General features: G+C 44.3%; 59 protein-coding genes and 1 riboswitch (1 of these 60 only partly in view). Of the genes, 20 read left to right on the plus strand and 39 right to left on the minus strand.

Annotation, left to right across the window (positions count from 1 at the left end):
• Nucleotides 1-7 carry the end of a hypothetical protein gene (locus ACE1TF_RS08520; protein ID WP_193744234.1) on the plus strand. It extends 131 nt beyond the left edge of the window, so only the last 7 of its 138 coding nucleotides appear in the window; its start codon lies beyond the left edge, outside the window; it ends in the stop codon at nt 5-7.
• A 40-nt stretch (nt 8-47) separates the two neighbouring features.
• Here ACE1TF_RS08520 and ACE1TF_RS08525 read toward each other — a convergent pair whose 3' ends face one another.
• Nucleotides 48-1,217, minus strand: coding sequence for an MDR family MFS transporter (locus ACE1TF_RS08525; protein WP_307189729.1), 1,170 nt, complete (start codon nt 1,215-1,217; stop codon nt 48-50).
• Nucleotides 1,218-1,321: 104 nt separating this feature from the next.
• Here ACE1TF_RS08525 and mnmM point away from each other — a divergent pair, with 104 nt between their 5' ends.
• Nucleotides 1,322-1,909 carry a tRNA 5-(aminomethyl)-2-thiouridylate-methyltransferase MnmM gene (mnmM, locus tag ACE1TF_RS08530; protein WP_375015922.1) on the plus strand — a complete coding sequence of 196 codons (588 nt, stop codon included), beginning with the start codon at nt 1,322-1,324 and terminating at the stop codon, nt 1,907-1,909.
• Nucleotides 1,902-3,011 carry an NAD(P)/FAD-dependent oxidoreductase gene (locus ACE1TF_RS08535; protein ID WP_375015924.1) on the plus strand — a complete coding sequence of 370 codons (1,110 nt, stop codon included), beginning with the start codon at nt 1,902-1,904 and terminating at the stop codon, nt 3,009-3,011. Before mnmM ends, ACE1TF_RS08535 begins: the two co-directional genes overlap by 8 nt.
• Before the next feature lie 703 nt (nt 3,012-3,714).
• Here ACE1TF_RS08535 and fdhD read toward each other — a convergent pair.
• The 3 genes from fdhD to fdhF are packed head-to-tail and all read right to left on the minus strand — an operon-like array spanning nt 3,715 to nt 8,095.
• Entirely contained in the window at nt 3,715-4,506 is a 792-nt protein-coding gene (gene fdhD / locus ACE1TF_RS08540) for a formate dehydrogenase accessory sulfurtransferase FdhD (RefSeq protein ID WP_375015926.1), read from the minus strand.
• A complete protein-coding gene (locus tag ACE1TF_RS08545; RefSeq protein ID WP_375015928.1) occupies nt 4,503-5,144 on the minus strand; it encodes a helical membrane plugin domain-containing protein in 642 nt (213 codons plus the stop codon). Before ACE1TF_RS08545 ends, fdhD begins: the two co-directional genes overlap by 4 nt.
• Nucleotides 5,144-8,095 carry a formate dehydrogenase subunit alpha gene (gene fdhF, locus ACE1TF_RS08550; RefSeq protein WP_375015930.1) on the minus strand — a complete coding sequence of 984 codons (2,952 nt, stop codon included), beginning with the start codon at nt 8,093-8,095 and terminating at the stop codon, nt 5,144-5,146. Before fdhF ends, ACE1TF_RS08545 begins: the two co-directional genes overlap by 1 nt.
• A gap of 134 nt (nt 8,096-8,229) precedes the next feature.
• Here fdhF and ACE1TF_RS08555 point away from each other — a divergent pair, with 134 nt between their 5' ends.
• Nucleotides 8,230-9,024: a formate/nitrite transporter family protein gene (locus ACE1TF_RS08555; RefSeq protein WP_375015932.1), complete on the plus strand. Its 795-nt coding sequence runs from the start codon at nt 8,230-8,232 to the stop codon at nt 9,022-9,024.
• A 33-nt stretch (nt 9,025-9,057) separates the two neighbouring features.
• Here the strand turns inward: ACE1TF_RS08555 and ACE1TF_RS08560 are convergent, their stop codons facing one another.
• From ACE1TF_RS08560 to moaA, 5 genes are read right to left on the minus strand one after another with little or no spacing between them, the layout of a single operon-like run.
• Nucleotides 9,058-9,297, minus strand: a complete 240-nt coding sequence (locus ACE1TF_RS08560; protein WP_375015934.1) for a MoaD/ThiS family protein — start codon at nt 9,295-9,297, stop codon at nt 9,058-9,060.
• Complete coding sequence (locus tag ACE1TF_RS08565) at nt 9,290-9,733, minus strand: molybdenum cofactor biosynthesis protein MoaE (protein WP_375015936.1); 444 nt, start codon at nt 9,731-9,733, stop codon at nt 9,290-9,292. The genes ACE1TF_RS08560 and ACE1TF_RS08565 overlap by 8 nt, the downstream gene beginning before the upstream one ends.
• Complete coding sequence (gene mobB / locus ACE1TF_RS08570) at nt 9,705-10,250, minus strand: molybdopterin-guanine dinucleotide biosynthesis protein B (RefSeq protein WP_375015938.1); 546 nt, start codon at nt 10,248-10,250, stop codon at nt 9,705-9,707. The genes ACE1TF_RS08565 and mobB overlap by 29 nt, the downstream gene beginning before the upstream one ends.
• Entirely contained in the window at nt 10,217-11,500 is a 1,284-nt protein-coding gene (locus ACE1TF_RS08575; protein WP_375015940.1) for a molybdopterin molybdotransferase MoeA, read from the minus strand. The genes mobB and ACE1TF_RS08575 overlap by 34 nt, the downstream gene beginning before the upstream one ends.
• 59 nt (nt 11,501-11,559) lie before the next feature.
• Complete coding sequence (gene moaA / locus ACE1TF_RS08580; RefSeq protein ID WP_375015942.1) at nt 11,560-12,579, minus strand: GTP 3',8-cyclase MoaA; 1,020 nt, start codon at nt 12,577-12,579, stop codon at nt 11,560-11,562.
• A gap of 93 nt (nt 12,580-12,672) precedes the next feature.
• On the opposite strand from moaA, the gene ACE1TF_RS08585 reads away from it, so the two are divergent.
• The 4 genes from ACE1TF_RS08585 to ACE1TF_RS08600 are packed head-to-tail and all read left to right on the plus strand — an operon-like array spanning nt 12,673 to nt 14,715.
• Nucleotides 12,673-13,161: a MogA/MoaB family molybdenum cofactor biosynthesis protein gene (locus tag ACE1TF_RS08585; RefSeq protein WP_042403177.1), complete on the plus strand. Its 489-nt coding sequence runs from the start codon at nt 12,673-12,675 to the stop codon at nt 13,159-13,161.
• On the plus strand, nt 13,158-13,736 hold the full coding sequence (gene mobA, locus ACE1TF_RS08590; protein WP_375015945.1) for a molybdenum cofactor guanylyltransferase: 579 nt from the start codon (nt 13,158-13,160) through the stop codon (nt 13,734-13,736). The genes ACE1TF_RS08585 and mobA overlap by 4 nt, the downstream gene beginning before the upstream one ends.
• Nucleotide 13,737: 1 nt before the next feature.
• The gene (moaC, locus tag ACE1TF_RS08595; protein ID WP_375015947.1) at nt 13,738-14,229 is read left to right on the plus strand and encodes a cyclic pyranopterin monophosphate synthase MoaC; all 492 of its coding nucleotides are present in this window, start codon (nt 13,738-13,740) and stop codon (nt 14,227-14,229) included.
• A gap of 18 nt (nt 14,230-14,247) precedes the next feature.
• A complete protein-coding gene (locus ACE1TF_RS08600) occupies nt 14,248-14,715 on the plus strand; it encodes a DinB family protein (protein WP_042403180.1) in 468 nt (155 codons plus the stop codon).
• A gap of 98 nt (nt 14,716-14,813) precedes the next feature.
• On the opposite strand, the gene ACE1TF_RS08605 is transcribed toward ACE1TF_RS08600, so the two are convergent.
• Both ACE1TF_RS08605 and ACE1TF_RS08610 read right to left on the minus strand, forming a co-directional pair.
• Nucleotides 14,814-15,881 carry a tetraprenyl-beta-curcumene synthase family protein gene (locus ACE1TF_RS08605; RefSeq protein ID WP_375015949.1) on the minus strand — a complete coding sequence of 356 codons (1,068 nt, stop codon included), beginning with the start codon at nt 15,879-15,881 and terminating at the stop codon, nt 14,814-14,816.
• Nucleotides 15,882-15,902: 21 nt separating this feature from the next.
• Complete coding sequence (locus tag ACE1TF_RS08610; RefSeq protein WP_375015951.1) at nt 15,903-16,688, minus strand: alpha/beta hydrolase; 786 nt, start codon at nt 16,686-16,688, stop codon at nt 15,903-15,905.
• A 168-nt stretch (nt 16,689-16,856) separates the two neighbouring features.
• Between ACE1TF_RS08610 and ACE1TF_RS08615 the strand changes: the two genes are divergently transcribed.
• The 3 genes from ACE1TF_RS08615 (at nt 16,857) to ACE1TF_RS08625 (ending at nt 19,632) form a co-directional block, all read left to right on the plus strand.
• Nucleotides 16,857-17,378: a gamma carbonic anhydrase gene (locus ACE1TF_RS08615; protein WP_375015953.1), complete on the plus strand. Its 522-nt coding sequence runs from the start codon at nt 16,857-16,859 to the stop codon at nt 17,376-17,378.
• A gap of 36 nt (nt 17,379-17,414) precedes the next feature.
• Nucleotides 17,415-18,647 carry an aminopeptidase gene (locus tag ACE1TF_RS08620; RefSeq protein ID WP_042403184.1) on the plus strand — a complete coding sequence of 411 codons (1,233 nt, stop codon included), beginning with the start codon at nt 17,415-17,417 and terminating at the stop codon, nt 18,645-18,647.
• A 61-nt stretch (nt 18,648-18,708) separates the two neighbouring features.
• A complete protein-coding gene (locus ACE1TF_RS08625) occupies nt 18,709-19,632 on the plus strand; it encodes an AEC family transporter (RefSeq protein WP_375015955.1) in 924 nt (307 codons plus the stop codon).
• Nucleotides 19,633-19,698: 66 nt separating this feature from the next.
• Here ACE1TF_RS08625 and ACE1TF_RS08630 read toward each other — a convergent pair whose 3' ends face one another.
• The 8 genes from ACE1TF_RS08630 to ACE1TF_RS08665 all read right to left on the minus strand — a co-directional run bounded on the left by ACE1TF_RS08630 (nt 19,699) and on the right by ACE1TF_RS08665 (nt 28,537).
• Nucleotides 19,699-20,337, minus strand: coding sequence for a bifunctional 4-hydroxy-2-oxoglutarate aldolase/2-dehydro-3-deoxy-phosphogluconate aldolase (locus ACE1TF_RS08630; protein ID WP_375015957.1), 639 nt, complete (start codon nt 20,335-20,337; stop codon nt 19,699-19,701).
• A gap of 11 nt (nt 20,338-20,348) precedes the next feature.
• On the minus strand, nt 20,349-21,311 hold the full coding sequence (locus ACE1TF_RS08635) for a sugar kinase (RefSeq protein ID WP_042403189.1): 963 nt from the start codon (nt 21,309-21,311) through the stop codon (nt 20,349-20,351).
• A 9-nt stretch (nt 21,312-21,320) separates the two neighbouring features.
• Entirely contained in the window at nt 21,321-22,826 is a 1,506-nt protein-coding gene (locus ACE1TF_RS08640) for a tripartite tricarboxylate transporter permease (protein WP_375015960.1), read from the minus strand.
• Between the two features lie 12 nt (nt 22,827-22,838).
• Nucleotides 22,839-23,270 (minus strand): tripartite tricarboxylate transporter TctB family protein, encoded by a 432-nt coding sequence (locus ACE1TF_RS08645; protein ID WP_042403192.1) that lies wholly within the window; start codon nt 23,268-23,270, stop codon nt 22,839-22,841.
• 18 nt (nt 23,271-23,288) lie between these two features.
• On the minus strand, nt 23,289-24,275 hold the full coding sequence (locus ACE1TF_RS08650; RefSeq protein WP_042403194.1) for a tripartite tricarboxylate transporter substrate binding protein: 987 nt from the start codon (nt 24,273-24,275) through the stop codon (nt 23,289-23,291).
• An 83-nt stretch (nt 24,276-24,358) separates the two neighbouring features.
• Nucleotides 24,359-25,114: an IclR family transcriptional regulator gene (locus ACE1TF_RS08655; protein ID WP_152549120.1), complete on the minus strand. Its 756-nt coding sequence runs from the start codon at nt 25,112-25,114 to the stop codon at nt 24,359-24,361.
• 1,524 nt (nt 25,115-26,638) lie between these two features.
• Complete coding sequence (gene metK / locus ACE1TF_RS08660; protein WP_375015963.1) at nt 26,639-27,841, minus strand: methionine adenosyltransferase; 1,203 nt, start codon at nt 27,839-27,841, stop codon at nt 26,639-26,641.
• Between the two features lie 122 nt (nt 27,842-27,963).
• Nucleotides 27,964-28,077: riboswitch (SAM riboswitch) on the minus strand.
• Between the two features lie 82 nt (nt 28,078-28,159).
• A complete protein-coding gene (locus tag ACE1TF_RS08665) occupies nt 28,160-28,537 on the minus strand; it encodes a thiol-disulfide oxidoreductase DCC family protein (RefSeq protein WP_042403197.1) in 378 nt (125 codons plus the stop codon).
• 150 nt (nt 28,538-28,687) lie between these two features.
• Between ACE1TF_RS08665 and pckA the strand changes: the two genes are divergently transcribed.
• The 4 genes from pckA (at nt 28,688) to ACE1TF_RS08685 (ending at nt 33,076) form a co-directional block, all read left to right on the plus strand.
• The gene (gene pckA, locus ACE1TF_RS08670) at nt 28,688-30,280 is read left to right on the plus strand and encodes a phosphoenolpyruvate carboxykinase (ATP) (protein WP_375015965.1); all 1,593 of its coding nucleotides are present in this window, start codon (nt 28,688-28,690) and stop codon (nt 30,278-30,280) included.
• A 156-nt stretch (nt 30,281-30,436) separates the two neighbouring features.
• On the plus strand, nt 30,437-31,426 hold the full coding sequence (locus ACE1TF_RS08675; RefSeq protein ID WP_375015967.1) for an ABC transporter substrate-binding protein: 990 nt from the start codon (nt 30,437-30,439) through the stop codon (nt 31,424-31,426).
• 86 nt (nt 31,427-31,512) lie between these two features.
• On the plus strand, nt 31,513-32,286 hold the full coding sequence (locus ACE1TF_RS08680; RefSeq protein ID WP_375015969.1) for an ABC transporter ATP-binding protein: 774 nt from the start codon (nt 31,513-31,515) through the stop codon (nt 32,284-32,286).
• The gene (locus tag ACE1TF_RS08685; protein ID WP_375015971.1) at nt 32,270-33,076 is read left to right on the plus strand and encodes an ABC transporter permease; all 807 of its coding nucleotides are present in this window, start codon (nt 32,270-32,272) and stop codon (nt 33,074-33,076) included. Before ACE1TF_RS08680 ends, ACE1TF_RS08685 begins: the two co-directional genes overlap by 17 nt.
• A 748-nt stretch (nt 33,077-33,824) precedes the next feature.
• On the opposite strand, the gene ACE1TF_RS08690 is transcribed toward ACE1TF_RS08685, so the two are convergent.
• From ACE1TF_RS08690 to ACE1TF_RS08765, 16 genes are all read right to left on the minus strand, one after another.
• A complete protein-coding gene (locus ACE1TF_RS08690) occupies nt 33,825-35,264 on the minus strand; it encodes a DHA2 family efflux MFS transporter permease subunit (RefSeq protein ID WP_375015973.1) in 1,440 nt (479 codons plus the stop codon).
• Nucleotides 35,265-35,381: 117 nt separating this feature from the next.
• Nucleotides 35,382-35,843, minus strand: a complete 462-nt coding sequence (gene ytkD / locus ACE1TF_RS08695) for an RNA deprotection pyrophosphohydrolase (protein ID WP_375015975.1) — start codon at nt 35,841-35,843, stop codon at nt 35,382-35,384.
• Nucleotides 35,844-35,913: 70 nt separating this feature from the next.
• On the minus strand, nt 35,914-36,402 hold the full coding sequence (locus ACE1TF_RS08700) for a YwpF family protein (protein ID WP_375015977.1): 489 nt from the start codon (nt 36,400-36,402) through the stop codon (nt 35,914-35,916).
• Between the two features lie 7 nt (nt 36,403-36,409).
• Nucleotides 36,410-36,547, minus strand: coding sequence for a hypothetical protein (locus ACE1TF_RS08705; protein WP_375015979.1), 138 nt, complete (start codon nt 36,545-36,547; stop codon nt 36,410-36,412).
• Nucleotides 36,548-36,661: 114 nt separating this feature from the next.
• Nucleotides 36,662-37,828, minus strand: coding sequence for a MalY/PatB family protein (locus tag ACE1TF_RS08710; protein WP_375015981.1), 1,167 nt, complete (start codon nt 37,826-37,828; stop codon nt 36,662-36,664).
• 159 nt (nt 37,829-37,987) lie between these two features.
• Entirely contained in the window at nt 37,988-39,202 is a 1,215-nt protein-coding gene (locus ACE1TF_RS08715; RefSeq protein ID WP_375015983.1) for an ABC transporter permease, read from the minus strand.
• A gap of 2 nt (nt 39,203-39,204) precedes the next feature.
• Entirely contained in the window at nt 39,205-40,113 is a 909-nt protein-coding gene (locus tag ACE1TF_RS08720; protein ID WP_375015985.1) for an ABC transporter ATP-binding protein, read from the minus strand.
• The gene (locus ACE1TF_RS08725) at nt 40,103-40,975 is read right to left on the minus strand and encodes an ATP-binding cassette domain-containing protein (RefSeq protein ID WP_375015988.1); all 873 of its coding nucleotides are present in this window, start codon (nt 40,973-40,975) and stop codon (nt 40,103-40,105) included. The genes ACE1TF_RS08720 and ACE1TF_RS08725 overlap by 11 nt, the downstream gene beginning before the upstream one ends.
• Complete coding sequence (locus ACE1TF_RS08730; protein WP_042403208.1) at nt 40,968-41,360, minus strand: GntR family transcriptional regulator; 393 nt, start codon at nt 41,358-41,360, stop codon at nt 40,968-40,970. The genes ACE1TF_RS08725 and ACE1TF_RS08730 overlap by 8 nt, the downstream gene beginning before the upstream one ends.
• Complete coding sequence (locus ACE1TF_RS08735) at nt 41,344-42,048, minus strand: hypothetical protein (protein WP_375015991.1); 705 nt, start codon at nt 42,046-42,048, stop codon at nt 41,344-41,346. Before ACE1TF_RS08735 ends, ACE1TF_RS08730 begins: the two co-directional genes overlap by 17 nt.
• Nucleotides 42,045-42,776, minus strand: coding sequence for a hypothetical protein (locus ACE1TF_RS08740; protein ID WP_375015994.1), 732 nt, complete (start codon nt 42,774-42,776; stop codon nt 42,045-42,047). The genes ACE1TF_RS08735 and ACE1TF_RS08740 overlap by 4 nt, the downstream gene beginning before the upstream one ends.
• Before the next feature lie 231 nt (nt 42,777-43,007).
• Nucleotides 43,008-44,087 (minus strand): hypothetical protein, encoded by a 1,080-nt coding sequence (locus tag ACE1TF_RS08745; protein WP_375015996.1) that lies wholly within the window; start codon nt 44,085-44,087, stop codon nt 43,008-43,010.
• A 144-nt stretch (nt 44,088-44,231) separates the two neighbouring features.
• Nucleotides 44,232-45,074, minus strand: a complete 843-nt coding sequence (locus ACE1TF_RS08750; RefSeq protein ID WP_375015999.1) for a hypothetical protein — start codon at nt 45,072-45,074, stop codon at nt 44,232-44,234.
• 95 nt (nt 45,075-45,169) lie between these two features.
• The gene (locus tag ACE1TF_RS08755) at nt 45,170-46,387 is read right to left on the minus strand and encodes a NupC/NupG family nucleoside CNT transporter (protein ID WP_375016001.1); all 1,218 of its coding nucleotides are present in this window, start codon (nt 46,385-46,387) and stop codon (nt 45,170-45,172) included.
• 160 nt (nt 46,388-46,547) lie between these two features.
• A complete protein-coding gene (locus tag ACE1TF_RS08760) occupies nt 46,548-47,006 on the minus strand; it encodes an acyl-CoA thioesterase (RefSeq protein WP_375016002.1) in 459 nt (152 codons plus the stop codon).
• A 168-nt stretch (nt 47,007-47,174) separates the two neighbouring features.
• Nucleotides 47,175-48,641: a catalase gene (locus tag ACE1TF_RS08765; RefSeq protein WP_375016004.1), complete on the minus strand. Its 1,467-nt coding sequence runs from the start codon at nt 48,639-48,641 to the stop codon at nt 47,175-47,177.
• Nucleotides 48,642-48,796: 155 nt separating this feature from the next.
• Here ACE1TF_RS08765 and ACE1TF_RS08770 point away from each other — a divergent pair, with 155 nt between their 5' ends.
• From ACE1TF_RS08770 to ACE1TF_RS08780, 3 genes are read left to right on the plus strand one after another with little or no spacing between them, the layout of a single operon-like run.
• Nucleotides 48,797-49,501, plus strand: a complete 705-nt coding sequence (locus tag ACE1TF_RS08770) for a DsbA family protein (protein ID WP_375016006.1) — start codon at nt 48,797-48,799, stop codon at nt 49,499-49,501.
• Nucleotides 49,498-49,911, plus strand: coding sequence for a disulfide oxidoreductase (locus ACE1TF_RS08775; RefSeq protein WP_375016008.1), 414 nt, complete (start codon nt 49,498-49,500; stop codon nt 49,909-49,911). The genes ACE1TF_RS08770 and ACE1TF_RS08775 overlap by 4 nt, the downstream gene beginning before the upstream one ends.
• 25 nt (nt 49,912-49,936) lie before the next feature.
• A complete protein-coding gene (locus tag ACE1TF_RS08780) occupies nt 49,937-50,740 on the plus strand; it encodes a M15 family metallopeptidase (protein WP_375016010.1) in 804 nt (267 codons plus the stop codon).
• A 1,800-nt stretch (nt 50,741-52,540) separates the two neighbouring features.
• On the opposite strand, the gene ACE1TF_RS08785 is transcribed toward ACE1TF_RS08780, so the two are convergent.
• From ACE1TF_RS08785 to ACE1TF_RS08795, 3 genes are all read right to left on the minus strand, one after another.
• Complete coding sequence (locus ACE1TF_RS08785) at nt 52,541-52,699, minus strand: hypothetical protein (RefSeq protein WP_375016012.1); 159 nt, start codon at nt 52,697-52,699, stop codon at nt 52,541-52,543.
• A gap of 21 nt (nt 52,700-52,720) precedes the next feature.
• Nucleotides 52,721-53,122 (minus strand): YugN family protein, encoded by a 402-nt coding sequence (locus tag ACE1TF_RS08790; RefSeq protein ID WP_042403159.1) that lies wholly within the window; start codon nt 53,120-53,122, stop codon nt 52,721-52,723.
• A 79-nt stretch (nt 53,123-53,201) separates the two neighbouring features.
• Entirely contained in the window at nt 53,202-54,530 is a 1,329-nt protein-coding gene (locus ACE1TF_RS08795; protein WP_375016015.1) for a glucose-6-phosphate isomerase, read from the minus strand.
• A 123-nt stretch (nt 54,531-54,653) separates the two neighbouring features.
• On the opposite strand from ACE1TF_RS08795, the gene ACE1TF_RS08800 reads away from it, so the two are divergent.
• Entirely contained in the window at nt 54,654-54,884 is a 231-nt protein-coding gene (locus tag ACE1TF_RS08800; protein WP_375016017.1) for a DUF378 domain-containing protein, read from the plus strand.
• A gap of 61 nt (nt 54,885-54,945) precedes the next feature.
• Here ACE1TF_RS08800 and yugI read toward each other — a convergent pair whose 3' ends face one another.
• The gene (yugI, locus tag ACE1TF_RS08805; RefSeq protein WP_042429206.1) at nt 54,946-55,383 is read right to left on the minus strand and encodes a S1 domain-containing post-transcriptional regulator GSP13; all 438 of its coding nucleotides are present in this window, start codon (nt 55,381-55,383) and stop codon (nt 54,946-54,948) included.
• 190 nt (nt 55,384-55,573) lie between these two features.
• Here yugI and ACE1TF_RS08810 point away from each other — a divergent pair, with 190 nt between their 5' ends.
• Complete coding sequence (locus tag ACE1TF_RS08810; RefSeq protein WP_375016019.1) at nt 55,574-56,911, plus strand: sodium-dependent transporter; 1,338 nt, start codon at nt 55,574-55,576, stop codon at nt 56,909-56,911.
• Nucleotides 56,912-57,349 lie beyond the last annotated feature (438 nt).

Here is a 57,349-nt window from a genome sequence, read left to right on the forward strand (position 1 = left end):
TGAGTAATGTTTGCGGCACCTTCACTAAGAGCGAAGGTGCCGCTTTTTCATCCCTCTTTCTCAACGCTTCGATCAAAGAGTGCGAATGCAATAAACGCAAATACAAACAAGCAAAGGATCGTTACAAACACCATATGCATCGAATACAAATCAGCAATGATTCCTCCGAACAACGGCCCGATCATTCGTCCACCGGTCGCAACACTGTTCACAATTCCTTGATAAAACCCTTCTCTACCTTTTGGTGCCATCTTATTGGCAATCGTAGGCACAGCAGGCCAAACAAAAAGTTCACCAACAGTCAAAATAAGCATCGCAACGAGAAAACCGGTAAATACTTCTGCACCTGTCAGTACAGCAAAGGCAGCTGCAAAAACCGTTACACCTACGAGCAACTGAGCTTTTAACGTCTTCACCCATTTTTTCACGACAATCGCCATTAATGGCTGCATGAGCACGATTAAAAACCCGTTAATGGTCCATAATATGCTGTAGCTGCGCAAGTCAATGTTCAAGTCTTGCATATGTACAGAGATGTTTGATAACCATTGAACATACGCAAGCCAACAAATAAAGAACCCTGCCGACAAAATGACTAGCGCTCTCATATTTTTCTCATTGAAAGCTGGCGTTTTTTCTCGTGACTTCACTTGCGTGGAACGCTCTTGAATATTTCGATAGGCGATCGCGGCAAATAAAAACAACAACAAGTATGTAAAACTGTTCGCGGCAAAGATAAGTTCAATATTAAAGGCAGCCACAACACCTGCCAAAGCCGTTCCTGCTGAAACCCCTACATTTTGGGCGACGTACATCGCATTAAACGGCCGTCGACCTCCCTCAGGCCATAACGATCCTGCTAAAGAATAAAAGGCGGGAACAATCATGCCGTGCCCAAGACCAATCCCTGTTAAAAAGGCCATATATTGATAATATTCATGAAAAAAAGCTAAACAAACTGCGCTCACTAACGCGATCGTCATCCCAAGGATGAGTGTCCTATACCCACCCAACTGATCAAACAAACGTCCGCCAATAATATTCCCAATGACGCCAGCACCTGCATACATCATGAGAACGACCCCGGCTGCAGAGAGCGGCTCTCCTAATTGCTGATGAATGTATATCGTGTTGAGTGGCCAAAGAAATGACGAGGCAATCACGTTCGTACTCATTCCGATAATTAATAGCCATATGATTTTTGGCAATGTTCTCACCTGCCTTCTACCGAACATCAGTGTACACCGAATTCAATGCAGCTGGCAATGCTCGCATGGTAAACTAATTGACGAACAATGATAAGGAAATGAGGAAAAAAACTTTGTCTGTACCTAAGATTTTACCGTTTGTACGCACACTACTCGAAGAATCGTTGTCAGAAGGCGATACGGCAATGGATGCCACTGCCGGCAACGGTCACGATACATTATTTTTACGAGAAGTCGTTGGACATACTGGGTATGTCCTCAGTTTTGATATACAAAAAGAAGCACTCCAACACACGAAAAAACGCCTTGAGGACAGGCAGATTGATCATAGCAATGTTGAACTGATCCAGGACAGTCATGCCAATGTAATGACCTATCTAAATGGACACAGCCCAAAAGCAGCAATATTCAATCTCGGTTACTTGCCGGGCGGCGATAAAACCATCGTCACTTCACCATCATCTACGATTACGTCCGTCAGGCAGTTGCTCAGTGTCATGCCAAGAGGCGCGGTCATTATCATCGTAGTCTATTACGGTCATGAGGAAGGAAAGAAAGAACGGGATGCATTGCTGAAGTTCACATGCTCCCTCTCGCATCATGAAGCACTTGTCGCCCGATACGAATTCATCAATCACACGAATGACCCTCCGTTTATTTTGGCGATTGAAAAAAGAAAAGGGGCAGAGAACGATGCGTAAAATTGTCATCGTTGGTGGAGGCATACTTGGCATGAGCACTGCTTATGAGTTGTCAAAGTCAGATGCAAATGTTGTCGTTGTTGACCGTCAAGATGCTGGACAAGCAACCCGAGCGGCGGCTGGCATCATTTGTCCTTGGCTATCACAACGACGAAATAAAGATTGGTACACGTTAGTGAAAAACGGCGCTGCCTATTATCCGAAACTCGTCGCAGAATTATCTTCGATTCGTAACGATGACACCGGGTTTTATCGTAGCGGCGCCATCGCCCTCAGTCCCTCTAAAGAAAAACGAGATCAAATGCTCGAGCGTGCAAAGAAGAAACGTCTCGATGCACCAGAAATCGGAGAGCTCATCCCTCTCGACCGTGATAACTTTGCTGATTATACAACCGTCACACCAGTTGAACCATACGGCTTATATGTCGAAGGCGGCGCGCGAGTTGATGGCGAAAAACTCGTCAACAATCTCAGAATACAGGCAGAAGCAAATGGCGTCACAATGCTTCATGCCAATGCAACCATCAATGAGTCTGGAGAATTATTTGTCGATGGGGAGCGTTTGGAAGCTGACCAAATCGTATTAACAGCAGGTGCGTGGGCGAATGAATGGTTACACACCTTGAACCTTCAACCCGTCGTCTCTCACCAAAAAGCTGAAATCATTCATTTGGCATCACCCGTGTTTACTAAAGACAGTCCGGTGCTCATCCCACAAGGAACACAATATATCGTTCCGTTTAGCAATAAGAAAATTATCGTCGGGACGACACATACGGATACCGAACAATTCGATCCTACGCCTACACGTGAGGGAATTGAAACCATTCTCGAACAGTGCTATGAATCGTTTCCTAGTTTGACAGATACTGAAGTCGTTGGTACGCGTGTAGGATTTCGCCCGTACACAGAAAACTTCTTGCCTGCGTTTGGCCCGTTTCCAAGTTTCCCCCATATTCTTTTTGCAAACGGTCTCGGGTCCACAGGCCTAACGATGGGTCCTTACTTAGGCACTGTACTCAGTAGTATGGCATTAGGTCACGCTCCTGATCTTGATACAAGTCGGTACGCACCCAATTTCAAGCCTACGATGAGCCAATAATACAATCTCCTGCAGCAAGCCTTGCTACCGGAGACGAAGAACGTAGAGTACTGCTCAAGGGCATGGTAGTTCTCTTTCATCGGGGCTTAGGGGGGGTCTTTGTCGAATGTGTGCACTTCGATGTCAAATACGTGCACAACCTACAATAAGCAGAGTGATTATGAGTGATCACATTCACCCCATGAGCATCCGCCTGTAGAGGAAAGCAACTATTAATAACGCAATCAGGAAAACCTAAAGTTCACACTATCTATATAAGTTGAACGAAAGAATTTCTTCACGAACGAATGGTAGACCAACCGTTAAAGCCTAACGTTCATCGGCTTTGAGATCGATCTTAATCGTTTACAATAGACGTAGCAATGATGGGCATCTACTGCTATTGACCTCCAAAGTGTATGGATTTAGTTGAATGCCAAAATTGAGCAACCCCAGTTCAGAAACGTAGCCTATTCAGTGCCGTTGATTGGAACGAAAGGCGGTGACGCCTGCGGAAGAAGGGCCGAGACGAGACCCCGCAGGTCGTAAGACCGAGGAGGCTCGGCCGGTCCTCCGCGGCAAGCATCCGCCTGCAGTGGAAAGCAACAACAAACTGCGCAATCACGAAAACCTAAAGTTCACACTAGATGGATCAACACACTACTTCTAATCTTCCGTAAATCTCTTTTCTACGCAAAAGGGTCGCTCATAAAGAGCAACCCTTTCAGTTTACGACTCGTTCGGGAATCGTGTATACATTCATTGATTGTTTACGGATAAAGCCGATGGCGGTGATCTCGAGCTCTTCGGCAATTTCTAATGCCCGTTCTGTTGGAGCGGACTTAGACAAAATCATCTCGCACCCGATTTTGGCTGCTTTTAGAACGATTTCAGAAGAAAGTCTTCCGCTAAAAATTAACAGTTTGTTCTCAAGCGAAATATTGGTACGTAAGCAATGACCGTATAGCTTGTCCAATGCGTTGTGCCGGCCAATATCCAAACGCATGAGTGCAATATCATCCGTTGTTGCAATTGCTGCATTATGCACACCACCGGTATGTTTAAAAACGTCCGCTCGCTTTTGCAAGGCTTCCATAAGTGCGTAACATTGCCCGCTCGTGATTTGAACGTTTCTGGAATGCATCGTTTTTGCGGTTTTAGCATCTGCCGCAAAAATTAAACTTTGCCGGCTCATCCCACAGCAGGATGTGATGTAGCGTTTCGTTTGCATGTCTTGGTGCAGCCGACTAATTTCCTTGTGCAGATAAATGTGAACAAACCCTTCGCCCTCATCTACACGTAACGTTTTTACATCGGAATATCCGCTAATGACCCCTTCTGAAGCGAGAAATCCAATCGCCATGTCCTCAATATACGTCGGCGAACAGATGAGGGTCACAAATTCTTCCCCGTTTATCTTAATCGTTACAGGCATTTCACTTGCGATCGTATCCTGTACGGTTTCACGTTGGTCGCCATGAAACCGTACAATCTCTCTTGTTGTTGTGCTTGTCATTTAATCTTCCTAAGAAGAAATGGGAGCAAAAAGCAAGCAGCTCCAAAAGCGAACCCTACCCATTGTGGCGGCGTCTGCTTATTTTTTTGCACGGAGCTTCTTGTTTTCATTTCTTTTTCTGGATGCTTCATTCTTTCCAGTTGGGGTTCGATCAACTCTTTCGAATCTTGTTCAACGCCCATTCCTTTCACGAGCGCAACGAGGACGTTCATCCCTTCAATTACTTCAGGGTCTTTCAATGCACCAATTAGTGCGGTATAGCCGCCTCTTTGATTGGCATGTTCATAGTCTGCAACCTTTGAAATTCCTTTGTTCACCTTGAGAACAAGAGGCTCGATTTCGTTCATGTTTAGTGTGCCTAACAGCTCAAACAAAAGCAACGCATTTTTAATTGAACGGGTTGTATTATGATCATCAACAGCAGTAACGATTCTGTGCAAGAGCTTATCACTCTGACCAAGTCCTGCATTCATCATTTCAAACACTTCGTGCTCTTTTAGTCTGTCCAATACTTCTAGCGCATCGCGAAGTACTTCTTTGTTATTAATTAATAGATCTTCCACTTCACGTCGGTCGTTCTCACGTTGGACAGCCGGATCAATTTCTAGCTTGTGAATCACCTTCGTCGCTTTTGCCATTAGCGCTTCGCCCTCCTCTCTTTCACGATGTCGCCTGGGAATGTGTAGTCTGCCCTTGCCCATTTCTGTTCAACATTAACGCCAATTTGCGGTTGCGGGTTACCAAAACGATGATTCTTCCTCGGCAATGGGTGCTCCCCTCTAGGCTTCAACACTTCCATCTTCGCCGAGATTTCTTTGTATGCTGGTGTATCTGTATCTTTGTCAGAGTGGGAGCTCGTCAAGTAATTAATCGCTCCTTCACCAGACGTATTCATTGGCAAGTACACTTGTTTACCGACGACACGATCGGTGACGACACAATCAACTTTTACACTTCCGTAAGGAGATGTTAAGCGCACCTTTGTACCGTCTGTTAGATCACGTTCTTTCGCAAGTTCAGGCGAAACTTCCAAAAAGGCTTTCGGTGTCTTGCTTGAAATACCTTCAGACTTATACGTCATATTCCCTTCGTGAAAATGTTCAAGAAGTCGCCCGTTATTCACATGCAAATCATACTCTTCTTCGAATTCTAGCGGTCGGGTCCACTCTACTGGCCAAAGTCTTGCTTTCCCTTCAGGTAAAGGAAATCCGTCTGTAAACAGGAGCGGTGTATCTGTGCCATCAGCAGCCACAGGCCATTGCAAACTATTATAGCCTTCCAAACGGTCATAGCTTACACCCGCGAACAATGGCGTTAACGACGCAGCTTCTTCCATAATCTCGCTCGGGTGTGTGTAATTCCAATCCGCACCTAAACGCTTCGCGATGTCTTGAATGATTCTCCAATCCGGACGGGAATTCCCAAGGGGTTCAAGCACTTGGTATAACCGTTGAAAACGACGTTCCGTATTGACAAATGTTCCTTCTTTTTCAAGGCTTGGGCTCGCTGGCAATACGACATCTGCATATTCACACGTTTTCGTAAAAAATACATCTTGAACGACAAAGAATTTCAGCTTTTCAAAGGCTTCTTGTACATAGTTAATATTTGCATCGACAATCCCCATATCTTCCCCTTTAATATAGAGGACTTCCAAGTTTCCTTCATGGATAGCGTCAACCATCTCATGGTTATTTAGGCCAGGTTCAGCTGAAAGCTCTGAGTTCCATTTCTTTGCAAACCGATCACGAACATCATCATCCGTAACAAATTGGTAGCCAGGGAAACGGTCTGGCATGCTACCAAAATCACTCGCCCCTTGTACGTTGTTATGTCCACGAAGTGGGTACGCACCTGCACCTGGTTTCATGTAGTTACCGGTCACAAGAAGCATGTTAGAAATTGCTGTACTCGTGTCACTTCCACCCCCGTGCTGTGTTACGCCCATCGCCCAAAGCACCGAGGTCGTCTTTGCTTCGTGAATCATCGTTGCGATTCGAATTAGCTCTTCTTTACTCATGTTCGTGACTTCAGCAGCGTAGTCGAGTGTGTACAAATCAAGACTGTTCAAATACTCGTCCACGTTGTTCACATGTTGTGCGAGGAACTCGGTATCATGCCACCCTTGGTCAATGATGTATTTCGTCACTGCTGATAGCCAAACGAGGTCGCTGCCGGGCGCTGGTTTTACGAACAAATCCGCTCGTTCTGCAAGTTCGTGTTTCCGCAAATCGGCGACGATCACTTTCTGTCCGTTCAGTTTTTGTGCACGTTTTACACGTGTCGCTAATACTGGATGTGACTCAACGGTATTGGAACCGATGGAGATGACAAGTCCTGACTGCGCAATATCGCCAATTCCTCCGGAGTCTCCTCCATAACCGACGGTGCGCCATAACCCCATCGTTGCGGGTGATTGACAATATCTCGAACAATTATCGATGTTGTTCGTGCCGATGACTGACCGTGCCAACTTCTGCATAAGGTATGATTCTTCGTTCGTGCATTTTGATGAGGATATAAACGCGAGTGCATCAGACCCCTTTTGCTTCGCTGTTTTCTTGAACTTCTTCTCGATCAAGTCCAGTGCTTCTTCCCATTCTGCTTCTCTAAAAGCATTACCTTCACGAATGAGTGGTTTCGTCAAGCGCTCGTCACTGTTCACATAGTCCCAACCAAATTTCCCTTTTACACATGTGGAAATGCCGTTTGCAGGTGCTTCTTGCTGAGGTTCCACTTTTAGAATTTGACGGTCCTTTGTCCAGACATCGAAAGCACAGCCAACACCACAATACGTGCACACTGTTTTCGTCTTTTCAATTCGCTCTTCACGCATCGTCGCTTCTAAATCTGAAATCGTCATGAGCGACTCGTAACCCGTTTCCACATTTTTCGTAATGTTGACCATCGGTTTCATCGTTTCATCGTTTACTTTCGTTAAGAAACCCGCTTCTTTCTCCATGCCAACTTCCATCATCGCGTTACATGGACACACGGTTGAGCAATGTCCACAACTTACACATGAGGAATCATCGATCGAAGTGTTCTTGTCCCATATTACTCGTGGACGTTTTAAGTTCCAGTCAATCGATAGTGTCTCGGTCACTTGGACGTCTTGACAAGCTTCAACACATCTTCCGCACAAAATACACTGATCGGGGTCATAGCGATAAAATGCGTTTCTTTGAACAGGAGCTTCTTTACTCGTGTGAGGTGTTTCTTGGTGGCTAATGCGCATCTCTTTGACTGTGTTATGTATCTCGCAATTGCCGTTATTAAAATCACACACTGTGCAATACAATTCATGGTTTCCAAGCATTCGATCCATGGCAATCAGCTGTGCTTCGTGCACATCACTTCCTGCAGACTCGATGACATCACCGTCTTTAATTGGCGTCGAGCAAGCCCTTACAAATTCCCCGTTCACTTTTACGATACATGAGTCACATGTCTCGATTGCCCCAAGGCTCGGATGATAGCACAAACTTGGAATTTGAATGTCTTTTTTCGTCAAATAATTAAGAACTGAATCCTCGGTTGAGACCTTCTCCTGTCTGCCATTTACCGTTACGTTCAAATGTTCGCTCAATTTATATTCCCCTCTCTTTATGCAAACGTGAACTTTCCAACTTTTTCCCTGATCTTTCTAGGTTCAAACATTTTCAAATCGTTTTAAAACGATTACTTTTGGGTATATAGACTCTACTCGGATAGGAGGACACCATGTATAAAGACACCATACATACGTTGAACGACCAAGCAAAAGGAAAATATCAATTGTTCACCGATTCACCGCTTCGTTATTTGATCGCCTCAATTTTAGCAGGCGCTTATGTCGGTATCGGAACCATCGTGTTATTTTCTGTAGGAGGTCCTTTGCAAGCAGCAGGCTCTCCTTTTTTAGACATCTTAACCGGTGCCACATTCGGGATCGCTCTAGCACTCGTTCTTTGGGCAGGCTCTGAACTCTTTACGGGCAACAACCTTATCTTTACGGTTAGTTCATTATCAAAAGTGACGACGTGGAAACAAACATCGATCATCTGGTTGTGGAGTTATGTTGGAAATTTTATCGGCGCAGCATTCTTCACGGTACTTATTGTCATGACAGGCATCTTTCAAAACGTGCCCGAGCATCACTACATGTTCTCGCTATCGGCTGAAAAAATGAATGCGCCGGCAATGGAACTTTTATTCCGTGGAATTCTGTGTAACTGGATCGTCTGTTTAGCGATTTGGACATCACTTCGCGCTGAAGGTGACATTGCAAAACTGTTTTTAATTTTTGTGCTTATCTTTGCATTTATCGCCGCAGGCTTAGAGCATAGTATTGCGAATATGTCTATTCTTGGCATTGCTCTCATGCACGGTGGCCCTGACACAGTAACCTGGGCAGGGTTTGTGCATAATTTGATTCCTGTGACGATTGGCAACATTATTGGTGGAGCATTATTTGTTGGTGGTCTTTATTTTTATATTAGCAACAAAAAGCAAGGTGAAATTAAAAGAGAAGCTTGATTAACGACTCGGCAGCTTACGCTGCCGGTTTTTTTATCCTCCACTTACTGGGGGGATTAGCGCTAACGTATCGCCATGTTGTACACGGTCATCATTTTCGCTAAACTCTTCGTTAATTGCGGTCATCGTTTTGCTTAGTGCGCCAGTTCCTAGTTGATACTTTTGCTCCACCCAACTCTTCACTTCTTGCACAGAGTAGCCATCAACACTTGCTTTAATGCGACTCTCACCCGCCTTATCTCCAATCCAAGCGAAGAAAAGAATTTCAACCATGGGCCGTTTCCTCCCTCCCATTCTCCTCTTGTTGGTCTCCAATCCAACTTGTGCCATCATCCCAATGCTCTTTTTTCCATATCGGGACCATCTCTTTGATTCTCTCCATCGCAAAAGCATTTGCATCGTAAGCATCTTTACGATGCGGTGAGCTAACAGCGATCGCCACTGCTACTTCTGAAATATGCAAAACACCGAGGCGATGAGTAATCGCAATGTTTACATCCGGCCACTTTCCTTTGACTTCGTCTCCAATTCTTTGGAGCATTTTTTGAGCCATTGATTCGTACGCATGGTATTCAAGTTTCACCGTACGTTTGCCATTCGTTAGTTCACGAACCGTGCCTAGAAACGTTAATACCGCCCCAGCATTACGGTGTGACACTTCGTCGATCAGTGGTTGGATGTCAATCGGTTCTTTCGTCAGTTGAAACATCTCTGCCAATTCCTCCTTTCATGATGTAGTGGACAATGTAGCTCACGTACGCATGTACGTTTTCATAATCAAAAACAGGCACGTCTAGACCACGGTCGATGGGCACATGGGTAATGACGGTCACGATGTGATCACGCTTTAACAAATGGAAATCGGCTTCGTCTCGAATGATGACGATCGAAGCATACCGATCCTCTCTTTTCCACCCTTCAACGAGAACGCAGCTCGTTTTTTGCAGCTGTTGTTGGAGTTGAATCAACGCATCAAGTGAAGAAGTGCTGTTATGTACGTCAATTTGCACATGACCCTCTCCTTCAACAAGACTGACAGAAGCGCCCGCTCGGAAAAAACGTGCGCTATCTGTGCTCTTTGCAAGCTCACCGCCATGTCCATGATGTTTGACGACACCTACCGTAACGTTTTTCGACGATAACTCCCGCGTAATTTGTTCAATTAATGTCGTTTTTCCAGCGTTTTTATAGCCTACGACTTGTATGATGCGACAAGGTTGTCCCACGGCCACTCACTGCCTTTTTGATTCTCTAAAAATAACAAGTCCACTTCCATTCCCTTTTCGTATCCCCTTGTGCCTCCTGGTAAGACGATGAACACATCCGCTTCACCGAGTGAAATGACCGACCCAGACTTATCTAACCCCGAAGGACGGACAATATGTGTACCTTCTGACTCTTCAATCACCCCACGGACGAGGCGTGTAAACGGGTTCGGCTTAGGAAAATCGACACCGAGAACGCCTTTGCTTCTCTGTAAGTGTGCAAACTTCGTGCCTAAAGCCTTGCGGATGAGGGGACGGACAAACACTTCAAACCCGACATAACAAGCGCCTGGGTTACCAGACAATCCGAACATAAGCTTGTCTTCCACAGCGGCTGCCGTTGTGACACTACCCGGTCTCATCGCTACTTTGTTAAAGAGTGTGTCCGCTCCTAAACGCTCAATAATGGCTGGCACAAGATCAAAGTCACCGACAGAAGCTCCTCCTGTCGTAATCATGACGTCTACTTCTTGTAAATGTTCAGATACTGCGGTTACGCATTGGTCGAGATCATCTGGAAGTTTACCGAACATAACCGGTTCCCCACCTGCGCGCTTCACTTGAGCCGCTGCCATGTAAGCATTGCTATTTCGAATCTTCCCTGGAGACAAAGGCTCATGCACATCTAGCAGTTCACTACCCGTAGCAAGAATGCCAACTTTAGGCTTTCTCGCGACTGGAACAACATCATAACCAAACGTCGCGAGCAAAGCTGTGACCCCTGGGTGAATAAAGCTTCCCCTTTGAACGAGAGATTCGTCTTTTCGCGTATCTTCACCTTGAAAACTAATGTTGTCATTGTGCAAAAGCGGACGGACGAGGGATATTTCCTCGGCGTTGATTTCATTCACGAGCTCTAGCATCACGACGGCGTCACAACCGTCGGGAATCTTTGCCCCTGTCATAATCCGCACCGCTTCACCCGCTTGGACCGTTCTCGGGTAAACCGTGCCCGCACCAATTTCACCAACGACTGACAGTGTGACTGGTTCGTTTCGATTCGCTGTACTCGTGTCGGTGGAACGCACCGCATAACCGTCGTATGGCGAACGGTCAAATGGAGGAACATCATGGTCTGCAACGAGTGTTTTTGCTAAAAAACGATGATCTGATTCCAACAAAGGAACATGATCGACTCGTTCCGACAGTTCATACTGCATCACTTTGCCAACGGCTTCGGCAATTCGAATGGGTTTGCGAATTTCTACCACTAATTCCACACCTTCTTTCTTTATATTAATTGTTAGAGAGAGCGGACAATTGCGAACCATTACCCTCCAATATAGGACATCTCAATCTTTTTACGTTGCTTTGCTGATTCATTCGTTCGTAATTCTGAATAGCGATCCGCTCGAAGATTCCATATACTGCGAATTCGCTCTCGAAGTTGTGTGGCAGACATCCCGTTTCGAACATCAGATTTTAGGTCCGTACCTCGTTCTGAGAATAAACAGGTGAACAATTTGCCGTCTGCACTTAACCGTGCCCGCGTACACGTCCCGCAAAACGTCTCCGTGACAGAAGAGATAAACCCTACTTCTACATTTGAGCCGTCCTCGTAAGCATAGCGAGAAGCGACTTCACCGAAGTAGTCTTCTTCTTGTGCCCGAAGGGGTGCGATTGTGGAAACACGCTCATAGAGTTCCTTTTTAGATACGACTTGAGAGAAATCCCATCCATTCGTTTGACCCACATCCATGAACTCAATGAACCGAAGGGTTACTCGCTCATCTTTACAAAATTGTGCCATTGGAATGACTTCATGTTCATTGACCCCTCTTTGCACAACCATGTTCACTTTCACGCCTAATCCTGCTTCTTTTGCCGCCTGGATGCCTCGTATGACTGCCTCAGGCTTCGTCTTTCGACCACTCATCTGTTGGAACGTCGCAACAGACAACGCATCAAAACTAATATTAACGCGACGTAAGCCTGCCTCTTTTAACGGTTGTGCCAATCGTGGAAGCATCACGGCATTGGTCGTCAGTGCAATATCTTCAATACCGTCAATCCCATCTAAACGATGGATTAATTGAGCCACATCTTTTCTTAGCAAAGGTTCCCCACCCGTAATCCGGAGTTTATTTACCCCCAAATGAGCAAACGCGGTTGCTAACTCCACAATCTCGTCAAAAGAGAGCAACTCTTCGGAATCCATGAACGCATAATCTGGTCCAAACACTTCTTTCGGCATGCAATACGTACAGCGAAAGTTACAGCGATCCATAATTGAGATGCGCAAATCTTTCAGTGGCCTGTCTAACTGATCGTGAACTTCGCTTCTTGCCACTTTACGATCCCTCCTTACCTCACGTACTATAAGAGTAGATAAGGTAAATATTTCTAACAGTTTAACATAGTGAGAGTGAGGCGAGAAAAGAAAATGCATCATGAGCATGACGCAACTGGCGTATCCGTTGCCATTTTAACACTTAGTGATACGAGGTCCTTCGCTGAAGATCGCAGCGGTCAAACCATTCAATGGTTACTAAAGCCGACGCACGAAGTTGTTTATTATAAAATGATGAAAGATGATCCCTTCCAACTTCAAGAACAGATAAACGCATGGGTGAGAGATCCGCTTGTGGATGTGATCATTACGAATGGTGGTACAGGAATGAGCAGACGTGATCAGACGCATTCGACAATCAAACAGCTACTAGAGAAAGAGATGATAGGATTCGGAGAGCAATTTCGACTCCAAAGTTTCGAAGAAATTGGCCCAAAATCTATGCTGAGCAATGCAATCGCAGGGTCTGTCGAGCAAACGAGCATTTTTAGTTTACCTGGTTCGACAAATGCTGTTCAGTTGGCTATGAGAGAACTCATCTTACCGATTTTGCCTCATCTAACTGGGGAATTACGAAAATGAACGTCACGGGTCTGATTCTAGCTGGAGGCAAGTCAAGCCGCTACGGAAAACAAAAGCTATTTGAAACATTCGACAATGAGCCCCTTTACATGAGCAGTGTGCGCGCCTTAAAAGCCGCAAACATCACGAATTATTCGATTGTGACGAACGAGCAGCTAGCCGAAACGTTTCAACGAGCTGGACACTCTGTAATCGTTGAACCACAAGCTCACGGTGGCCCGTTACGTGCGCTCTATCATGGATTTCATGCGCTCAAAAACGAACCCGGTGAATGGTTTCAAGTTCTCGCAGGAGATTTACCGATGATTCACGGAGAACTGCTACTCACCCTCCAAAATACTGCAATTGAAGACGTAGAAGCAGACATCGTTCTTCCCATTCATAAAGGACGTGCACAACCATTGCATGCGCTATACCATCGGCGAACATTACACACACTCGAAACAATCATTGAACATGCTGACCATATGGGTGCGCTTTATGACGCTTCATCAACAAAATATCTTGCTTTTGCAGACGAAGAAAAAGGATTTTTAAACATCAATTCCGAACATGATTGGCAAGGGAGTTTTTAAGATGAAAGATTTTTCTCATTACAATGACCAAGGCCGACCCCAGATGGTCAATATTTCAGAAAAACAGCCGTCAGTGCGTACAGCAACGGCGACAAGTCGAGTCCGTTTATCAAAAACACTTTATGAAGCGATTCATTCTGACAGCATTCAAAAAGGAGACCCCCTTCCCGTCGCTCAAGTTGCCGGCATTATGGCCGCCAAAAAAACGTCGGAGTGGATTCCGATGTGCCATCCGATTATGTTGCAAGGAACAGATCTCCACTTTACTTATGAACGAGATGGAGATGATTACTTATTGTCCATTACTGCAGTTGTCACTGTTGATGCGAGTACGGGTGTTGAGATGGAAGCATTGACGGCGGTAACAGCGGCGGCACTAACTTTTTATGATATGTGTAAATCTGTGGACAAAGCAATGATTATCGAAGAAACATACCTCGTAGAAAAGACAGGTGGAAAAAAAGGAGATTTCCACCATCCTCGAAAACAATAGTGAAAGGAGTTTCCCTTTATGCAACATGACGCGTTTATAAACGATGAAGTGACCCAGTTATGTCGATTGAATGACACGACACTCACGGCCCCCATCGCCCCAGAAAAGTGGTCGATTAAAGAAATTATTGGTCATATGTATTATTGGGACGGCTATTTATGTGAACACGTTTTGCCATATATCGAGGAGAGCGTGTCATTACCCGAATTTCCTAGTCATGATGAGTTTAATCAAAAAGCGATGGAGAAAATTCAAAGACGATCACCGAAAGAGGTGCTTCAACAATTTTTAAGGCAACGGCGTAAGCTCATTACTGCCTTCTCAAAGCATCCAGATTCACTCGTCTTCACAATCCGAGAAGGGTTGGAAGACGTGCCATATACGATCCAACAACTTCGCCATGACTTTCTAGAACATGATGAGCATCACTTATTACAAATTCGTCAGTTTTTGAGCGACCGTTCTGTGGACTCCCCTAATTCATAGGTGAATACTAAGATCGGTTGGCTCAGAATAGAACTCCATAATCGAAAAAACACGTGCCGCATTCGGTTTGAATGCGGCACGTGTTTCATTGTAGAACACTATTTCTTATTTCTTCTTCTGAATACCCAGCTATTGTAATAAAAGAATTTTGTTGAAGCACCACCTAGACCAATCAAGCGCTTCGCTGCATGCTTCATCTCCAAGTTGTTTTGCACATCGCCATCAGAAAGATAGATCGCATATAAACCTTGCTTGATCTTTCGGTGAAAAGATTCGTCTGGAAGTCCTGTAAGGTAATGGCTCGCCTTTTCATCTAAAAAGTGAAACCGCTCGACCATTTCATCTTCACTCGTATAATAAGCCGCAAAGTTCATTTCCTCTTCTTCAAAATCTTCCTCTTGGTCAACGAAGTAATCCAGCATAATGTGAACGCCTTGCATCCAAGGAAAATATCCTTTTTTTAGTTTCTCTGCTTCTTGCTCGGTGCGCGGCTTTGCAGCTGCATAGGCAGCCAAACAATAAAGAGCGAGCGTCGAAGCGGCGCAACATGCGAACTCATACCAACGCAACTCCGGATACTTCTCGGCATGTTCTTCATAGAAGGCAATGAGTAGCCCTTCACGCTCATCCTCAGGCACATGCTTGTACACTTGAAAGTCTACGTAGTACTGGGCGAGCTCTTTCATTGCACTTTTCATCGCCGGATAACCTGGGAACGTTTTTAGCGTTTGTTGACATTCCTTAACGAGCTCATGCAAATAGCCGCCATCATCGTGACCCCCTCGAACACGGTAATAATCTTTCGTCGGTTCACCTGGCGTTAATGCATCAAGTAGCGCATCGTGTAACGCTCTGAAATCATCTGGGTCTTGTGAGTCATTTTTGTCACAAAGCGTATCTAAGTAATCACAAATGGTCTGGTAGGCACATAAAAATCGAATAAATGCCTCTTTATTGCCGCCAGCAAGGAGCGCGAGCACACTCCCACCTTCACAATGGAAATCTTTATCATCAATCGTCCATACCGCTTGATTACGTAATTCTTGTTCTGGAATTTCATCGGCTAACCTTTTCCAAGATTCTAGCTGCTGATGTACTTCAGGAATGGTTTCTCTATATGTTCGGTAAAGAATCGACCATGGCTTGGTCGGAACATGAAAATTCATCGGACACTCTCCTCATTCAACTTAAAGTCTACCAAGTCTTTGCCATGTGAAATATAACATAAAACGGAACACTTCTTCACGCTCTGGTTCATTAAACAGTTCATGATACAAACCTCGCCATTCTCTCATCGCTCGGTCTTCAATTCTTAGCCGGTTAAACCATTCATGAGCAGCAGTTTTGTCCACAAGGTAATCTTCTCCAGCCTGTAGGACAAGAAGTGACACGTTTGGAAATTCGTACGCGTGGTCTAAGCTCACTTTCATCGCTTTTGACAGTTCCTGATACCAACGAACAGAAACCGTATGTACAAACAGTTCATCTTTAAGAAATTCTGTACGCACTTCTGGACTTCTCGTCGCATGCTCAGCTCGAATGCCATTTTTAAAACTTAATCCCGGGACAATTCGGTGCATTGTTTTTGCGGCTGCTGTCAGCGCTTTGTTTGGTGGATCATACAACGCAAGACATGGTGAAGATAAAATCACACCACGAACCGGCAGTTGCTTTTCCATCATCATGCGAATGACCGCGAGTCCCCCCATGCTATGACCAAATAGAAATACCGGCAGCTCAAACGCTACCGCTTCTTTGTACCAATGGTGAACCGTATCAATATATTGTTGAAAGTGGTCGACGTGACCCCGTTTCCCTCTCGTTCGCCCGTACCCTGGCAAATCGCCGGCGACAACATGAAAATGCTCACGATTTAACCGCTCAATTAGCCAGTCGTAACGTCCATAATGTTCTCCTGCACCATGAACAATGACAATCACACCAATGGCATGTTCAGCTTCCCAAATGCGCATGTTGATTCCTCCCGTATAAAACGACACCTTTCTTTCTATTAGACCATATGTGGGCAGATTTTTCATCTGCCATCTGTATGATTTGACCTTTCCTCTAGCAATTGAAGCATTTCGCACATGATCACGTGTAATTTCTGATACACTGACGATAGAGAAAGGAGATTTTTGATGTATATCTATCCATTTAAGGAAATGTCCCCGAACGTTCATCCGAGTGTATATATCGCAGATGGCGTCGTGATTAGCGGCGACGTAGCCATTGAAGAAGATTCAAGCATTTGGTTTCATACGGTTATTCGTGGCGATGTGGACCACACAACGATCGGGAAGCGAGTAAACATCCAAGATCTCAGCATGATTCACCAAAGCCCTGGTAATCCGATTGTTATCGAAGATGATGTGAGTGTCGGTCATCAAGTAACCCTTCACGGTTGTACGATCAAAAAAGGCGCACTCGTCGGCATGAAAGCAACGGTTTTAGATGGAGCCGAAGTAGGTGAAGAAGCGTTTATCGGTGCAGGAGCTCTCGTCACACCCGGGACAACCATTCCACCAAGAACCCTTGCCCTCGGCAGTCCAGCTAGAGTGGTACGTGAACTTTCTGAAGAGGACTTAGAAGAGATGAAACGTGTACGTGATACGTATGTTGAACGCGGAAAGCAATACCGTGCAATTACTGAGAAAAACTAGTGTATACTAAAAAAAATGAATAAAGGAGACAGACCGATGACAACGATCGAGCAAAACCTTGAAAATTACGCAGATCTCGCACTAAAAGTAGGCGTAAACTTGCAAAAAGGACAAACACTCTATGTACGCACTCCGATGTATGCTGCCCCTTTTGTTCGTGCCTTAACGAAGCGTGCTTATGAGATGGGCTCTAAAAATGTACATATTGAATGGAATGACGAAGAAGCGACTCGCATTAAGTTTGAGTATGCACCTGACGAAGCCTTCTCCGAGTTTCCTCAATGGAAAGCGGATCCCCTTGTAAAAGCGGCAGAGGACGACGCTGCTTTCTTAAGTATTACAGGAGGTAACCCTGATCTCTTAAAAGATGCGAATCCTGAACACGTAGCCACGCAACAAAAAGCGGCTGGTAAAGCGTCAGAAACGTTCCGTAGCTATATCCAATCCGACAAAGTGAGCTGGTCTATTGTTGCCGTCCCTTCACCAGAGTGGGCAAAGAAAGTCTTCCCTGACTCGAGTGAAGAAGAAGCAGTTGATGAATTATGGTCATCCATTTTCTCTGCAACGCGCATGCATGAGCCTGATTTTGTTGACGCTTGGAAAAACCACCTGGCCACATTAGATGAAAAGCAACAAACGTTGAACAATAAGAAGTTCCACGCTTTGCATTATAAAGCCGAAGGCACTGATCTCGTTATTGAGCTTCCAAAGTCCCACATTTGGGCATCTGGTGGAAGTGAAAGCAAAGCAGGCGTTAACTTCGTTGCCAACATTCCAACTGAAGAGGTGTTTACTGCTGCTAAGAAAACCGGAGTAAACGGAACTGTAACGAGCACAAAGCCGCTAAATTACGGTGGAACGCTTATTACGAACTTCACGCTCACGTTTAAAGATGGAAAAGTTGTGGACTACCGAGCTGAGGAAGGTGAAGCTACGCTCAAAGGAATTTTGGAAGGTGACGAGGGATCAAAATATATTGGCGAAGTGGCGCTAGTTCCACATCGCTCCCCGATCTCGGATACGAATATTATCTTCTACAATACACTGTTTGATGAAAATGCTTCGAACCATTTAGCGCTCGGAAGTGCATACGCCTTTAACATCGAAGGTGGAAAAGACATGTCCAAAGAAGAGCTTGAAGATAAAGGCATTAATCAAAGCATTACGCATGTCGATTTCATGATGGGAAATGCGGATATGGATATTGATGGCCTTCATGAAGATGGTACACGTGAACCTGTCTTTAGAAAAGGCGCTTGGGCGATTTAAACTTTTGTGACGGGCACCCTCTTGACGAGGGTGCTTTTCCTTGTGAATAGGAGTTCCTGCAATGGGCTACTTTTTGTCTGTATTTCTTGATGTGATTTTTCCGATTTTATTGTTAATGGTCATTGGTATTCTCATGCAAAAGAAGTTTCAGTTTAATATCCGGGCACTGGCAAATCTACTCACGTACTGCTTTATGCCTGCTGCCGTATTTCTTAACCTCGCACAAACCGAGCTAGACGTCCAACTGCTCGGCCAAGTGCTCGTGTTTTTAATCATCTATACCGCACTCATGATGATCGTTACGGGACTACTCGGAAAATCGTTGCAATTAGATCAAAAACAATCGGCAATACTTAAAAACAGCATCGGTCTAATGAATTCCGGAAATTACGGATTGCCGATTAGTCAGATGCTATTTCAAGCGAACCCCATCGGGTTGAGCGTTCAAATTATCGTTTTAATCTTTCAAAACATTCTTACGTACACGTACGGTCTATACAACCTCATCTCTGCTACGAAAAGTGGACTTGAAATTGTCATCGCCATGTTACGACTGCCCGTCATCCATGCGATGATCTTAGGCATTATTTTCAATGTATGGAACATACCGATCCCAACACCACTTTTAACACCGATCGAATATTTAGCAGATGGTTTCATGGCAGTCGCCCTCATTTTGCTAGGCGCACAAATTGCCCTCATCAAAATGAGTAAGCTGAACCGCGTCATCATATGGGGAACGATTGGCCGACTGCTTGTCGGGCCTGCTGTTGCCCTCGCTGTCATTTGGACGCTTCAGATTGATGGCATTATCGCACAGTCTCTGCTTATTGCCAGCGCATTGCCGACGTCACGTAACAGTGCTACGTTGGCATTAGAACACGATGTTTTGCAAGAAACAGCTGGGCAAATCGTACTTTTTACTACGCTTCTTAGCGCAATTAGCGTCACCTTTTTCATCTATTTGTCGACGGTGCTCTTCTAACATGTACAAGACGCCTAGTAAATCACGAAGAAAAAACCCAGTAGGTGCCGGGTTTTTTCTTCGTGATTATTTTGATTTGACTCCCGTAGCAGCCGTTACAAACTTGGCTGCGTGATCACGTAAGCCTTGCCAATCTTGCTCGTCAATGAACGATTTCTTTAATAGTGCCCCGCCCGCTCCAGCAGCTACTGCTCCTGCTTGAATATATGATGCAATGTTTGTTTCGTCAATTCCACCGGTTGGCATCATTTTAATGTGGCCAAGCGGCCCTTGTAGTCCTTTAATAAAAGCTGGACCGAGCGTATCTGCCGGGAAAATCTTAACCAAGTCTGCTCCGAAAACGTGAGCTTGGTGCGCTTCTGTCGGCGTGTATACCCCGGGGATGACGATCACACGGTTGGCATTTGCAACACGGATGGTTTCTTCATCTAAAATCGGAGCAAATATGAACTCTGCTCCTGCGTCAATCGCTTCTTGAGCAGCTTGACCATTCAGCACGGTCCCTGCCCCAACGACAGCCCGATCCCCAGCCACTTGCTTACACTTCTGGATAGCCTCTAGTGCGCGCTCAGAGTCAACGGTCACTTCAAGACCGGTGACACCACCTTCAACGAGCGCACGAGCAATATGTTCAATCTTGTCAAATGGCAGCTTCCTTAACACTGCCACAACGCCTGATTCGAGTAACTGATCAATTTTCTCCATCGTGATCTCTCCTAACGTAAAACGTCTTTACTCGTTTGATTTAAAAACAAGTCTACTTCTTTGCGCGTAGGTAGACCTTCAATATCTCCCGGTGAACTCACCACTAAAGCACCTACCGCTGCACCGAGGTTGACGGCGTCATGCAACGTCATCTCCTCTAGTATTCCGACAATGACACCGGAAGCAAAACCGTCTCCAGCACCAATCGGATCAACGACGCGATCAACAGAATGACTGTTTACAAAACCACTTTTTCCATCTCGCTCGGCATAATAGGAATGGGTGGAACCATTTTTTATGACAATTTGTTTCGCACCGTCTAGGAACGCACGATGCGCGATTTCTGACTCATCGTTTGTCCCATACATCCACTCGGCCTCATCTAAGCCTGGGAGGAACAAATCGCTTAATCCAGCGAGTTCTCTCATGCGATCCCGTGCTCGGTCTTCACCGTACACTTCCATAATTTTAAAACGTAAGTTCGGATCAAAAGAAACGAATAACCCTAATTTTTTCGCGAGGTGTATCGCTTTCGTAATGACCTCATCACAGCTTTTACTAATGAGAGGAGTAATGCCTGTAATGTGAAGAACCTTTGCATTGCGAAACAGTTCCTCATCGATCAGGTCACTACTCATTTGGCTCGCTGCCGAACCTGCACGATAATAATGTACCGAACCTTCATTTGGTCTTCGGAATTCTTTAATAAACAAACCCGTTGGTGCAGTTGGTGATGTTGTTACAAAGTTCGTATCAACACCTTCTCCACGAATGGACTGAAGTAAGTACTGGCCAAGTTCATCATCCCCAACTTGGCTCATCCACCTTGCAGAGTGCCCTAACCTTTGAATGCCAATGGCTACATTGGACTCTGCACCACCGTGGCGCTTTGTAAACGTATGCGTGTATCGAAGTGGGCCTTGCGACCCCGCTTCAAAAACGACCATCGTCTCTCCAATCGTTACTACATCCATAGAAGCCTCCTAATCGTGTGAAACCGTCTTTCCTTTTCTATTTTTAAATAACTTCATAAATAACGGCGTGAATAACGATAAAATGGCTAATACAATAAGGGTTGCTGCAATTGGACGTGTAGCAAAGATCATCATACTGCCTTCAGACATCGTTAACGCACGGCGAAATTCACTTTCTGCCATCGGTCCTAAAATGAGCGCAAGAACGATTGGTGAAGCAGGGAACCCATGCTTTTTCATAAAGAAGCCGATGATTCCAGCCCCAAGAACAACGTAGACATCAAAAATGTTGTTATTAATGGCAAACGCGCCGACTGTGGAAAGTACGAGAATGATCGTAATCATTAATGTCTTCGGAACGAGTAGCACTTTTGTAAATAAACGAATGCCTAATAGTCCAATAATGACCATTACGACTGCGGCAACAAGCATACCCGCAAACAAGATGTAGATTAACTCACCGCTCGTTTGAAAGATTTGCGGTCCTGGTTGAATTCCTTGAACAACAAAGGCACCTAACATGACCGCGGCTACTGCATCACCAGGAATTCCTAATGTTAGTAGCGGAACCATAGCTCCACCTGTTACCCCTTGGTTTCCAGACTCAGCAGCTGCAATCCCTTTTGGATTCCCTTTTCCAAACAGTTCCTTATCTTCTTTTTTCGCAAAACGCTGGGCTTCATTGTATGAAACAAAGGCAGCGACGTCTGCACCTGCACCTGGAATAATTCCGATTAAGGACCCTAAAATCGATGATTTCGTCATTGTCGGAAACAGCCTAGGCATTATCCGCCAATTCGTTTTTAGCAACTTGGCCGTCACTTTTAACGGTCCGCCTTTTTCCTTAAAGTAATCGTCAGCCATAATAAAAGCTTCAGACACCGCAAATAGACCAATCATAATTGGGATAAAATCAAAACCTTCTAGCAGTACGGGTTGATCAAATGTATATCTCGGATAACTCGTCATCGGGTCCATACCAATGGTTGCAATCAAGAGACCGACTACCCCAGCAATTAACCCTTTCACGAGCGATGACCCAGCGATACTAGAAATAATACTAAGACCAAATAAAGCTAAACCAAACATTTCAGGCGCACTAAAACTAAGCGCAATGTTGGCGAGTTGTGGGGAAAGAAAGATCAACATGAGGACACTAATAATTGACCCAAACCCTGAAGCAATGACCGCAACATTTAGAGCCGTTCGCGCATCTCCTTTTTTGGTCATTGCATAACCGTCCATTGCGGTTGCTGCCGCTGCTGGTGTACCGGGTGTGTTTAATAAGATCGCAGCAATCGATCCCCCGTAAATGGAACCGAAGTAAATCCCAACTAACAACAATAACCCTGGTATAGCTTCCATACCAAACGTTACAGGTAAGAATAAAGCAACACCCATTGTAGCCGTCAAGCCTGGCAATGAACCGATGATTACACCTAGCAAAACCCCTGTAATTAATAATATCAGAATCATGGGATCTGCTAAACCGAGAAAGCCTTCCCACAGGTTCATCTAAAACCCTCCTTAATAAAGCACCCCATGAGGAATAGGAACATTTAACAATTGTTCAAATGCATATGAAACCGTAACTGGCAACAAAATTGCTGCTGGGACGATAAAATACCAACGACGTTCACCGAGAATAAGTAAATAACCGACGGTAAACAACAGAGTAGAGACAACAAACCCGATCGGTTGAACTAGAAACACATAGACACCAAATATTATCATAATAAGAACAACATTTATGTTCATTTTGCTATTTGACTTGGCGGGTGTTTGAAAGGCTAAAATAATGGCAAGCACAAGTAACAACACACTCAAAACTTGTGGGAAAAAGGCGGGACCTGGTGCGGTCCCGCTCGATGAGTTGAAACTTTGAGCCATAATAAAAGCAGCGACTGCAAACACGAGTAATAATAGGCTAATCACGTGGTTAGCATGAAGTTTTTGCATCCGGCTCGTCCCCTTCTATTAATCTAAATCTAAGGAAGGAATCAATTCTTCAAATAATGAATTTTGGTCGTTCATCAACTCTGTAAATCCTGCTGGATCTTCATAACGATATCCGAGTTGCAGCGTATCAATTCGCTCGATAAACTCTTCATTTTCGGCTGTAGCTGCTGCAGCGTCAGCGAGGACGTCAACAACCTCATCAGGCGTGTCTGCAGGCACTGTAATCCCTCTCCACGTACCAATAGACAGATCAATTCCAGATTCGCTTAATGTCGGCACATCTGGTAGAGCGTCCACACGCTCGTCCGCCATAACAGCAAGGACGCGTAAATCTCCGCTTTCCACTTGGTTAATCACTTCAGCTGGACTCACACTAACGGCATCAATATGCCCACCTAATAAGTTGTTCACTGCTGGAGCAGCTCCTTCAAACGGCACATGGTTAAAAGAACCATCGATTTCTTGCTCTAATGCTGAAGCTGCCAAATGCCAGATCGCACCTGTTCCAGAGTTACCGATTTGCAAATTCTCACCAGACTCTACCGCTTCAATAAAGTCGTCAATCGTTTCGTATTCAGAATCCGCTTGCACAGTGATAGCAGCTGAGTCTTCATTAAGAAGAGCGACAGGTTTAAAATCTTCTTCATAATTTAAGTCCGCTAATCCACTATGAGGAAGCGTTAACAATTCGACCGTCACGAGTGTCATTGAATGCCCGTCCGCAGTACTGTTTGCACCTGCTTGCATACCTACTGCACCACCGCCACCTTCACGGTTTGACACACTCACAGACTCACCAATTTCATCTTGCAAATAATCTGCAAAAGCTCTTGCTACCAAATCTGTTCCGCCACCCTCAGCATAAGGAACAATAACTTCCATTGAACTACTTGGGAAATTAGCCGCAGCATCTTCGCCGTTCGCATCTGTTGAATCGTCCCCGCCACATGCTACAAGACCTAATACTGGCACAAGCATTCCTAAACTTAGAAAATATTTTTTCATTAAAACTTCCCCCTATATTCTGTTTCACTGCACCTTTGTTCCTTATTGCGGAACGCTGTTCTTCTTAAATGAGATAAAGAAATCTATTGGTATCCTAATTCTTTCGATATTCTCCCGCACGTCGCTGTTAATAATCCAATCACTTCTTCGAGTCTTTGATCATCCATACGGTCCAACGGACCTGTAACACTCACACCATGATTGACCTCTCCAAGATGATTAAAAACGGGCGCTGCTACACACCGAATGCCTCGTTCGTGTTCTTCGTTATCTACGCTATATCCCAAATCTTTAATACGTGTAATGGCATCTTTTATCTCTATTTTTGTCGTTAATGTATGCTCTGTGAATTTCTTTCGACTCGTCACATTTTGGAAATAGTGTTCCAATTTCGAATCGGTTAGATGTGATAATAATACTTTCCCTACACCGGTACAATGCATAGGTGCCCGACGCCCGATCCTTGAATAGATTCGAATCGTATTCGAATGATGTTCTACTTTATCCAAGTAAACAACTTCAAAGTCTTGTTGTTCAACGAGATGGACAATCTCATTTGCTTCTCTACTCAAATCATCTAGAAACGGCCTCGCAATCGCCGTAATTTCCATTTGTTTTAGAACATATTGTTGCATTTCTAAAAATTTTAAACCTAACCGATAATTACCATTATTCGGTTCTTGCCTTACGTAACCATGATCTTCCATACTACTGAGAATGCGGTGCACTGTACTTTTTGCCACCCCTAAACGATGGGATAATTCAGTAACACCAAGTCCAAAATGATGATCTTTCAACAAATCTAATACGCGCAAGGCTCGGTCGATTGATTGTATCATCATCCCCCTCCTGTTCTTCATTAAGGAACGCTGTTTCACTTTTTCTAAAACGAATTATAGCCCTAGGTGAAAGCGGTGTCAACAAAATTCGACATTGTTTTTTGACGATTCCATTCTTAGTGGCTTGCAGAGTTTTTCTTCTTTCTTTGTAGGTAAAGGGTTAAGGCATGTACCACTTAGCATAAATTCCCAAATTAAACGAGTTCATTTATTTTGCATCGCCATGTAATCTAATCGGCGGTGACGAAATGCCGCAATGACCAATCAACGTACTTTGTTTAAAATGAAATGCTACTACTTATTGATTTCCAATGCTGGCGGATCGCTTGTGCTCTGGAAGTTTATGTGCATAAAACAAGGTTGAAGTTTGATTTAGAAAATGAACGTTCATAGATCGTCCATTATGAGGTGAACTGTGTTGTTTTGAAGCGACCTATATAGAATGAAGATTTTCCTGATTAACGCTGTTGGTTGTTAGGTTGGAGGGGTAGCGCGATGCTGGGTGCCATTTTGCGCGTAAGTTTGCCTAGTTTACCAATTTTGGCGCTCATTCAGCTAAACTCCTGCGCAGTTTGTTCCAACTGGTGCGCAGATTCAATGCCCATAAGCAAGCAACCTGTCGGCCCCAGCGGGGCCGAGGCCAAATCGGACTCGGTTCGGTGCGGTTCGCGCCGACGTCTTCGTAGCACAAGGGCGACATCGGTTCGGTGCTGCCTCCTGGCTACGGTGTGTGGAAAAAAGTCCAAATGCCCCATATCTTCATATTTGTGACATTTGAGAAAGAAAAACCATGATTTTAAACGTGAATTCGCACATAAACGGTGTCAACTGTCACAAATTGTGCGATTTGTGACAGTTGCATGCCGAAAGTGCCCGGTTTGAGGGCTGGATTGTCACATACGTGACCGGTCATCACATGCTTGTGCGAGGTGGTGGGCCTCGGTGAGGACTTTTCACCCTTCGGCAAACGCTTTTCGTGTTGCCCCTAACCCTTGCAGTGACGAACAACGATCGACAACGAAGCTGTCGAAGTGCAACGAGATGAATTTCAACACGCAATATGCAAACACTCAACCGCAAAGACCGATCTCAGTCATCCGATTCAATGAATTTCTTAAGTTCAACTTATATAGATCATCATGAAAACGATCTAGATCGACCAGTATCTGGAAAAAACCAGCGTTTTAACACGATCTAGATCGTTCCGGGGGTGATCTAGATCACCGACATCTTAAAAATACCCAAATGTTATACAACGAGTAGTTTTTGCTCACAAACACGATCGCAACCTTGGTTGAACTGGAATGTACACGCAACTTTTTCGTATACTCGGGTGTCAGGAGTTCCGGCTAGCATGGCTCAATCGGGAAATGAACGTGACGCGCTGTGTCATTTTTATAACGTGAATATATAGTATAAGAATTTCTCCATCAGAGGGTAAACGATCTTGTATAAATGGCATGACTTCTTTGTTTCTAGCCTACATTCATATAAAAAAGCCCAGCCACTGGCTGAGCTTTTTGTTTAGATTCCTGATTCTGCTTTTAGCTGATCTGCTTTATCAGTACGTTCCCACGGAAGATCAACGTCTGTTCTTCCGAAATGACCGTATGCAGCTGTTTGCTTGTAGATCGGTGTTCTCAAATTGAGCATGCGAATGAGGCCAGCCGGTCGCAAGTCAAAGTGACGGTCAACGAGTTCGAGTAAAACGCTCTCCGACACCTTTCCGGTACCAAATGTATTGATGGAGATGGATACAGGTTTGGCAACGCCAATTGCATACGCAAGTTGTACTTCACATTTGTCGGCAAGTCCAGCGGCAACGAGGTTCTTTGCGACATACCGCGCGGCATAAGAGCCGGAACGATCCACTTTTGTTGGGTCTTTACCAGAAAAAGCACCACCACCGTGACGAGCAAAACCACCATACGTATCGACAATAATCTTTCGTCCAGTTAGGCCAGCATCACCTTGTGGACCACCGATGACAAACCGCCCTGTCGGATTAATAAAGTATTTTGTTTTGCTGTCGATCCATTTTTCTGGTACAACCGGACCGATGACTTCTGCTTTAACATCCTTTTCAATTTGTTCGAGTGTCACTTCAGGATGATGCTGGGTCGAAATAACGATCGTATCAACGCGTACTGGTTCATGATTGTCGTCATATTCAATCGTCACTTGTGTTTTTCCGTCTGGGCGCAAGTAATCCAAGACGCCATCTTTTCGTACTTTCGTTAGTTGTCTTGCAAGACGGTGAGAAAGCGAAATCGGCATTGGCATATACTCTGGAGTTTCATTATCTGCATAACCAAACATTAACCCTTGATCTCCCGCACCAATTTCATCAATCTCTTTGTCGGTCATAACGCCTTCGCGTGCTTCTAACGCTGCATTAACACCTTGAGCGATGTCTGGGGATTGTTCATCAATGGCAGTAATAATTGCACAAGTCTCTGCGTCTAGACCATATTTTGCCCTCGTGTAGCCAATCTCACTCAACGTTTCTCGTACGATCTTCTGAATATCGACGTATGTGGTCGTCGTAATTTCCCCTGTCACAAGAATAAGTCCCGTATTCGCTACAGTTTCACATGCAACCCGGGCATTCGGATCATGGGTGAGAATTTCATCCAAAATTGCATCAGATACTTGATCACATATCTTATCTGGATGCCCTTCTGTCACTGATTCAGATGTAAAAAGCCTTCGGCCATTTGCTTCCATGTTTGTTTCCTCCTCAAACAATTCCTACTTACTCTATATGTGTAGATCCTTAATTCGTGCCGTTTGAACATGAAAAAGCCCCTTCACCTGTGAGGGAAGGAGCATTACATTTCACCTTTCGCCTCTTATCTTGCAGAACACAAAGTCGTGTTTTGCCAGGTTGGCACCATTCCTGCACTCGGCAAGTGGTTGCTGGGTTTCATCGGGCCTGCCCCTCCACCTTCTCCTGATAAAAGCCTACTTGAATAATATAAAGGTTATATAGAAGAATTGCAAACGAGATGGCTTCTTTTATTGTGTTATACCATTTATAAGAATTTAGCTAATTTTACAAAGTCCATCCTTACATGTACTGCCAATCATCGGCCGATTCGCCGCAATTTTTTCATATAGCTTTTTGCCGATGGGTCGTATTGGAGTTTTGGACCCAAAGTATAACGGCGTGCGAAGCAGCGGGTGCAAACGTAAAAGCCGAATGACACCATCATACCCTCCGTACACATACGTATCATCAACGAGTACGTACATCTCTCGTTCAAAATCGGCGTATCGTGCAAAAGGATAGTGTTTTTCTAAGTTTTCTTCGCGCGTAGACACCCATTTAACTTGGCGAAATGTGGCATATTTTTGCAACTTCTCCTTCGTGTTTTGACAAAGTGAACAATGGCTATCATAAAACACAACACATGCTTTCATCCAAAATCGCTCCTATCTTGTTTTTTACACAATAATCATGGCACATTTGTGAAATCGAAAAATAGTATAGACTATAAGTTAAAATGTGTTATACTAATTTCAAATTCACACTTTCGTATCGTGAACAATGTGAGAAAGGATTTTGCCAATATGAGTACCGTATCTTTTGAATCTGCCCTCCAACATTTATTAAAAGGGGAACACGTTGAACAGGACCTTCCTGAGTCCAGATTAGTAGAAAGAGCGCTCTCACGCAACGAAGGTGTGCTAACGAAGTCTGGAGCGTTTGCAGCAACCACTGGTTTGTATACGGGTCGATCCCCGAAAGACAAATTTATCGTTGATGAACCGACTATACATGAAGACATTGATTGGGGTGTCGTGAATACCCCTGTAGAAAAAGATGTGTTCTCTTCTTTATATCGTAAAGTTGTTCACTATTTAGGGCAACAAGAAGCGTTGTTTGTGACACACGGCTATGCCGGAAAAGATAAAGATTATCGTCTGCCCCTGCGTGTGATCAATGAGTTCGCGTGGCATAATTTATTTGCCCGTCAATTGTTTATTCGTCCTGAACAAGGAGAAACGCCAGCGGAGGAAGAGAACGGTTTTACGATCGTATCTGCCCCTGGGTTTAAAGCAGACCCAGCCGAAGACGGAACACGTTCTGAAGCGTTCGTTCACATTTCATTTGAAGAGCGCATTGTCCTCATTGGCGGAACAGAATATGCCGGTGAGATGAAGAAGTCCATTTTCTCAATTATGAACTTCTTGTTGCCTGCTCAAGATGTATTGCCGATGCACTGTTCTGCAAACACGGGTAAAGAAGGTGACGTCGCTTTATTTTTCGGGTTATCTGGAACAGGAAAAACGACGCTATCCGCAGACCGTACACGTTTTCTTATCGGTGACGATGAGCACGGCTGGTCAGAAAACGGCGTGTTCAATATCGAAGGAGGTTGCTACGCGAAAACGATCAACCTCTCAAAGGATAAAGAACCTGACATTTATGACGCCATTCGATTCGGGGCTGTTCTCGAAAACGTCGTCTTAGATGATGAAAGTCGTGAGCCAGACTATGACGATGGATATTACACGGAGAATACAAGAGCTGCTTACCCGTTGGAACACATCCAGAACATGCTTCCACAAAGTATGGCAGGTCACCCAAATACAATTGTATTCTTAACAGCTGATGCTTTTGGGGTTCTTCCTCCAATTAGTAAACTTACAAAAGAGCAAGCGATGTACCATTTTTTAAGTGGATATACGAGTAAGCTTGCGGGTACAGAGCGTGGCGTTACAGAACCTGAAGCGACTTTCTCAAGCTGTTTCGGTGCACCATTCTTGCCACGACATGCTTCTGTTTATGCGGAAATGCTCGGTGAGAAGATTGATCAGCACGATGTGAATGTATTTCTCGTTAACACTGGCTGGAATGCAGGCGGCTATGGAGTGAGCGAACGAATTCCACTTAGCTTTACAAGAGCGATGGTGCAAGCTGCGCTTGAAGGTGAGCTTGACCACGTTGATACGACTGCTGATCCGTTTTTCGGACTGCATATTCCTACCCGTGTACCTGGTGTACCGGATGAAGTGTTGCAACCAAAATCTACATGGAACGAATCAGCAGAATATGACGCAAAGGCAAAAGAGCTGGCTCGCAAGTTCAAAGAGAATTTTGCACGCTTCTCTCACGTGTCTGATGACATTCGAAAAGCAGGACCAACATTTGAATCATAAATAATATCTGTACAGCTGTTTGAATTCATCTAGTGATGGGTTTGAACAGCTTTTTTGTGTTTAAAAATCCCGAGATGTTTTCTCAGATAAACAAACACCCGTCTATACAATCCGCATATGATAGGTGTATTGAAACATTTTGGGGGAGAAGATCATATGAAAAAAACATATCGACGACTGGTTGCTCCGGTTTTAGCGGTGCTGCTTCTTAGTGCTTGTAGCACGGACTCAGAAACAGAAACGGTAGAAGTTGCAGAAGTGACTCGCTCGATTTTTTATGCGCCGCTATACGTAGGGGTTGAGGAAGGCTTCTTTGCCGATGAAGGCTTAGATATTAACATTACGACGACGTGGGGCGGCGACACAACGATGACCACGTTGCTAGCAGACAGTGCGGATGTTGCTTTAGTTGGTTCGGAAACATCCATTTATGTGCACGCTCAAAACCCAAGTGACAGCGTCGTCAACTTCGGGGCTTTAACACAAACAGATGGAACCTTTTTAGTATCGAGAGAACCGATTGAAGACTTCACATTTGAAGACTTACGTGGCAAGGAATACCTTGGTCAGCGGGCTGGAGGAATGCCACAGATGGCCGGAGAATACGCACTTGCTCAAAATGGCATTGATGTTGATGAAGATGTAACCCTTGACCAAAGCATTGATTTTGCCAATATTGCAGGTGCATTTGCATCAGGGTCTGGAGATTTTGTTCAACTCTTTGAACCACAAGCGACTGAGTTTGAGGAAGAAGGATTAGGTTATGTCGTCGCAAGCTTTGGGGAAGAGTCAGGCATTTTACCGTATACAAGTTTTATTACGAAAGAAAGTACAATTGAAAATAATGAAGAGATGCTCGTGAAATTTAACCGTGCACTTTATAAAGCACAGCAGTTCGTTCAAGAGGAAGATGTTGACACAATCGCCACGTCCATCGCTCCTTATTTTGATGAAACATCTGAACAACTGATTGCTCAAGTTATCGAAAGGTACCGCAACCAAGACTCCTATGCAAAAGATCCGTACATTGATGAAGACGGATGGGAGCATTTACAAAATATAATGGACGATTCTGGGGAGCTTCCAGAGCGATTTGGTTACGAAGAACTCGTCAATCGTTCCATTACGGATCAAGCATTAGAGTAATCGTTTAGTTCAGGGCTTCTGAAGCGGTTCAGGAGCCCTCTTCAATGTTCAATTCCCCTCTATATATGATTAAAGGAGGTAGATCCGTGGCACGACTGCAATTGCAAAACATCGAAAAATATTTCTTTACCGGATCTGATATTGTTGAAGCGATTCGTAATGTGAATTTGGAAGTTGACGATGGTGAATTCGTTTCTATCATCGGTCCGAGTGGTTGCGGAAAAACGACAATACTTTCTATGATTGCGGGCTTAACAACACCATCAAGCGGTGATGTCGAATTCGACGGGGCAAAAGTTACCTCTCAGACAACCAACATTGGTTATATGCTTCAACAAGATTATCTTTTTCCGTGGCTAACGATTGGCGACAATATTAACATCGGTCTTGATATTACCCGAACGAAAACGAAGGAAAATGAGGATTATGCGAAGGACCTGTTAGATCAAATGGGGCTCCTTCGCCACATTGATCAGATGCCTTCTGAACTCTCTGGCGGCATGAGGCAACGTGCTGCTCTCGTCCGCACGCTTGCAGCAAAGCCATCCCTCTTATTACTTGATGAACCCTTCTCTGCTCTTGACTATCAAACAAAATTATATTTAGAAGATCTAATTCACGAAACGCTTAAAGCAAGGAAGAAAACAACCGTGCTTGTTACACACGACATTAGTGAAGCGATTGCGATGAGCGATCGCGTCATCTTACTAAGCCACCGTCCCTCTGTCGTTCAAGAAGTGTTTAGCATTCCAACTGAATTGCGGGCATTAACGCCATTAGAAGCGAGAAATCATAGCGAGTTCCAATGGTGGTTCCAGACGATTTGGAAGGAGTTAGAATCCCTTGAAACCACAAATTAAAGAACAATACGAAAAGCATCTAAAAGCCAAGCGATTAGAAACGTGGAAAATTCGAGGGACCCAACTTTTTATCTTGATCAGTTTCTTCGTTTTATGGGAAGTTGCTAGTCGAATGCAATGGATCGATCCTTTATTGTTTAGCTCCCCTTCCAACGTATTTGAATTATTTGTAAGTATGTTGCAAAGTGGTACGCTACACGTCCATATCGGCGTCACGCTACTGGAGACAATCCTTGGGTTTATCATTGGAACGATCGGTGGAATTGTCATTGCCGCTAGTTTATGGTGGTCTCCTTTTCTTTCTCGTGTGCTTGACCCTTATCTCGTCATTTTAAATGCGATGCCTAAAGTCGCGCTTGGACCCATTCTCATCGTCAGCTTTGGACCGAATATGAGTTCCGTAATCGCTATGGGGGTACTCATTTCCATTATTGTCACAACACTCGTCATCTACAATGCGTTTAGAGAGACAGACCCCAATTTTGTAAAAGTCGTCGATACGTTTGGAGCTAAGCGTTCACAACGTTTCCGCTACGTTATTCTTCCAGCGTCTTATCCGGCAATGGTTTCCGCATTAAAAGTCAACGTCGGTTTAGCATGGGTCGGAGTCATCGTTGGGGAATATCTCGTATCAAATCAAGGCCTCGGGTATATGATTATCTACGGATTCCAAGTGTTTAACTTTAACATGGTGATGCTCAGCCTTGTTCTCGTAGCTATACTCGCGACGCTTATGTATCAAGGGGTTGCAATCATTGAGCGATCCATGAACAAGAAGCGTAGACAATAGCATTTTATTGAATCAACATGATTAAAAAGAGACACTGTGCCGGTTTTCACGGTACAGTGTCTCTTTTTTAAGAGCGGGTTACGTGCAGATGGAAGCTTGTCGCCTTGATAAAAAGAGCGAACTGTCACAAATAGCTAAGTATGTGACAACTCAGACAGAAATACCGACGTTTGGAGCAGCCAAATGTCTCATAAAAGTTCCAACTGGTCACAAATAGCAAGGTAAGTGACAATCTGAGTCGATACGAGCCGGGTTTGTGGCACGGATGGTCTCATAAATGAGCTCCCGCCCTCGGCCGTCCTCCATCCCATACAATCGACGAGAAGTGTATATGAGAGTGCTAGGCCTGTGGCACAAATTGTCACAAATAGCTAGGTATGTGACAACTCAGACAGAAATACCGGCGTTTGGAGCAGCCAAATGTCTCATAAAAGTTCCAACTGGTCACAAATAGCATGGTATGTGACAATCTGAGTCGATACGAGCCGGGTCTGTGGCATGAATGGTTAGAATTCAAAATTCACGAGGCATATCGGGCAATACATCGCCCGATATGCCTGCTCGATTGTTCCATAAAAAGCGAGAGAGGCTCATCTCCCTCTCTCGCTTTCCTTCGTTTGTCTAGCCCACAAAAACCAGGTGATTACCGAGGAAACACGGTCAATTCTTTCTTAAACGTGCGTATCAACCTCAACCTCTACTCTTGACGTCGGTAAGAACTCCTTTGATCACGACGTGACACCACGACCTATGCGCGTTCACGTTTTTGCCGTTCTCTTTCATCCCATTCTTCATCGGTTAATGGGTATGTGCGTGTAACCTTAAACGATAAGAGAAGGGCAGCTACCGTGAGAAGAGCAATGACACCTGTTGCCATTATTGCACCTAAAATATCTGGATCAAACGTCGTTCCTTGTTGATCTGCTACAACGGCTGTAGTCGTCATCGTTGTGACGAGCATCGCTGTTCCGATCGAAGCCGCCATTTGACGGACGGTGTTGCTTACTGCTGCACCGTGAGGGATAAGTTTAGGCGGAAGCTGATTCAACCCTGCCGTATTGACAGGCATCATCACCATCGAAAACCCAAACATCCGAATTGCAAACATGACGGAAATGTAAACGAGCGTCGTCGTTTGGTCAATAAACATAAGACCCACTGTGGACACACTCATTAGAATGAGACCAGGTACGGCAAGTGCTTTCGCCCCAATTCGGTCGAAAATCCGACCGGTAATCGGGGCCATCAATCCAGCAATGAGCGCCCCAGGTAAAATGACAAGCCCGGCTTCCATCGCTGTAAACCCGCGCATATTTTGCAAATATAGCGGAATGATCGTTTCTAAACCAATTAATCCGAGAAACCCGATCGCAGCGATAATTGATGAGATCGTAAATATACGAAGTTTGAATACACGCAGCTCCAACATCGGTTGTTTCATCGTTAACTGTCTGTGCACAAACAACATTAAAGAAACGAGCCCGACGAACAGAACGAGAAGTGTGATTGGATCTGTCCACCCTTGGTTACCGGCGCTCGTAAAGCCGTATAACAAACCACCAAAACCGAGTGTGGATAAAATGATGGACAGCACGTCCACTGTACGTTCTCGTCGTTCAGTTACATTTCTCATCGCGAAAAAGGCAACGATAATCATCACAATTGTAAGCGGTACAATTCCCCAAAATAAAAAGCGCCATTCATAATTCGACGTTACCCATCCTGATATTGTCGGTCCAATAGCTGGGGCAAAAGAAATGACTAAACCGATGTACCCCATTGCAGTTCCCCGTTTTTCGACTGGGAAAATCAACAGAAATACGGTTTGCATGAGGGGAAGCATCACACCTGCACCGATGGATTGAATGACTCTTGCTGTTATGAGTGTCGGGAAATTTGTCGCTAACCCGCCAAAAATCGTACCGACTAAAAATACGAGCATCGCTGTTAAAAATAGTTGACGTGTTGTAAATTTTTCAATTAAAAATGCAGTAATCGGAATCATAATTCCATTGATTAGCATAAAGATTGTCGTTAGCCATTGCGCTGTATTTGCGGTTATTCCCATTTCATCCATGATCGGTGGGATCGCTGTAATCATTAACGTTTGATTTAAAACAGCTACAAATGACCCTGCAATTAACAATGAGGCGATTAACACTTTATTATATGGTTCGTTTTGCTTCATGTAGGACTCCCTATTTGAATCTACCATTTTAACTTAGACTAATAGAAGATTATACGCCGAATCAAAACCTTCGGCAAACGAAAGAGTTCAGGTTCACAAAAAAGAGCATTTGAACGACTATAAATTCAAACGCTCCATTGAGAGCTGCAAAACATCATCTTTCATGACGAAGCTATACGCCGAATCTTGCTTAATTTTTACCGGTAATTGTTTACGTAAGACAGGGCCTTTCGTTTCAAAGTAGTTGGCTTGCCTTTCAAGCGTTGCTACTTCTGCAAAGTAAATATTTTTTATAACGGTTTCTGCCTTTGCCTGTACTTCATATTGCCCGATGTATTCGAGGCTGTGGATCCGAGCACCCGTTTCTTCCCATACTTCTCGTACGGCTGCCATCTCCGGATTTTCTCCAGGTTCCACTTTCCCACCAGGGAATTCGAGCCCTCGGTCTTTATGTTGAGTGAGTAACCACTCTTTTTTGAGCCGGCAGATGACCCAGACGTGTTTTGGGTCTGTCGAGAAGGTTTCCCGTTCAAACGACAGACGAACATGATTCCCATAATAATCGCGGAACTTGTGCATAATCGAAATCCTTTTTTTCTTATAGTGTATGACGAAAAGACCGATCTCATGTTGGATCGGTCTGTCTTACTTATTCACTAAGCGGTGAACCTTTTTCTCGATACTGTTCATAAAGAGAGCGTGCCATCTGTTGTGACCAGTTGGCGTTGTCTGCTTTTCGGTTCTTGAATTCTTCAATCAACTGATCTCCAGTGTAGCCATCGGCAATGAGCGAATCCAAAATGTAATTGAATACATCTTCTTTTTTCATCGCCATCTTACTGTCAATTAAATAAGAATATGTGGACTCAAGCTCTCTCCCAGACCGAATGCGACCGACCATCGTCGCCGGGTCATTGTTCTCATGGGAAATAATGACTTCCATCATGACATCGGTTTCTTGTTCTTTGAGTTGGTCGAACACTTTTTTCGCGTCGGCATCAACAACGACTTCAAGAAGCCACCAACCGCCCTCTTCACGGTTAATGACAAGTCCCTCATGCAATTCAATCTTCTCTTGACCAGGTTCTGTATCTTTTTCTAGTAGTAATCGCAATCCCTTTAGTCTAAACGTCTTCATCTATTCATCACATCCATGAATTCATTGAGTGAGATCGCTGATTGTTTCGTTTATTGTCTTCTTCTTGAAGCCAGATCAGGAAACGTTCTTCCTGGTCGGTCAGCGGACGCTCCAATGCTTGCTTGAATTCTTCAATCAAATCCATTCAGACATTCCCCTTTTCGCCCTTTTGGAAAATCGTCTATACATGTCTATTACATAGGTTCGATAAACATGTACATTTTCCTTTAAATTTTGCAGTAAAAATGGGTATGCCAGACTATACGAGTTGCTCATACGCTTTTTGTAGCCGGTCTAGTCCTTCTTTCACATGACTTCTTGGGCAACCGAGATTCATTCTTGCAAATCCAGACCCTGGCTTCCCAAATGTATGGCCATCATTCAATGCAAGTCTAGCATCTTGTCGTAGCCATTGCTCCAGATCTTTTTCTTCAAAATTCAAGGCTCTAAAGTCTAGCCAAAGAAGGTACGTTGATTCAGGGTCCATGTAGCGGATTTTTGGCATCTGTTCATCTAAACGTTGTTTCACGTAGTCCACATTGCCTTGAACATAAGCGAGCATTTCCTCGAGCCAAGGCTCACCCTCACGGTACGCAGCTTCGGCTGCTGCCGATGCGAATGGACTGCCAATCCCACTGAACGTTTGTTTCATCTGTAATTCAAGCTTTCTCTGCAACTCATCATCGTTAGAAATTACATAAGACAGTTGCAATGCAGCAAGATTAAACGTCTTACTTGGCGCCATACATGTAGCTACTTGAACGTCTTCTGCTCCAGCTATGGACGCTAACGGGACATGCTTACCATGTAAAATCACGTCGGAATGAATCTCATCGGAGACGAGAGTTACATCATACTTCTTACATAGTTCAAGCAGTTTTACAAGCTCATTATGTTTCCACATCCGACCGCTCGGATTATGTGGGTTACATAAAATGAGCATTTTTGCACCGTTTTTCATGTGGGTTTCAAGATCATCCATGTCCATCTGATACGATCCAGAATCTTCCAACAAGAAGTTTTCTATCAACTCGCGTTTATTCACATTCACTAACGAAAAGAACGGGTAATACACCGGCGGTTGAATGATAATCTTGTCGCCTTCATTCGTAAGTGCTTGAATGAGGTGATGAATTGCCGGTACAACCCCGGGGGTAAATGTTATCTGTTTCGTCTCTACTTGCCAATCGAAGCGCTTAAGCATCCATTCAGAAATCGCTTCTCTTAATGATTCTGGCGGGAGGTGATAGCCAAACACCCCGTGTTCAGTCACGTTATGGAGAGCGTCTAGGACAGGCTGGGGCGCTTTAAAGTCCATATCAGCGACCCACATTGGCCAGACATCATCGGATTTATATATCGTTTTCACGGCATCCCATTTCATTGAATTCGTCTGATTTCGTTCAATGATCTCGTCAAAATTCATCGTCCTCAACCCCTTGTGTTTATCACTTGTCTCTATATTCTACTCCATCCGAGTACTCTCGGCAAAGAGAGTTACTCAAAGCACGTATTTTGAAAACAACAAAGACGCACACCGTACACCAATGAAAGGTGGGTGGTGTGCGTATCGTTCATGAGTCCTTTATTGTCGAATCCACTTCCACATCTCGGCTGGGGTTGCATTTTTACCGTGCATAAGCATGCCTGTTTTATAAATTTTCCCAGCAATCTTCATCATTAATGCTACACAAATGATGAGCACAACAAGAGACAAGATCACTTCAAGGAGTGGGAATTCATCTAACATCACGACACGAACAATCATCGCCATTGAACTTGTAAACGGGAAGTAACTTGCTACCGTTGCGATGACGCCTGACGGGTCAGCAATAAAGGCGCCGATAAACGGGAAAGGCAAAAACGGAAGCATCATAAAAATCCCTGTAAAGTTTCCTGCAGTCGTCGCATCTTCGATCGTAGCGCCAAGCGCAACGTACATGGATGCAAAAAACAAGTAACCGAGTACGCCATATAATAAGAATAAAAGAGTAAGCGGGGAAACAATGTTTTCAAGAACTGGGAGGTCTCCGTAAAACTGTGCGATCGGAATTCCGATGACCAACCATAAAGTTACTTGCAACATGCCGAGCACAAAGTACCCAAAAATCTTCCCTTTCATCATGTCATTCGGAGTGACTGACGAAAGTAATGTCTCCGCCATCTTGTCTTTTTTCTCTTGCATCGAACTGTTTAATGTCATCATTCCGGTAATGATAATACTAAGAAGAACGACGCCACCAAAAATTGCAGGGATAAATCCCGCCAACGGATCTTCATCGATACCTGATTGAAGCGTTGACACCGTAACATGAGACGAAGCCAATACCTCTCCTACAGCTTCAGGCTCGACACCAAACTCCCCGAGCAGCATCGATTGTTGAACAAGCTCTAGATCCGCTTGCAATTCAAAAGGAGACGTAGTGTGGTTTTCGGACACTCCGGCCTCAAATTGATCACTACCTAAGACTAAATAAGCAATCGACTGTTCTTCACCTTGCTCATGTAATTGTGCCTCAGTCATCTCTGTTTCTACCGGCTCATATGGCAACCCAAGAGCCTCAACCGTAGACGCAAAATCCTCATATGCTTCGGCCTCGTCCATCACGTATAACTCTGTCATGTCACGCTCTTCTAAGTCTGGACCCACTTCAGTTGCTGTATCGTCCCCGCCGATCGCACCAAAAATAAAGAACATGACTAGAAAAATAGCAGGAGTCATCAATGAAGAGATAATAAATGTTTTATTTTTAAGGTTTCTCCGAATTTCCCAACGTGCCACTTTCGTCCACTTTCCCATCGTTATCCCTCCTCTTTCGCTATCGATACAAAGATGTCATGTAATGATTTTCGATCAATATGCATTTCATCCCACTCTAGTGAATCTGGTAAATCGCGAACAAAGCGCAGTGGGTGAACATCTTGATGAAAATGAATCGTAACCGTTTGCCCTTCTCGCTCCATTCGCTCAACCCGATCGTCTTCCTCAAAGTTCACGTCTTCATTTATACCAACAAGCACACACTTATAGTTTGCGAATTGCTCTTTTATGTTTGCAACCGTATTGTAAGCCACTTTCTGTCCGTGATGAATGAGAAGAATTTCATCACACAACTGTTCGACGATATTCATCTGGTGTGATGACAAAAGAATTGCCGTTCCGTTCGCTGCAAGCTCTCGAATCTCCGCTTTAAACGTGTCTTGACTGACCGGGTCCAAACCTGAAAAAGGCTCATCAAGAACGAGGAATTTTGGCTCGTGGATGATACTTCCGATAAATTGGACTTTTTGCGCCATCCCTTTTGACAACTCTTCAATCTTCGTTTTCTCATACCCTTTTAGGCCGAGCTTCTCTAATAGCATACTTGCCCGGTCTCTCGCTTTATTCAGATCATAGTTTTTCAAGTCTGCTAAATAGAGAATCACATCAATGATCTTCTCGTTTTTATATAACCCTCTTTCTTCAGGCAAAAAGCCGATGAGTTCACGTGGGAGATTATGATCTTTACCGATCAAATAGCCGACTTCTCCTTCATCTTGGCGAATGATGCCCATTAAAATTCGGATGAGTGTCGACTTGCCCGCGCCATTCGGACCGAGAATACCGGTAATCTTTCCTTCTTGGACGGCAAAAGAGATGTTTTGGACCGCATGTTTATCGCGAAACCATTTGTTTACCTCTTTTAGCTCCAATACTGTTTTATTCGTCATCGTTTTGCTCTCCTTTTCGCAAGATGTGTGGGATCGATTCGTGCAAACGTAAACTTGAACGCTTCACTACCGTTCCGTCATTTTCACGCACCCATGCCTCTGTTTCTAAAGCATTTCTCGTTAAGATTTTTGGCATCGGGTCAACGCTCACTTCTTCTACCCCTGGCGCTCGGTCCATTCCCGGCAACGCTTCTTGAAGCCAAACGTATTTCCAACGCTCTTGTAACCAATCTTTCTCAACAGGTTCAGATAGCTTGCCCGCATGCATAAAACAAACGTAATCAGCCAGTCGCTGCACTTCATCGGCGACGTGTGTGGCAAAAACAATCGTTGCGTTTGGGTTCGCCTCTAACTCTTCGAGCAACAGTCGCTCCACGAGTGATTGCCCTTCCATATCTAGACCAGCGAACGGTTCATCCAGTAGTTTCACATTCGTTTTTCTTGCGAGCTGGGTTGCAATCACCGCTTTTTGTTTCATACCGACCGACAATTTTTGTATCGGCTTTTTCAATGGAAGTTTGAATTGCCTCGCAATCGCTTGAAATCGGTCGTCTTGCCACGAAAAATCATGTTCCTTGTGTAACTTTTGCAAATCCGTTAATCGGAACGCTTCAACTTCTGGGTACGTTTGCGGAACGTAAGACAACTGCGCTTTGCCTGCAATTGAATGAACAGAATGCCCTTCCACTCTCACCGATCCAGAACCAGGATAATCCCCGCTAATCGCTTGAAATAGTGTTGTCTTCCCTGCACCGTTGTTGCCAACAATCGCCGTAATCGTCCCCGGTGCAATGTGTAAATCAATCGGCCCTAGAACAGCTTCTTTCCCCATTTTCCGCGTCACATCTTGCAACTTAAGCATCGGTCGTCTCCTCTCTTAATACACGCTCAAATAACTTTCGAAGCTCTTCTTCGGTGTAGTCATGTTGATTTGCGGTACGAATCGCTCTTTGCAATGCTTCGGTGACAGTTTTTTCTTTCATTGAATCTCGCTCATTCACATCGACTTCTTGCACGAACGTCCCCTTCCCTCTTTGTGTTTTGATGTAGCCGTGTTGTTCAAGGTTCTGATACGCTCTTCGCGTAGTAATTACACTACAACCTAGATCGGCCGCTAGTGCACGAATGGAAGGTAATGCTGTGCCTGCTGGAATGGATCCAGACACAATTAATGCTTTGATTTGTTCTTCAATCTGATGATAGATGGGTTCTTGACTTTGTTCATTCACCTCAACCGGTAATTTCATGAGCCCCCACCTTTCTTTGAATCTGCTGCTTTCCAAATCGATACACACCGAACACGACAATCATTCCTAGAAGCATTGCGATGAGTGGTACAATGACCGGCATCTTTGCGATGGATTGAATGGTCCAAATGTAAAAAGTATTCCCTCCTTGGAGAAAGGAAGCAGCACCAACGATCACATAAACAACTGCACAAAGTGGAGCTATGATTCCTTTTGCTACGAATTCATTTGGACTGATCTGCCTGAACTCTGTAAGTACAAGTGCCGTCGCAAAAAGACTTATGCCAAGCCAAAATACGAGTAGGGACAAGATGTTCACGTGCACATCCCCTAATAAAACGAAAATAATAATACTGAAAAGTGCGGCGATAAACACGAACCCTGCCGACAATACCATTCGTGCCATCAATAGCGCAGATTCTGGAATGGGTAGTCTTCGCACATAGGGAAAAGGATTGCCGTGAAACAGTTGCGTGGACAGATAACCAAAATTGCCAATCCATATAAACAGTCCGTAGAAAAACACAATTTCAATCATATAATTAACGATCGTCACGTTTTGATTGTCTAATCCCATTAACAGCGCTGCCGTTAATCCATATGCAAAAAACCAAACAAGCATCATCCCCCATTCAATCATTGAATAATGACCGAATCGCCAACTGAGCAATTGCACTACGTTACTCACTGCGTTTCCCTCCTCTTCAGCTTCCTTGTCCCGTGTACGAGTGACCAACAAATGGCCGTCCCTGAGATGAATAATGCAATGCCGACTGCGACCATTGGATAATAACTTGAGACGTTCACTGTCATCGAAAAAATACTCACGGTAGAACCGGTCGTGACGAAGAGCAACAGTTGAACGAGTGCGTAGAAAACGAGAAAACTGAAATTCCACCACATTCCTTCCCGGAATAACGCTGGCCTCTCCCGATGTGAATAGCCAATTTCTCCATTGGCATTCATGATGGAAATATGGCTAAAACTTATCCATAGCAAAATCCACGAGACGTACGAAAAGCTTCCGAACTGAAACGCTGCATCTTGTGAAACGATCAGAGCGGCTGTAAACATGCCTCCAACGAGAACAGTACTAATGATAAGCTTCATCAGTGCACGACTTACGAATAGCTCTCTTTCTGAGATCGGGAAGCGCTTCATGTATGTGTAAAATGGTGAACTCATCCGATCTCCTAGATCTGTAAAAAAGAACCCTTTCCCTGCGAATGAAAAGGTACTCGACCATAAACAAACACTTAACACGATTAAGAAATCAAGGGGCAACACGTGACCAAACTCATGAAACATCCCTGCTAAGAAAAAACTAAGTCCAGTGACGACGAGCAGAAACCAAAATGTATAGGTTACGCTTGTTTTTTGAAGCTCAAAACGCATTAAAGCAAGCACATTTTTCAAATGAACACCTCCATTAACTGTTATACTGTGTATGTCTATATATACAGTATAACATCAAAGGAAAAATGTACAGTGATTTTTGAATATTTATGTAAAATTATTCAGAACACACAAACATAACAGCCCTCCCACCTATGTAGCCTAAAGGTTGTGCATACGAAAAAACCAGGGCGATGTTCGACCTGGTTCAATAAGAAATTCGATAATGCTCACTTCGTACACGAGCTTTTCTTAAGGCAATGTCTGTACCCGAAACGCTCCGGTTTCAATCGGGAGGGCACCGATTACAATGCGCAAATCCATGTCGATGATATCAATGCGCGGGCGATTTGTAATGCCAACATAAGCCCTTCTCGTAAATGGGTTTAACGCAATACTTACAGAATTCGCACCCGGGTCTTCTAAATCAATCGTACCGAGAACGGTATTCGTCGTCGTATCAATTACGGTCACGGACCCCACTTGATTTACGACATATAATTCATTTCTTAACGGATCAAAATCCATAAGATTCGGCCTCGCTCCAACCACAATCTCCGCAATCAAATCAAGTGTTGAGCCATCGTAAACAGTCACGGTACCTGCATTATTGTTTGAGATGTAAATGGTGTTTGTTTGTTCAATAACTACGACATCTGCTGGGTTTGCTAGACCATCAGTAAAGGGTCCGATAATTTCATTCGTCGCACCGTTCACCACATTCAATTCATTAGAATTGAGCCCGCCACTAATCACGTAAAGAATGTTCGTTTGTTGGTTAATGGCAACATCGGTTAATTGTAACGGGAATACCCCTTCTCCAATGATCTCCTCTTCGACAAGAGTGTCACGGTCTAAGACGAACAAACGACCAGTGAGGGTTCCAATGTAGATCTTATTCGTCACATAGTTAATTGTAATCGATTGAGGTTGACTGTTCGGTATGCTCAAATTGAACGATGTGATAAGTTGCTCATCGACGGCACTAAACACATAGATCGTTCCTGGCGTCGTCGTCGCCGCTAGATAGACCAAGTTTCGAAATGGATCGACAGCAATGGCAAACACTCTTGAGAACGTAAATGTCGGTAATGTTCCTACTCTACTTTCGTCAAACCCATTGTACACTGCTGTGTTTCCAGAAAGCGGCATAATGCCATACACTTTGTTCAAACCGGTTGGTACCGTAGGCACCGTTGGGGTTGTCGGTACGGTCGGTACCGTAGGTGTTGTAGGGATGGGTGGCTGTTCTACATTAGAAGGTCCGTTAATGAGGTTGTTTGTCATTGAAATTGGCTCACAACATTCCTCCAAATTTCTACACTTCTTCATGTTTCCCCTCCTATTTGGTTGTTCATTTATTTTATGTTTGGAGGAGGACTGCCTGTGTAGTTCAACGAACTATACATATAAAAAAAGACTTCAGCTTCCTATCGTTCAGGAAAGCTAAAGTCTTCTTATAAGGACGCATTTTTTCTATTCCTCTACCTTTTGCGATTCTGATTTTTCATTGTACATTTGAAGTGCCGATGGATCATATTCTGCTGCATTTAATAAGAATGTTCTCATCAATGCTAATTGAATGCGTACCATCGCAACGATATAAATGATCCCAATGATTGGATACATCCAAAGCATTTGTGGCATTGCGTAAATGAGGAGTGTCGTCCCGATACTCACGACAAACATCAGCGCAATGACTCGAAAATACGGAGTGGACCCGTCTCTTCGAATGCGAAAACTTTCTTTGAAGCTCTCAAGCAATGTGAAATTTGTTAAAACGATGGTGAATTCCAAATATAAAAAGAGAATGCGCAAAACCAATATAGCGGCAACAAAAATGACTCCCATGACGATAACGGCTTCAACATTCATGATGCCGAACCCTATCGCAAATAACCCTAAAATGAGCCCGACACCAAAAACGACAGCACCAAGTAAAAGGTTGAATAATAATAACTTCCAAAATACCCGCTTTGCTCCTTGGAAAAATGCCGACCAATGAACCGCTTTTTCATCTAGCCATGAATATGCCAATAGGTGTATAAACCCACCCATCATGAACACTTGAATCGGAAAAATCAGAATAGTCACACCGAGCGCGATACTTTGCCCAGCAAGTGACGCATATTCCACCTCAAACAATTCTACAAAAGAGACAAAACCGATTGATAATTGCGGTAAAAGCGCGAATAAAAGTTCCATACTTACGAGCGTAGCTCCGCCAGCTACGAAAGAGACGAGAAACAACACTTCAACGGATAGGACCGGGGCGAGCAAATGAACCGGTCGAAACAATGGTTTATCAAGCAATTGCATATGGCTATACCTCCTTATGATTAAATAACCTAAAATGTGTTCGTTAAAACGAGAAAAACGCGAGGAAATAACCCTCGCGTTTTTCATTAATTCCATTAGAAGAACATCATACCGGCAATCGCACCATTCATAAGGTTACCTAAAATTGCGGCAATCAATGCACGCGGACCGTATCTAGCAATATCTGCACGACGACTCGGCACAAGAGCACCCATACCCCCGATAAGAATCGCAATCGTTCCGATGTTTGCAAAACCACAGAGAGCGAACGTCGCAATCGCTATCATACGTGGATCCGTTAATGTTCCAGTCGCAATTGCATCATTTAGTGAGGCAAATGCGATAAATTCGTTCATGATCGTTTTCTCACCAATCATTTGACCAACGAGTGGAGCGTATTCCCAAGGAATCCCGATAAGAAACGCAAACGGGGCAAACACATAACCCATAATGATCTCAAGTGTGAGCTGGTCACTAAATAGACCGAGGCCAATGTTAACGAGGCCTACGAGTGATACGAAAGCGAGTACCATCGCACCAACATTCAGTGCGAGTTTTAGACCATCTGTCGTACCTTTTGCTGCTGCGTCTACAACGTTGGCAACGTCTGTATCTTTTTCAAGTTTAATATTCTCAGACGTCTCTGTTTTCTCAGTTTCCGGAATGACGATCTTCGCCATAACAAGACCAGCTGGAGCAGCCATAAAACTAGCTACGATAAGGAAGCCTGGATCCGTTCCCATTTGAATGAGACCGGCAAGCACGGAACCGGCAACTGTACCTAAACCAACGGTCATAACTGTAAATAGTTCTGAACGGGTCATCTTTGCCAGATAAGGCTTGATCGATAATGGAGATTCAGTAACACCAACAAAGATGTTCGCCGTTGCTGCAATTGACTCTGCACGGCTCGTCCCTAACAATTTTGAAATGGCGAACCCGAGCGTGTTCACAATAAATGGCATAACGCCAATGTACCAAAGAATTCCCATAAGCGCGGCAAAGAAAATGATGACTGAAAGAACGTCAATAAAGAAGACGTGGTCACCAACGCCAGCCAAATCGCCGAAGAGAAAACCGATCCCTTCATTTGCGGCCCCTAACACTTCAACGACGGCACCGCTAATTTGCTGAAGTACCCATTGTCCGCCGTCCCAACCAAGGAAAATGGCTCCAATCAGAATTTGAATCGCAAGAGCACCAAAGACGGTACGTTTATTAATTGATTTGCGATCCAGAGATAATAAGTATGCAAGACCCATTAAAACGACAATTGCCCCTATTCCCCAAAGGATATATAGGATACTGTCCATTGTAGGACCCCCCCAATGTACGTAATATAATTAAAATCATGAAACGGTTTTCAAACCATAATTAGACTATCATCGATGGGTATATCCTGCAATGATTTTTCTACAAATGGTAAAAGAAGTGTGTCAGATTATCTTTTCTCTGCTCGTTTCTTGTCGTCATTTATCGAGTCGTTCGATCGTTTGCGAGTGCAACAATATCATGTTCGGTTTGTGTTTCAGCGAACACACCGGGTACTTCTGTTGATTTTCCATTCTCATCAATAGCGACCATCGTAACAAAAGAGGTGGTCGTCGTTTTCACTTCGTGGGTAATCGGATTTTCGACACTCACATGCACATAAATGAGCATGGAGGAACGCCCTGTAGATGCTACCCACGCTTGCACAATGACAATTTCACCTTTTCGAACAGAGGCGTGAAAATCGACACTATCTACAGATGCTGTAACGACTACTTCTCCAGAATGCCTCATCGCAGCAATCGCAGCTGCTTCATCAATGTATGCGAGAATATTGCCCCCGAAAATGGTATTTAAATGATTTGTATCTTGTGGACTAACAAGATGCGTTTGCAACGTATGTGATTTCCCCATCGCCCTTTGCTGTTCACGTTTGCTCATGATGTGATTTCCACCTATCTTTTTTCTTTCTAGTATACCGTGTCCCCGCTTCATTGTTCTAGTAGATATTTATGGTTTTATGATCGGACCGGTCTATACACCATTTTCGCAAACAATAAGCTGCCTTCAAAGTGTGCGCACTTTGAAGGCAGCTTATGAATGAACGCTTTATTTTGTTTCTTGACTAACATACGGCGTAATATCGACATTGAGGTTGTCCGCGAGCGTTCTTCCTAGTTGTTCATCAGCTCTGTACATATTACAGATGAGCTTTAAAACAACTTGCTCATTATGAACACCGGACCACTCTTCGGTTAACGTTCGAATAATTTGTTTTTGTTTTTCTCTGTCAAATCCACGGTATAACTCTCCAGGTTGTTTAAAATCATCGGCTTTGTCTGTACGGTTTCGTCCAGCAACGTCGCCTTGTAACGGCTGATCAAACTCCAGCTCTTCTGAGCTCTCTTCAAGTGCATGTTCACCCGGTTCATAGTTCGTTGAATCCATTGGCTGAAAGTTAGGGTTCGCCATTACCCCGTCTTGCGTATTGTTGTTCGTCTGTGCAAACGGGCAATTAATCGGCAACTGCAAGTAGTTTGCACCAATACGGTACCGCTGTGTATCTGAATAAGAGAATATCCTTCCTTGCAACATCTTATCTTCAGAAGCTTGAATACCAGGTACGAGAACACCAGGATTAAACCCAACTTGTTCAGTTTCTGAGAAAATATTGTTCGGATTTTTATTCAGAATCATCGTACCAACGAGCTCGTACGGAAACTGTTCTTCTGGCCAATCTTTCGTCGCATCTAATGGATCAAAATCATAGCTGTCTAAGTCCGCAGGGTCTAAACGTTGAATATACAAATCCCACTCCGGGTAATCACCGTTTTTAATGCTTTCGTACAAATCTCTCGTCGCATGGTTAAAGTCTTCCCCTTGAATCTCTTTTACTTCTTCAGGAGAGAGGCCTTCAATGCCTGCACGAGGCACCCACCGATATTTTACATACGTAGTATTTCCATGTGCGTTAATCCACTTAAACGCATGCACACTTGACCCTCGTAAATGTCGATAAGAACGGGGAATTCCTTCGTCATTAAACAAGTGTAATTGCATATTCACCGATTCAGGTGAGTTTGCCATAAAGTCCCAATAACGGTTTGGATCTTGCAAGTTCGTTGTTGGATCAGGCTTTAATGAATGGATCACATCCGGAAACTTAATCGCATCGCGAATAAAAAATACCGGCAAATTGTTGCCGACAAAATCGTAGTTTCCTTCTTCGGTGTAGAACTTTACCGAAAACCCGCGCGGGTCACGTAATGTTTCTGGAGAGTGAAGTCCGTGAATCACCGTTGAAAATCTAGCAAAAACGGGTGTTTCCTGACCAGCTTCTTGTAGAAAATGAGCCCTCGTATAACGTTTCTGGCTCTCTTTTGTAATAAATACACCGTGAGCGCCTGCGCCTCTTGCGTGCACAACTCGTTCGGGCACTCGCTCCCGGTCAAAATGGGCAAGCTTTTCAACAAGATGATAATCTTCTAATAATGTTGGTCCTCTACGACCTGCCGTTCGTGAATTCTGGTTGTCTTGAATAGGGACACCTTGGTTCGTTGTTAGTCGATTAGACATAAGTAGTCTCCTCCGGAATTGATCGAATTTTACCTCGGACTGGCGGTTGATTTTTTAAGAAATGTCACACCTTCACTGTATAAGCTTCACGTGATAGTGTTATGATGGTGACAAACTACTACTTCTTTATCCGATTTTAGGAGAGGTGAAACGTATTGGCTAAAAATAAAAAAAGAAAGAATACGAAAACCAATAAAGCACCGATGAAATTTCTTGTTATCGTTACGGCATTGCTCGTCGTCGTAATGGCCGCTTTATTATTTGTTGTGAACAGTGACGGCGGAAGCAATTCAGCCAGCACTCATGAAGACCGTCCACCGATCGATGATCTAGCGACGTATGGCAATGACGATCCAGCCGTATCCATCGTGGAATTTGGGGATTATAAATGCCCGGCATGTGGCACGTGGGATCGCGAAGTATTCGACCAACTTGAAAGTGACTACTTAGATCACGAAGACATCTCGTTCTCTTTTGTGAACTTTATCGGTTTCCAAAACGAGTCACTGATTGCGTCTTTAGCTAGCCAAAAAATCTATCATGAAGCTTCAGAAGATCAATTCTGGGATTTCCATCATGCACTCATGCAAGCAGCAGGTGTACAAGGCTCCCAAGTCGACATCGATTTTGTCGTGGATATTGCATCAGAACACGCGCCTGATGTGGATGAAGATGAGCTTCGAACATCTATTACGGAGCAAGAATATATGGATGAATTATATGCTGAACATGAACTGATTGAAGAGTTTGGTGTTGAGAGAACGCCGACCATTTTCGTAAACGATGTCGAAGTGAGTGACCCGTTTGATTACAATGAAATAGAACGGATCATTGAGGAACAACTTGAGGAAAACTCATGACTCGCCAAAGCATCATGTTGTATGTAGCATGGCTTGTGGCCATCGTTGCAACGATGGGCAGCCTATACTACAGTGAAGGTCTGGGCTATATCCCGTGTGACATGTGCTGGTATCAACGAATTGCTATGTACCCACTCGCACTCATCTTAGGGATTGCAGCGTTTCGTTCTGATGCCCACATTCGATTGTACGCCTTACCGATCTCGATTCTCGGTGCGATCATTGCTGCGTTTCATTACGCTGAACAAAAAATCCCCGGTTTTGGCGGTGTAGCGCCGTGCCAGTCTGGCGTACCTTGTAGTGCGGAGTATATGAACCTGCTCGGGTTTATTACAATTCCATTTCAAGCACTCGTTGCCTTCACGATTATTTCCGTTTTGCTGTTTTTGGCAAAACCAAAGAAGTCTTAATGACCAAAGAAAGCGAGGGACACACATGGCTCGTTTCCCATCTATATATGCAGCAGTTTTTTTGTTTTCAGTGCTTCTTGTCGGCTGCGCTGACACCGATGAAGAGCCTGTCCCTGAAGAAACTAGCGAACAACCAGAGCAAGAAGAAGTAGAAGATGAACAATCAGCCGAAGCGACGACCAATCCTTGGGCCATTGAAGAAGAACACTTCAATGTAATTGAGGAAGTTGACGGAAGAGCAGTTATCCAAAACCCTGATAACCCTTCCGTCCTCGTCAACCACGACTACGCACTACCTGAAGACTATTCTCCGGATGACCTGGTCGTTCCAGACGTCCTTTTTTCTTTCGATGAAGATGTCGAAAAACGTTATTTAAGGGCACCTGCTGCCGATGCTTTAGAAGATTTGTTTGCCGCAGCTGAGGAAGATGGCTACCATTTGTTTGCTGTTTCAGGATATCGCTCTTTTGATCGCCAAGACGCTATATTTACAAATGCAGCAACTGAGCGTGGAGAGGACGCCGCGAGCGAAACCATTGCTTATCCAGGGAACAGCGAACATCAAACGGGTTTAGCGATGGATGTATCGAGTGAAAGCAACTCCTTTTTACTGAGCGAAGAATTTGGGGCTACACCGGAAGGCGAATGGGTGGAAGAAAATGCCCACCACTATGGATTTGTCATTCGGTATCCCGATCACAAAGTTGACATTACAGAAATCAGTTATGAACCGTGGCATTTACGTTACGTCGGCACGGACATCGCAGAAATTCTCGTCGAGCATGATCTTGTGCTTGAAGAATTCTTCGAGAAAGCTGTTCCAATGTAATTAAGCCTCTAAAGTAAAATCGGAGTACAGATCGTTTTTGATCTGTACTCCGATTTTTGCATGAAGCATTTTGGAGAGAACGGCCCGCCATCTTCTTCAAATTCCGGGTCTTCCGACCGATAGGAACGGGTGCCGGGACGAGGTATCGCAGGTCATTAAATCTATATAGGATGAACGAAAGAAAATGATGGGATGCTAGGATGTGGAAATTTCATCGTAGTTTCATACGATTGGACCGTTATGACAAAAGCGGAATCACTCTAAGGGTGTTTATACCGTGTAGGGCAGGTTCGTATTGTGCGCGCTAGTTTCCGCTTTCTGCGCTCCATATAGAATGAACTTAAGATTTTCCTAATTGCGCAGTTTGTTGTTGCTTTCCACTGCAGGCGGATGCTTGCACTCCGGAGTACAAGTGCAACATCGGTTCACGTTTTTGCCTCCTGGCTACGGTGTGTGGAAAGAAGTCCAAATGCCCCATATATTCATTAATGTGACACTTGAGAAAGAAAAATCATGATTTTAAACGTGAATGCGCACATAAACGGTGTCAACTGTCACAAATATTGCGATTTGTGACAGTTGCGTGTCGAAAGTGCCCGGTTTGAGGGCTGGATTGTCACATACGTGACCGGCCATCACATGCTTGTGCCAGGTGGTGAGCCTCGGTCACGACTTTTTGCCCTTCGGCAAACGTTTTTCGTGTTGCCCGCAACCCTTGCAGTGACGAACAACGATCGGCAACGAAGTTGCCCAAGTGCAACAAGATGAATTTCAACAGCCAATATGCAAGCACTCACCAGCAAAGACCCATCTCGGTCATCCGATTCAATGAATTTCTTTAGTTCAACTTATCTAGTTTGCTCTTTTCAACGATTTTTAGTGCTCATTTCTTAAAACTTGCGCGCAGTTTGTTCCAACTGGAGCGCAGATTGGACTAAACCTAACACCTTATGACACCGATCGGCCCCAGCGGGGCCGATTCGAAATCGTTCTCGGTTCGGCGCGGCTCGCGCCGACAGAATTTTTGGTTTTCAAATCAGGGTTCGGGGCAAGAAGTACGACTCAACCTTCGTGGCGGTTTTAGGACGAATGTGAACGTTACTTTGGAACTAGATTGCTGTTCATTTTCTTTAAAGTGCTGAATCTGATTCCATTAACGGATGTTTGGAAGTAGATGTCGATCGATTGGAAGCAGAACGACGCAAAACGGTCACCCATGAGTGATTCTGATTCCAATCGGTAAACTTTGGGAACCCTTTCTGGGGTTCGGGCAACTAGCGGGTTGGGAGTGCACCAAATCCCATCATAAAAACGTTGAATAGTACGAGTATTCGCCTTACAACCTCCCCTTTTCAGCGCCCAGCCATCATCCATGCTACGCACCGTGCAAGGTGTAGGTTTAAAATCTTACCATAGAATCTACTATGGTAAGATTTGAGCTAAGCAGGCTTCATAAATGGAAAATCATACCACATCCAGGAGCCACTCCCAAGTGTGCTACGTAAAAGCGCCAAGTCACTAAAAAAGCGTATCACTTTCTACACGACCCAACCTACTTCGGTTATTCAATTTCCAAATTCTCATTGTCCTCGTCGTTAGACCGAGGAGGCTCATCCGGTTCTCCCCGGTCTAGAAAACACGGGAGTCCTTTGGCCGCCGATGTTGCCCTTATAGTCAGGAGTACATAGAAAACACGGTGGGCGTCTCTTGACCACTCATGTTGCACTTGTATCTGGAGTACATAGAAAAAGGGACTGTGCCCAATGTCTATTCGAAGACCTTGGGCACAGCCCCGTTCTTTCATTCAAAAATCCAATCAAACACGGCCCACCCTAGGCCACCTATGATAGCGACAATTAAAGAACCAAGTAAGTTTTCAGCTGTTATTTTTTTATGTTTAGACAAATCAATTAACGTCCACCCAATAAAGATGGCAATTCCAAAAAATATAGCTCCCATGTTGCCTCCCACCTACAAATATTACACTAGCTTCTCTTCAACTTCTTTTACTAACAACACCCCTTCACGCACATATTTTTGGTCTACAAAAGCATCTTTCTCTTCTGGTGAAGAGAATTGGTTGAACACAGCACTGTAAGCTGTAATCCCATCATGCTCGATACCAGACTCGTAACGATGTGCGAGAAGAAATGGCGTACCGATGACGACTTCAGCGTGTCCGCTTCCGATTTCACCTACAACCGCCGAAAAAGGAATCCTTAAAAATGTGTACCCTTGACCATCGTCGTCCATTTGGTAATCCATGTAGCCATGGTCATACTCCCAATTTCCACCCATTGAAAATCCGAGGGGCTCGATTTTCTTTTCAAGCTCACTTAACGATAGTTCGACACCGGAAATGCGCGATTGCAATTCGAGCACGATATTCGCCTCCTTTAGGCTTTACCGTGCCTCATTCACACCAATTCATGCAACGTTCCCCTCGGAAGTTATTGGCAGATTACGTGAGTAGTCGTTCCTGCAACTGTTTTCTCCGTTCTTCAAATCCTTCTTTTCCTAAAAGAGCAAACATGTTCTGTTTATAGCTTTCAACCCCCGGTTGGTCAAATGGGTTTACACCAAGCAAAGTCCCGCTGATCGCACACGCTTTCTCAAAGAAATAAATGAGCGCACCGATGTGGGCTTCATCAAGTTGCTCCACTTCAATTTGCACATTTGGAACGCCACCATCAACATGTGCGAGTAACGTTCCATCCATCGCCTGCTCATTAACTTCGTTTAGCGATTTTCCGACAAGATAATCCAACCCATCTTCATTGCTGTCTGAGTATGGAATGGTCATATCTTTTGTTGCTTCTTTTACGCCAATAACGGTTTGAAACAGATGACGTCGGCCTTCTTGAACGTATTGCCCTAATGAATGTAAATCCGTCGTATAGTGTACAGAGGCTGGAAACAAACCTTTATGGTCTTTTCCTTCGCTCTCGCCAAACAACTGCTTCCACCATTCAGAAACTTGTTGAAGTTTCGGGTGATAGCTTGCGAGCAATTCAATTTGCTTTCCTTTGGCATACATTAACGTGCGAAATGCCGCATATTGGTAGCTTTCGTTTTCAAGAAGGCTTGGATGATCATACTGCTGCTTTGCAGAGCGCGCGCCATCGAGAAGCGCGTCGACGGAAAAGCCTGCAGCCGCAATTGGCAAAAGGCCTACTGGAGTCAATACAGAGAATCGTCCTCCTACATCATCAGGTACGACGAAGCACGTATACCCATTTGCATCGGCAACCGCTTTTAGTGCACCTTTGTTTGCATCGGTCGTCGCAATGATGCGACTCGCTGCCCCGCTTTGTCCGTAGCGTTGTTCCATCCAATGCTTTATGAGTCGAAAAGCGATTGCAGGCTCTGTTGTTGTCCCTGATTTTGAAGTCACATTTACGTATACACTCTTTTCATGTAGCGCATCGAACATCTCTTCGATGTACTCACCGTTTAGGTGATGACCGGCAAAAATCACTTCTGGCGCGTCAGACTTTTTCATGAAGGAATGAGACAAAGCCTGAATGACGGCTTTTGAACCTAAATACGAACCACCAATGCCAATGACGATAAGCACGTCAGCGTGTTCTTTAATTTCGGAAGCTTTCTGTTTAACACGGGACAATTCATCTTTATCTGCTGTCGGTAAGTCCAGCCACCCTAAATAATCTGCGCCCGGCCCTTTCCCAGTATGTAGTTGGTCATGTGCAGTTTTAACCGCAAGCTCCATCTGCTCAAACTCATGTGTTTCAAAAAAGTCTTTTGCATAGTTTGTCGTGAACGTAATCATGTTTTCCCTCCAAAAAATATTACTGGAAACCATTCCTTTGATTCATTGTCATAGTCCTCCTTTAATTGTATCAAGCTATGCGTATTAGGAACATACCAAGATCACGAAGGAGGTGAGTTTTTCATGAGTGGTTTGCAACGAGTCGCTCTCATTGTCACGATTATTGGTGCGATCAACTGGGGTCTTATTGGTTTTTTTAGTTTTGATTTGGTTGCTGCAATTTTTGGCGGTCAAGTAGCAGCATTGTCGCGTGTCATTTATGCCGTTGTTGGTCTCGCGGGTTTGTATAGCCTATCCATTTTGTTTACACCGAATGAAGAGTTAGAAGAAAGTCCGGAGCCCGAACGGCAATAAAAGAAAAACCCGGACAAAGCCAATGAGGCTACGTCCGGGTTCATTTTATTCGTGTTGGCAATTATTTACGTGCTCTCTTGTTGAGGTCTGCATGAATTTCATTTGACTGCTTTAACCAGTCTTTCAACTTGTCCTCAAGCGTATTAAACCCTTGATTCTTGTTGTTGTTGCTACTGAAATTCTTCGGTCCACGGTTACCACCGCCGCCACCGCGTGGTCCGCGGTCGCTTTTTTGCTCAGACCCTTCAGGGGCAGGTTGTGTCGCACGAATCGATAAAGAAATCTTGCCGGAGTCGCTGTCAACAGACTTGACTTTGACTTTCACTTCTTCACCAACGGAAAGAACTTCATTAATGTCTTTCACATATCCGTGAGCAACCTCCGAGATATGAACCAACCCTTGGTTCTTCTCATCTAATGCAACAAATGCACCGAACGGTTTAAGACCGGTAATCTTACCTTCAACAATGCTGCCAACTTCGTATTGTGTTACAGACATTCAAACATCCCCTAATCATTTATTAACTCATAAATCATACCATATGTTTTGCAAACAGGCAAAACAAAGTTCGCGGTAAATGTTGTGAATTCACGAACCGAACCATGAAAGTACCATTGACATTAAAGAAACGTCTGATTACTGTTAAACATAACACTTTACTACATATAAGAAAGCAGTTGAGAAAACGATGCAAAAAGAAAACTGGGGAACGCGTTTAGGATTTATTCTTGCAGCTGCAGGTTCTGCCATCGGACTAGGGACCGTCTGGCGTTTACCATACGTTGCTGGGGAGCAAGGCGGAGGATTGTTTTTCTTTATTTTTATCGCCCTCCTACTCACCGTCGGCACAAGTCTTTTGCTCGCTGAATTTGTTCTTGGACGCAGTACGAAAGAAGGAGCCATTGAAGCGTACCGAAAAGTCGCACCAAAAGGACAGTGGCATTGGATTGGAATCATCGGCATGATTGCCGCGTTTTTACTTCTATCTTTTTACAGCGTTGTGGGTGGCTGGATTACAACGTACTTTGTCCGGAGTTTCACCGGCAATGTAACAAACCCACCCGACGGGGATCATGGCGCATTGTTTGAATCGATTACTGCCAATCCTTGGGAGGTCGGTCTTGCCCACCTCGCCTTTATGATCATGACGATTCTCGTCGTGCAAATGGGCATTAAAAAAGGCATTGAAAAAGCAAGTTTGTACATGATGCCTGCACTATTTATTATCTTCTTGATCTTAATGATTCGCTCGCTCACACTCGACGGCGCTTGGGAAGGTGTCGTTTACTTTTTACAACCTGATTTTAGCGCTGTTTCTAGCGAAACCTTCCTGTTTGCACTCGGTCAAGCGTTCTTCTCTTTGAGCCTGGGTGTGAGTGTAATGGTGACGTACAGTTCTTATTTAGACAGTAAAGCCAGCTTGCCTGGTTCTGCCTGGTCGGTTGTGCTTTTAAGTGTTCTTATTGCCTTTATGGCAGGTCTTGCAATTTTTCCAGCGATTTACGCTTTCGGTCTACAGCCTGATGAAGGTCCAAGCCTAATCTTTGTTGTTATCCCTGCTGTTTTCCAACAGCTTGCCTTCGGCGAAGCGTTCTTTATGATCTTTATGCTACTCATGTTGTTTGCAACGCTCACTTCTGCGTTCTCACTTATTGAGATTATCGTGACCCCATTCGTACGAGGGAAGGAACACCTTAGAAAGCGCGTCACTTGGGCAGTGGGACTCTTAATTTTTGCGATGGGAATCCCATCAAACTTATCGTTCGGTTTGCTTGCAGACTTCCACATATTCGGTCTCACTTTTTTTGATGCTGTCGATTTCTTAGTAAGTAATATATTGTTACCACTTGGTGCTCTACTCATTTCTCTCTTTGTTGCGTATAAAATGAAACCAAGCATCATGCAAGAAGAACTTCTACGCGGGAGCCGATTTGGGAAAGGATTCTATTTCATTTGGCTCATTATGATTCGCGTCGTTGTCCCTCTCTCCATTATTGTAGTGTTTGTTTCGCAACTCATTCAATAACGAAAACCGCCCAGAGAGGGCGGTTTTTCTTTTGTCGATTCATGCGGTAGGCGTTGGAGGGGTAGCCAACTTCAGGGTGCCATTTTGCGCGCTAGTTTTCCTAGTTTAACGATATTAGCGCTCATTCCGCTAAAATTGCGCGCAGTTTGTTCCAACTGGAGCTCAGATAAAATGCCCATAAGCGAGCAACCTGTCCGAAGCCAAATCGGACTCGATTCGGCGCGATCCGCGCCGACGTCTTGTAGGTACTTCAGGGCGGGGATGTACACATAACCCGATGATCTGTTACCGAGTTTGCTCATTCTGTTACCTAGTTTAGGTAAATATATCGCTTTTCCTGCGATCTTCCTAAACTTGAGGACAGTTCGATCGCAACTCGAGCAAGGTTTCCACTTTACCAAGCTATCCATTGGTTCTTAACGAATTTCTTTCGTTCAA

It is taken from the genome of Geomicrobium sp. JSM 1781026 (genome assembly GCF_041949955.1).
GTDB lineage: Bacteria > Bacillota > Bacilli > Bacillales > Marinococcaceae > Geomicrobium_A.

What these genes read in the sequence shown, in the direction of transcription:
- ACE1TF_RS08535 (WP_375015924.1), top strand. Translation starts at nt 1,902, where the DNA reads ATGCGTAAAATTGTCATCGTTGGTGGAGGCATACTTGGCATGAGCACT.
- fdhD (WP_375015926.1), bottom strand. Translation starts at nt 4,506, where the DNA reads ATGACAAGCACAACAACAAGAGAGATTGTACGGTTTCATGGCGACCAA.
- ACE1TF_RS08545 (WP_375015928.1), bottom strand. Translation starts at nt 5,144, where the DNA reads ATGGCAAAAGCGACGAAGGTGATTCACAAGCTAGAAATTGATCCGGCT.
- ACE1TF_RS08555 (WP_375015932.1), top strand. Translation starts at nt 8,230, where the DNA reads ATGTATAAAGACACCATACATACGTTGAACGACCAAGCAAAAGGAAAA.
- ACE1TF_RS08560 (WP_375015934.1), bottom strand. Translation starts at nt 9,297, where the DNA reads ATGGTTGAAATTCTTTTCTTCGCTTGGATTGGAGATAAGGCGGGTGAG.
- ACE1TF_RS08565 (WP_375015936.1), bottom strand. Translation starts at nt 9,733, where the DNA reads ATGTTTCAACTGACGAAAGAACCGATTGACATCCAACCACTGATCGAC.
- ACE1TF_RS08585 (WP_042403177.1), top strand. Translation starts at nt 12,673, where the DNA reads ATGCATCATGAGCATGACGCAACTGGCGTATCCGTTGCCATTTTAACA.
- mobA (WP_375015945.1), top strand. Translation starts at nt 13,158, where the DNA reads ATGAACGTCACGGGTCTGATTCTAGCTGGAGGCAAGTCAAGCCGCTAC.
- moaC (WP_375015947.1), top strand. Translation starts at nt 13,738, where the DNA reads ATGAAAGATTTTTCTCATTACAATGACCAAGGCCGACCCCAGATGGTC.
- ACE1TF_RS08600 (WP_042403180.1), top strand. Translation starts at nt 14,248, where the DNA reads ATGCAACATGACGCGTTTATAAACGATGAAGTGACCCAGTTATGTCGA.
- ACE1TF_RS08605 (WP_375015949.1), bottom strand. Translation starts at nt 15,881, where the DNA reads ATGAATTTTCATGTTCCGACCAAGCCATGGTCGATTCTTTACCGAACA.
- ACE1TF_RS08610 (WP_375015951.1), bottom strand. Translation starts at nt 16,688, where the DNA reads ATGCGCATTTGGGAAGCTGAACATGCCATTGGTGTGATTGTCATTGTT.
- ACE1TF_RS08615 (WP_375015953.1), top strand. Translation starts at nt 16,857, where the DNA reads ATGTATATCTATCCATTTAAGGAAATGTCCCCGAACGTTCATCCGAGT.
- ACE1TF_RS08620 (WP_042403184.1), top strand. Translation starts at nt 17,415, where the DNA reads ATGACAACGATCGAGCAAAACCTTGAAAATTACGCAGATCTCGCACTA.
- ACE1TF_RS08625 (WP_375015955.1), top strand. Translation starts at nt 18,709, where the DNA reads ATGGGCTACTTTTTGTCTGTATTTCTTGATGTGATTTTTCCGATTTTA.
- ACE1TF_RS08630 (WP_375015957.1), bottom strand. Translation starts at nt 20,337, where the DNA reads ATGGAGAAAATTGATCAGTTACTCGAATCAGGCGTTGTGGCAGTGTTA.
- ACE1TF_RS08635 (WP_042403189.1), bottom strand. Translation starts at nt 21,311, where the DNA reads ATGGATGTAGTAACGATTGGAGAGACGATGGTCGTTTTTGAAGCGGGG.
- ACE1TF_RS08640 (WP_375015960.1), bottom strand. Translation starts at nt 22,826, where the DNA reads ATGAACCTGTGGGAAGGCTTTCTCGGTTTAGCAGATCCCATGATTCTG.
- ACE1TF_RS08645 (WP_042403192.1), bottom strand. Translation starts at nt 23,270, where the DNA reads ATGCAAAAACTTCATGCTAACCACGTGATTAGCCTATTATTACTCGTG.
- ACE1TF_RS08650 (WP_042403194.1), bottom strand. Translation starts at nt 24,275, where the DNA reads ATGAAAAAATATTTTCTAAGTTTAGGAATGCTTGTGCCAGTATTAGGT.
- ACE1TF_RS08655 (WP_152549120.1), bottom strand. Translation starts at nt 25,114, where the DNA reads ATGATACAATCAATCGACCGAGCCTTGCGCGTATTAGATTTGTTGAAA.
- metK (WP_375015963.1), bottom strand. Translation starts at nt 27,841, where the DNA reads ATGGAAGCAAATGGCCGAAGGCTTTTTACATCTGAATCAGTGACAGAA.
- ACE1TF_RS08665 (WP_042403197.1), bottom strand. Translation starts at nt 28,537, where the DNA reads ATGAAAGCATGTGTTGTGTTTTATGATAGCCATTGTTCACTTTGTCAA.
- pckA (WP_375015965.1), top strand. Translation starts at nt 28,688, where the DNA reads ATGAGTACCGTATCTTTTGAATCTGCCCTCCAACATTTATTAAAAGGG.
- ACE1TF_RS08675 (WP_375015967.1), top strand. Translation starts at nt 30,437, where the DNA reads ATGAAAAAAACATATCGACGACTGGTTGCTCCGGTTTTAGCGGTGCTG.
- ACE1TF_RS08690 (WP_375015973.1), bottom strand. Translation starts at nt 35,264, where the DNA reads ATGAAGCAAAACGAACCATATAATAAAGTGTTAATCGCCTCATTGTTA.
- ytkD (WP_375015975.1), bottom strand. Translation starts at nt 35,843, where the DNA reads ATGCACAAGTTCCGCGATTATTATGGGAATCATGTTCGTCTGTCGTTT.
- ACE1TF_RS08700 (WP_375015977.1), bottom strand. Translation starts at nt 36,402, where the DNA reads ATGAAGACGTTTAGACTAAAGGGATTGCGATTACTACTAGAAAAAGAT.
- ACE1TF_RS08705 (WP_375015979.1), bottom strand. Translation starts at nt 36,547, where the DNA reads ATGGATTTGATTGAAGAATTCAAGCAAGCATTGGAGCGTCCGCTGACC.
- ACE1TF_RS08710 (WP_375015981.1), bottom strand. Translation starts at nt 37,828, where the DNA reads ATGAATTTTGACGAGATCATTGAACGAAATCAGACGAATTCAATGAAA.
- ACE1TF_RS08715 (WP_375015983.1), bottom strand. Translation starts at nt 39,202, where the DNA reads ATGGGAAAGTGGACGAAAGTGGCACGTTGGGAAATTCGGAGAAACCTT.
- ACE1TF_RS08720 (WP_375015985.1), bottom strand. Translation starts at nt 40,113, where the DNA reads ATGACGAATAAAACAGTATTGGAGCTAAAAGAGGTAAACAAATGGTTT.
- ACE1TF_RS08725 (WP_375015988.1), bottom strand. Translation starts at nt 40,975, where the DNA reads ATGCTTAAGTTGCAAGATGTGACGCGGAAAATGGGGAAAGAAGCTGTT.
- ACE1TF_RS08730 (WP_042403208.1), bottom strand. Translation starts at nt 41,360, where the DNA reads ATGAAATTACCGGTTGAGGTGAATGAACAAAGTCAAGAACCCATCTAT.
- ACE1TF_RS08745 (WP_375015996.1), bottom strand. Translation starts at nt 44,087, where the DNA reads ATGAAGAAGTGTAGAAATTTGGAGGAATGTTGTGAGCCAATTTCAATG.
- ACE1TF_RS08750 (WP_375015999.1), bottom strand. Translation starts at nt 45,074, where the DNA reads ATGCAATTGCTTGATAAACCATTGTTTCGACCGGTTCATTTGCTCGCC.
- ACE1TF_RS08755 (WP_375016001.1), bottom strand. Translation starts at nt 46,387, where the DNA reads ATGGACAGTATCCTATATATCCTTTGGGGAATAGGGGCAATTGTCGTT.
- ACE1TF_RS08760 (WP_375016002.1), bottom strand. Translation starts at nt 47,006, where the DNA reads ATGAGCAAACGTGAACAGCAAAGGGCGATGGGGAAATCACATACGTTG.
- ACE1TF_RS08765 (WP_375016004.1), bottom strand. Translation starts at nt 48,641, where the DNA reads ATGTCTAATCGACTAACAACGAACCAAGGTGTCCCTATTCAAGACAAC.
- ACE1TF_RS08775 (WP_375016008.1), top strand. Translation starts at nt 49,498, where the DNA reads ATGACTCGCCAAAGCATCATGTTGTATGTAGCATGGCTTGTGGCCATC.
- ACE1TF_RS08780 (WP_375016010.1), top strand. Translation starts at nt 49,937, where the DNA reads ATGGCTCGTTTCCCATCTATATATGCAGCAGTTTTTTTGTTTTCAGTG.
- ACE1TF_RS08785 (WP_375016012.1), bottom strand. Translation starts at nt 52,699, where the DNA reads ATGGGAGCTATATTTTTTGGAATTGCCATCTTTATTGGGTGGACGTTA.
- ACE1TF_RS08795 (WP_375016015.1), bottom strand. Translation starts at nt 54,530, where the DNA reads ATGATTACGTTCACGACAAACTATGCAAAAGACTTTTTTGAAACACAT.
- ACE1TF_RS08800 (WP_375016017.1), top strand. Translation starts at nt 54,654, where the DNA reads ATGAGTGGTTTGCAACGAGTCGCTCTCATTGTCACGATTATTGGTGCG.
- yugI (WP_042429206.1), bottom strand. Translation starts at nt 55,383, where the DNA reads ATGTCTGTAACACAATACGAAGTTGGCAGCATTGTTGAAGGTAAGATT.
- ACE1TF_RS08810 (WP_375016019.1), top strand. Translation starts at nt 55,574, where the DNA reads ATGCAAAAAGAAAACTGGGGAACGCGTTTAGGATTTATTCTTGCAGCT.